General features: G+C 68.8%; 56 protein-coding genes. 19 read left to right on the top strand and 37 right to left on the bottom strand.

The genetic code is table 11. From position 1 onward, the window contains the following. Both D0D37_RS26065 and bcp read left to right on the top strand, forming a co-directional pair. Window positions 1-568: hypothetical protein (locus tag D0D37_RS26065; protein ID WP_341867995.1), on the top strand; the 568-nt coding region annotated here is incomplete at its 5' end. 15 nt (window positions 569-583) lie between these two features. Further along, window positions 584-1060 (top strand): thioredoxin-dependent thiol peroxidase, encoded by a 477-nt coding sequence (gene bcp, locus D0D37_RS26060; protein ID WP_116203226.1) that lies wholly within the window; start codon window positions 584-586, stop codon window positions 1058-1060. 154 nt (window positions 1061-1214) lie between these two features. On the opposite strand, the gene D0D37_RS26055 is transcribed toward bcp, so the two are convergent. The 10 genes from D0D37_RS26055 to D0D37_RS26010 all read right to left on the bottom strand — a co-directional run bounded on the left by D0D37_RS26055 (window position 1215) and on the right by D0D37_RS26010 (window position 10387). After that, complete coding sequence (locus tag D0D37_RS26055; protein WP_116203225.1) at window positions 1215-1793, bottom strand: dihydrofolate reductase family protein; 579 nt, start codon at window positions 1791-1793, stop codon at window positions 1215-1217. A 65-nt stretch (window positions 1794-1858) separates the two neighbouring features. Further along, the gene (locus D0D37_RS26050; RefSeq protein ID WP_116203234.1) at window positions 1859-2674 is read right to left on the bottom strand and encodes a helix-turn-helix domain-containing protein; all 816 of its coding nucleotides are present in this window, start codon (window positions 2672-2674) and stop codon (window positions 1859-1861) included. A 51-nt stretch (window positions 2675-2725) separates the two neighbouring features. Next, window positions 2726-4429, bottom strand: a complete 1704-nt coding sequence (locus D0D37_RS26045; protein ID WP_244223679.1) for a sensor histidine kinase — start codon at window positions 4427-4429, stop codon at window positions 2726-2728. A 40-nt stretch (window positions 4430-4469) separates the two neighbouring features. Then, complete coding sequence (locus D0D37_RS26040; RefSeq protein WP_116203223.1) at window positions 4470-5159, bottom strand: response regulator transcription factor; 690 nt, start codon at window positions 5157-5159, stop codon at window positions 4470-4472. A gap of 66 nt (window positions 5160-5225) precedes the next feature. Continuing rightward, on the bottom strand, window positions 5226-5834 hold the full coding sequence (gene rdgB, locus D0D37_RS26035; RefSeq protein ID WP_116203222.1) for an RdgB/HAM1 family non-canonical purine NTP pyrophosphatase: 609 nt from the start codon (window positions 5832-5834) through the stop codon (window positions 5226-5228). Continuing rightward, complete coding sequence (rph, locus tag D0D37_RS26030; protein ID WP_116203221.1) at window positions 5831-6607, bottom strand: ribonuclease PH; 777 nt, start codon at window positions 6605-6607, stop codon at window positions 5831-5833. The genes rdgB and rph overlap by 4 nt, the downstream gene beginning before the upstream one ends. 38 nt (window positions 6608-6645) lie before the next feature. Beyond that, complete coding sequence (locus tag D0D37_RS26025) at window positions 6646-7413, bottom strand: MBL fold metallo-hydrolase (RefSeq protein ID WP_116203220.1); 768 nt, start codon at window positions 7411-7413, stop codon at window positions 6646-6648. Window positions 7414-7449: 36 nt separating this feature from the next. Further along, window positions 7450-8250, bottom strand: coding sequence for a glutamate racemase (gene murI, locus D0D37_RS26020; protein WP_116203219.1), 801 nt, complete (start codon window positions 8248-8250; stop codon window positions 7450-7452). Beyond that, window positions 8247-8933, bottom strand: a complete 687-nt coding sequence (locus D0D37_RS26015) for a rhomboid family intramembrane serine protease (RefSeq protein ID WP_425266969.1) — start codon at window positions 8931-8933, stop codon at window positions 8247-8249. Before D0D37_RS26015 ends, murI begins: the two co-directional genes overlap by 4 nt. Window positions 8934-9064: 131 nt before the next feature. Continuing rightward, entirely contained in the window at window positions 9065-10387 is a 1323-nt protein-coding gene (locus D0D37_RS26010) for an MFS transporter (protein WP_116203218.1), read from the bottom strand. Between the two features lie 22 nt (window positions 10388-10409). Between D0D37_RS26010 and D0D37_RS26005 the strand changes: the two genes are divergently transcribed. Further along, on the top strand, window positions 10410-11054 hold the full coding sequence (locus D0D37_RS26005; protein ID WP_116203217.1) for a TetR/AcrR family transcriptional regulator: 645 nt from the start codon (window positions 10410-10412) through the stop codon (window positions 11052-11054). Window positions 11055-11103: 49 nt separating this feature from the next. Here D0D37_RS26005 and D0D37_RS26000 read toward each other — a convergent pair whose 3' ends face one another. The 3 genes from D0D37_RS26000 to D0D37_RS25990 form a co-directional block, all read right to left on the bottom strand. After that, window positions 11104-12054, bottom strand: coding sequence for a PLP-dependent cysteine synthase family protein (locus D0D37_RS26000; protein ID WP_116203216.1), 951 nt, complete (start codon window positions 12052-12054; stop codon window positions 11104-11106). A gap of 4 nt (window positions 12055-12058) precedes the next feature. Next, complete coding sequence (locus D0D37_RS25995; protein WP_116203215.1) at window positions 12059-12337, bottom strand: MoaD/ThiS family protein; 279 nt, start codon at window positions 12335-12337, stop codon at window positions 12059-12061. 68 nt (window positions 12338-12405) lie between these two features. Continuing rightward, complete coding sequence (locus D0D37_RS25990; RefSeq protein WP_116203214.1) at window positions 12406-12813, bottom strand: M67 family metallopeptidase; 408 nt, start codon at window positions 12811-12813, stop codon at window positions 12406-12408. 81 nt (window positions 12814-12894) lie between these two features. Between D0D37_RS25990 and D0D37_RS25985 the strand changes: the two genes are divergently transcribed. Beyond that, window positions 12895-13266: a hypothetical protein gene (locus D0D37_RS25985; RefSeq protein ID WP_116203213.1), complete on the top strand. Its 372-nt coding sequence runs from the start codon at window positions 12895-12897 to the stop codon at window positions 13264-13266. 2 nt (window positions 13267-13268) lie between these two features. On the opposite strand, the gene D0D37_RS25980 is transcribed toward D0D37_RS25985, so the two are convergent. From D0D37_RS25980 to clpS, 3 genes are read right to left on the bottom strand one after another with little or no spacing between them, the layout of a single operon-like run. Further along, complete coding sequence (locus tag D0D37_RS25980; protein ID WP_116203212.1) at window positions 13269-14306, bottom strand: P1 family peptidase; 1038 nt, start codon at window positions 14304-14306, stop codon at window positions 13269-13271. After that, on the bottom strand, window positions 14267-14824 hold the full coding sequence (locus D0D37_RS25975; RefSeq protein WP_037715369.1) for a DUF2017 domain-containing protein: 558 nt from the start codon (window positions 14822-14824) through the stop codon (window positions 14267-14269). Before D0D37_RS25975 ends, D0D37_RS25980 begins: the two co-directional genes overlap by 40 nt. Further along, on the bottom strand, window positions 14821-15120 hold the full coding sequence (clpS, locus tag D0D37_RS25970; protein ID WP_067593947.1) for an ATP-dependent Clp protease adapter ClpS: 300 nt from the start codon (window positions 15118-15120) through the stop codon (window positions 14821-14823). Before clpS ends, D0D37_RS25975 begins: the two co-directional genes overlap by 4 nt. A gap of 74 nt (window positions 15121-15194) precedes the next feature. On the opposite strand from clpS, the gene D0D37_RS25965 reads away from it, so the two are divergent. Next, window positions 15195-16514 (top strand): nicotinate phosphoribosyltransferase, encoded by a 1320-nt coding sequence (locus D0D37_RS25965; RefSeq protein ID WP_116203211.1) that lies wholly within the window; start codon window positions 15195-15197, stop codon window positions 16512-16514. After that, the gene (locus D0D37_RS25960) at window positions 16511-17086 is read left to right on the top strand and encodes an isochorismatase family protein (RefSeq protein ID WP_116203210.1); all 576 of its coding nucleotides are present in this window, start codon (window positions 16511-16513) and stop codon (window positions 17084-17086) included. The genes D0D37_RS25965 and D0D37_RS25960 overlap by 4 nt, the downstream gene beginning before the upstream one ends. Window positions 17087-17118: 32 nt before the next feature. Here D0D37_RS25960 and D0D37_RS25955 read toward each other — a convergent pair whose 3' ends face one another. Next, on the bottom strand, window positions 17119-17778 hold the full coding sequence (locus tag D0D37_RS25955) for a hypothetical protein (protein WP_162834473.1): 660 nt from the start codon (window positions 17776-17778) through the stop codon (window positions 17119-17121). Between the two features lie 187 nt (window positions 17779-17965). On the opposite strand from D0D37_RS25955, the gene D0D37_RS25950 reads away from it, so the two are divergent. The 3 genes from D0D37_RS25950 to D0D37_RS25940 all read left to right on the top strand — a co-directional run bounded on the left by D0D37_RS25950 (window position 17966) and on the right by D0D37_RS25940 (window position 21089). After that, window positions 17966-18556: a biotin transporter BioY gene (locus D0D37_RS25950; RefSeq protein WP_116203208.1), complete on the top strand. Its 591-nt coding sequence runs from the start codon at window positions 17966-17968 to the stop codon at window positions 18554-18556. A gap of 91 nt (window positions 18557-18647) precedes the next feature. After that, window positions 18648-20699 (top strand): ATP-dependent DNA helicase, encoded by a 2052-nt coding sequence (locus D0D37_RS25945; RefSeq protein ID WP_116203207.1) that lies wholly within the window; start codon window positions 18648-18650, stop codon window positions 20697-20699. 57 nt (window positions 20700-20756) lie between these two features. Next, window positions 20757-21089 carry a hypothetical protein gene (locus D0D37_RS25940; protein ID WP_067593690.1) on the top strand — a complete coding sequence of 111 codons (333 nt, stop codon included), beginning with the start codon at window positions 20757-20759 and terminating at the stop codon, window positions 21087-21089. A 466-nt stretch (window positions 21090-21555) separates the two neighbouring features. Here the strand turns inward: D0D37_RS25940 and D0D37_RS25935 are convergent, their stop codons facing one another. From D0D37_RS25935 to ctaD, 4 genes are all read right to left on the bottom strand, one after another. Further along, the gene (locus D0D37_RS25935) at window positions 21556-21960 is read right to left on the bottom strand and encodes an OsmC family protein (protein WP_116203206.1); all 405 of its coding nucleotides are present in this window, start codon (window positions 21958-21960) and stop codon (window positions 21556-21558) included. A gap of 51 nt (window positions 21961-22011) precedes the next feature. Then, entirely contained in the window at window positions 22012-22785 is a 774-nt protein-coding gene (locus D0D37_RS25930) for a peptidyl-tRNA hydrolase (protein ID WP_116203205.1), read from the bottom strand. Beyond that, window positions 22782-24011, bottom strand: a complete 1230-nt coding sequence (gene serB, locus D0D37_RS25925; protein ID WP_116203204.1) for a phosphoserine phosphatase SerB — start codon at window positions 24009-24011, stop codon at window positions 22782-22784. The genes D0D37_RS25930 and serB overlap by 4 nt, the downstream gene beginning before the upstream one ends. Before the next feature lie 521 nt (window positions 24012-24532). Continuing rightward, a complete protein-coding gene (ctaD, locus tag D0D37_RS25920) occupies window positions 24533-26305 on the bottom strand; it encodes an aa3-type cytochrome oxidase subunit I (protein WP_116203203.1) in 1773 nt (590 codons plus the stop codon). A 136-nt stretch (window positions 26306-26441) separates the two neighbouring features. On the opposite strand from ctaD, the gene D0D37_RS25915 reads away from it, so the two are divergent. After that, on the top strand, window positions 26442-27272 hold the full coding sequence (locus D0D37_RS25915) for a phosphotransferase enzyme family protein (RefSeq protein WP_116203202.1): 831 nt from the start codon (window positions 26442-26444) through the stop codon (window positions 27270-27272). On the opposite strand, the gene D0D37_RS25910 is transcribed toward D0D37_RS25915, so the two are convergent. After that, complete coding sequence (locus D0D37_RS25910; RefSeq protein ID WP_116203201.1) at window positions 27265-28002, bottom strand: alpha/beta fold hydrolase; 738 nt, start codon at window positions 28000-28002, stop codon at window positions 27265-27267. The genes D0D37_RS25915 and D0D37_RS25910 overlap by 8 nt on opposite strands. Before the next feature lie 61 nt (window positions 28003-28063). Between D0D37_RS25910 and D0D37_RS25905 the strand changes: the two genes are divergently transcribed. Continuing rightward, window positions 28064-28576 (top strand): GNAT family N-acetyltransferase, encoded by a 513-nt coding sequence (locus D0D37_RS25905; RefSeq protein WP_244223678.1) that lies wholly within the window; start codon window positions 28064-28066, stop codon window positions 28574-28576. A gap of 199 nt (window positions 28577-28775) precedes the next feature. Here D0D37_RS25905 and D0D37_RS25900 read toward each other — a convergent pair whose 3' ends face one another. Together D0D37_RS25900 and D0D37_RS25895 are read right to left on the bottom strand one after the other, a co-directional pair. Beyond that, window positions 28776-29081, bottom strand: a complete 306-nt coding sequence (locus tag D0D37_RS25900; RefSeq protein WP_116203200.1) for a hypothetical protein — start codon at window positions 29079-29081, stop codon at window positions 28776-28778. 184 nt (window positions 29082-29265) lie between these two features. After that, a complete protein-coding gene (locus D0D37_RS25895; RefSeq protein WP_116203198.1) occupies window positions 29266-30390 on the bottom strand; it encodes an alkaline phosphatase family protein in 1125 nt (374 codons plus the stop codon). Between the two features lie 45 nt (window positions 30391-30435). Here D0D37_RS25895 and D0D37_RS25890 point away from each other — a divergent pair, with 45 nt between their 5' ends. Further along, on the top strand, window positions 30436-30639 hold the full coding sequence (locus D0D37_RS25890) for an FmdB family zinc ribbon protein (protein ID WP_116203196.1): 204 nt from the start codon (window positions 30436-30438) through the stop codon (window positions 30637-30639). Window positions 30640-30710: 71 nt separating this feature from the next. Here the strand turns inward: D0D37_RS25890 and D0D37_RS25885 are convergent, their stop codons facing one another. Next, window positions 30711-31823, bottom strand: a complete 1113-nt coding sequence (locus tag D0D37_RS25885; RefSeq protein ID WP_116203195.1) for a trans-sulfuration enzyme family protein — start codon at window positions 31821-31823, stop codon at window positions 30711-30713. Window positions 31824-31882: 59 nt separating this feature from the next. On the opposite strand from D0D37_RS25885, the gene D0D37_RS25880 reads away from it, so the two are divergent. Beyond that, window positions 31883-32398, top strand: a complete 516-nt coding sequence (locus tag D0D37_RS25880; protein WP_116203194.1) for an Lrp/AsnC family transcriptional regulator — start codon at window positions 31883-31885, stop codon at window positions 32396-32398. A 54-nt stretch (window positions 32399-32452) separates the two neighbouring features. Here D0D37_RS25880 and D0D37_RS25875 read toward each other — a convergent pair whose 3' ends face one another. Then, the gene (locus D0D37_RS25875; RefSeq protein WP_116203193.1) at window positions 32453-32857 is read right to left on the bottom strand and encodes a winged helix-turn-helix transcriptional regulator; all 405 of its coding nucleotides are present in this window, start codon (window positions 32855-32857) and stop codon (window positions 32453-32455) included. Window positions 32858-33006: 149 nt separating this feature from the next. On the opposite strand from D0D37_RS25875, the gene D0D37_RS25870 reads away from it, so the two are divergent. Further along, entirely contained in the window at window positions 33007-33960 is a 954-nt protein-coding gene (locus D0D37_RS25870; protein WP_116203192.1) for an SMP-30/gluconolactonase/LRE family protein, read from the top strand. Window positions 33961-33987: 27 nt separating this feature from the next. Then, window positions 33988-34422, top strand: coding sequence for a GNAT family N-acetyltransferase (locus D0D37_RS25865; protein ID WP_116203190.1), 435 nt, complete (start codon window positions 33988-33990; stop codon window positions 34420-34422). Here D0D37_RS25865 and D0D37_RS25860 read toward each other — a convergent pair. The 7 genes from D0D37_RS25860 to D0D37_RS25830 form a co-directional block, all read right to left on the bottom strand. Beyond that, the gene (locus tag D0D37_RS25860; protein ID WP_116203188.1) at window positions 34416-36182 is read right to left on the bottom strand and encodes a 3-hydroxyacyl-CoA dehydrogenase family protein; all 1767 of its coding nucleotides are present in this window, start codon (window positions 36180-36182) and stop codon (window positions 34416-34418) included. The genes D0D37_RS25865 and D0D37_RS25860 overlap by 7 nt on opposite strands. Window positions 36183-36299: 117 nt before the next feature. Further along, window positions 36300-36986 (bottom strand): dihydroxyacetone kinase phosphoryl donor subunit DhaM, encoded by a 687-nt coding sequence (gene dhaM, locus D0D37_RS25855; RefSeq protein ID WP_116203187.1) that lies wholly within the window; start codon window positions 36984-36986, stop codon window positions 36300-36302. Further along, window positions 36983-37606 (bottom strand): dihydroxyacetone kinase subunit DhaL, encoded by a 624-nt coding sequence (gene dhaL, locus D0D37_RS25850; RefSeq protein ID WP_116203231.1) that lies wholly within the window; start codon window positions 37604-37606, stop codon window positions 36983-36985. Before dhaL ends, dhaM begins: the two co-directional genes overlap by 4 nt. Continuing rightward, window positions 37606-38607 carry a dihydroxyacetone kinase subunit DhaK gene (dhaK, locus tag D0D37_RS25845; protein ID WP_116203185.1) on the bottom strand — a complete coding sequence of 334 codons (1002 nt, stop codon included), beginning with the start codon at window positions 38605-38607 and terminating at the stop codon, window positions 37606-37608. Before dhaK ends, dhaL begins: the two co-directional genes overlap by 1 nt. A 79-nt stretch (window positions 38608-38686) precedes the next feature. After that, window positions 38687-39691 (bottom strand): DUF3558 domain-containing protein, encoded by a 1005-nt coding sequence (locus D0D37_RS25840; RefSeq protein ID WP_208720150.1) that lies wholly within the window; start codon window positions 39689-39691, stop codon window positions 38687-38689. A gap of 47 nt (window positions 39692-39738) precedes the next feature. Beyond that, complete coding sequence (locus tag D0D37_RS25835; RefSeq protein ID WP_116203183.1) at window positions 39739-40014, bottom strand: hypothetical protein; 276 nt, start codon at window positions 40012-40014, stop codon at window positions 39739-39741. A gap of 10 nt (window positions 40015-40024) precedes the next feature. Continuing rightward, a complete protein-coding gene (locus D0D37_RS25830) occupies window positions 40025-41722 on the bottom strand; it encodes a sodium:solute symporter family protein (RefSeq protein WP_116203229.1) in 1698 nt (565 codons plus the stop codon). Window positions 41723-42009: 287 nt separating this feature from the next. Here D0D37_RS25830 and D0D37_RS25825 point away from each other — a divergent pair, with 287 nt between their 5' ends. Continuing rightward, window positions 42010-42435, top strand: coding sequence for a hypothetical protein (locus tag D0D37_RS25825; RefSeq protein WP_116203181.1), 426 nt, complete (start codon window positions 42010-42012; stop codon window positions 42433-42435). A 16-nt stretch (window positions 42436-42451) separates the two neighbouring features. Here the strand turns inward: D0D37_RS25825 and D0D37_RS25820 are convergent, their stop codons facing one another. Continuing rightward, window positions 42452-43177: a TetR/AcrR family transcriptional regulator gene (locus D0D37_RS25820; RefSeq protein WP_208720149.1), complete on the bottom strand. Its 726-nt coding sequence runs from the start codon at window positions 43175-43177 to the stop codon at window positions 42452-42454. A gap of 89 nt (window positions 43178-43266) precedes the next feature. Between D0D37_RS25820 and D0D37_RS25815 the strand changes: the two genes are divergently transcribed. Continuing rightward, window positions 43267-43851, top strand: a complete 585-nt coding sequence (locus tag D0D37_RS25815) for a flavodoxin family protein (protein WP_116203178.1) — start codon at window positions 43267-43269, stop codon at window positions 43849-43851. 6 nt (window positions 43852-43857) lie between these two features. On the opposite strand, the gene nucS is transcribed toward D0D37_RS25815, so the two are convergent. Then, entirely contained in the window at window positions 43858-44517 is a 660-nt protein-coding gene (gene nucS, locus D0D37_RS25810) for an endonuclease NucS (protein WP_116203176.1), read from the bottom strand. A 102-nt stretch (window positions 44518-44619) separates the two neighbouring features. On the opposite strand from nucS, the gene D0D37_RS25805 reads away from it, so the two are divergent. Then, on the top strand, window positions 44620-45159 hold the full coding sequence (locus D0D37_RS25805) for an NUDIX domain-containing protein (RefSeq protein WP_116203174.1): 540 nt from the start codon (window positions 44620-44622) through the stop codon (window positions 45157-45159). A gap of 136 nt (window positions 45160-45295) precedes the next feature. Here D0D37_RS25805 and D0D37_RS25800 read toward each other — a convergent pair whose 3' ends face one another. Further along, the gene (locus tag D0D37_RS25800; protein ID WP_116203173.1) at window positions 45296-46069 is read right to left on the bottom strand and encodes an enoyl-CoA hydratase-related protein; all 774 of its coding nucleotides are present in this window, start codon (window positions 46067-46069) and stop codon (window positions 45296-45298) included. After that, window positions 46042-47040, bottom strand: coding sequence for a GlxA family transcriptional regulator (locus D0D37_RS25795; protein WP_116203228.1), 999 nt, complete (start codon window positions 47038-47040; stop codon window positions 46042-46044). The genes D0D37_RS25800 and D0D37_RS25795 overlap by 28 nt, the downstream gene beginning before the upstream one ends. A gap of 72 nt (window positions 47041-47112) precedes the next feature. Here D0D37_RS25795 and D0D37_RS25790 point away from each other — a divergent pair, with 72 nt between their 5' ends. Beyond that, a complete protein-coding gene (locus D0D37_RS25790; protein ID WP_116203172.1) occupies window positions 47113-47661 on the top strand; it encodes a cysteine hydrolase family protein in 549 nt (182 codons plus the stop codon). The last annotated feature ends 242 nt before the right edge of the window (window positions 47662-47903 follow it).

Genomic DNA, 47903 nt, shown 5'->3' with positions numbered 1-47903 from the left:
GCCCCACCCCGACTGGAGTACCCCCGCGATGGCGCCCGCGCGCACCCCGAAACTGCTGTTGACCGCCTGCCTGCTGTTCTCCGTGGCAGCCTGCGGCGGCGTCAACGCTCGGGAAGGCTCCGCGGCGATGGGTGTCGGCAACCCGGCGGCTCAGCCCGCTGCCGCGCAAGCCTCCGGTGACCTGCAGTTCGGTGCCAACCATCGCTTCGCCAGCGGGATCACGGTCTCGCTGTCGGCCCCGCAGTCGTTCCAGCCGAGCCCGGCGGCGTACCCGCGCAGTCCGCGGGCGGCGGCGTTCTACATCCAGGTCACGAACAACGGCACGGATCCCTATCGGGTCTCCGGGCTTTCTGTCACCGCGACGGTCGCCGGTAAGCCGGCCAAGCAGGTTGTGGACGCCACGCAGGGTCTTGGCGGCGTTTCCGACGCGGGCAAGGATTTGCTGCCGGGCCGGTCTACGCAGGTCACGCTCGCTTTCGCGGTGCCCGCGGACAGTGCGCGGATGGCGGTGCAGGTGCGGCCCAGCACGGGTGAGCCCGCCGTCGTCACGTATTGCGGAGACGCCTGAATTACCCTCGTCTCCATGACCGACCAGCGACTTGCCGAGGGCGACGAAGCGCCCGGATTCACCCTGCCGGACAGCACCGGCAAGAACGTCTCGCTCAGCGACTTCCGGGGCCAGGCCGTGGTGGTGTACTTCTACCCGGCCGCGGGCACGCCGGGGTGCACCAAGCAGGCTTGCGATTTCCGGGACAATCTCGCGGAGTTGAACGACGCGGGGTATCAGGTGCTGGGGATTTCTCCGGACAAGCCGGAAAAGCTGGCCAAGTTCGTGGAGGCGGAGGGGTTGACGTTCCCGCTTCTGTCCGATGTGGACAAGGAAGTGCTGTCCGCGTGGGGAGCGTTCGGGGAGAAGAAGAATTACGGGCGGGTTTATCAGGGGGTGATCCGCTCTACGTTCATCGTGGACGCGGAGGGGAAGATCGCCAAGGCCGCCTATAACGTGCGGGCTACCGGGCATGTGGCGAAGTTGATCCGGGACTTGGGGATTTCCGCCTGAGCGGGGTTTCTCAGTAGCGCGGTGTACGGCGGCACGGACCGGACGTACGTGAGGGGAACCCTGAGGGACTCTGATTCCCTCAGGGTTCCCCTCACGGACCGCGGCAGCGCGTAGCAAGCCCATCGGCAGCAAGAGCCCTGCGCACCAGCCTCGGTCAGCGACGCACCTGGTAGCGCAGGTGAAGCACCCGATCGCCTTGAACCGCGTCGGGGTCCTCTAACAGGTGTTGTGCTTGGACCGGGCCGAAATAGCGTTTGCCGGATCCGAAGATCACTGGGACTACGTCCATGCGCACCTCGTCTACCAGGCCCGCGGCCAGCGCTTGGCCGCCGACATCGCCCGCGGCGACCTCGACGACGCGGTCACCTGCTAGTTCCTGTGCTTTGGCCACGGCTGCTTTGACGTCGTCGACGAAGTGGAATGGGGCCTCGGGATTCCAGCCGTCTGGTGCTGGGCGATGCGTCACCACGACTACGTGGTCGATTCCGCTTGGCGGCTTTCCGTCCCAGCCGTCCGTCAAATCGAAGACGTGGCGGCCGACGATTGTCGCCCCGATTTGGTTCCAGTACAGGCGGGTGTAGTCGTAGGACTGCTGCGACACCTTTAGCGCGCCGCTTTCGTCCAGCGGGACGTCGCCGCTGGTCAACCAGTCGAACAAGGGGCCGGGCTGGTCGTTTTCGTCGGCAATGAAACCGTCTGCCGACACCGAGCTGTACATGACGACCTTGCCCACTGGGGTTCTCCTCTGCTTGGGATGCCCCAAATTAGCGGGTTGCGGGCTTTCGCTCTTGTAAGAAATCAATCGGCGGGCAGCGACCAGCTGTCCAGCACATGGCCGGGATGTTCGCGCAGGAAGCGCCGCCGGATTTCGACGTACTCGGTCGGCGTGCGGCCGGTGAAGGCGCGGAACTCGTGGCCGAAGTGGGCCTGATCGAAGTAGCCCGCGCTGCCCGCTAGCTCTCCCCAATCGATCGGTCCGGCAGGGTCTAGCGCGAACACGGCGGCGGTGAAGCGGTGGGTGCGGGCGAGGCGCTTCGGGGTGACGCCGATGAGTGCCTTGAACCGTTGTGCCAGGTGGGTGCTGCTGACCCCGGCTGACTCGCTCAGGTCGCCGATCATCACCGAACCGCGGGCCGCTGCGATGATGCTGCTCGTCTGGCGGACCAGGCCTAGACCAGCGGTCTCGGACAGGCGTCGGATCAGCTCATCTTCGAGCAGCGTCAGCATCTCGTGCGGCCCGTTTGCGGTGGCCAGCCGGTCTTGTAGTTCGGCAATGGCGGGGCGGCCCCAGACCTGTTCTATCGTCGCTGGCCGGTCGCGCAGTTCGGTCGCGGGCATCGGCAGGAACGGTGCCAGGCCCCATGGTTTGAAGTGCACGCCGACGGATCGGGTCCTGGGTGGGTAGCCGAACTCGTACGCGCGGGTGGGCATCGTGATCACGCAGCCATCGGCGTACTCGGCCGTCTCCGTGCCGGAGCGGATGCGGAACGGTGCTCCCAGGTTGACGATGAGCAGTGCGGCGGGTGCCGGTGGCAGCGTCAGTCGGGCGTACGGCGGCGCGCCGTCCAGGTAGTAGAGGTCGTCGATCAGCCCGTCCAGCGGCGGTCGCGGCATCCTGGACACGTACTCCACGCCCACAGCATTGCCGACACCTGCTGGCAAGCGCTACTCACGGCCAATTGCCGGGAAGCGCAAAGTGAAAGTCGTGCCTTCGCCGGGGGTGCTGGTGGCGGTTACTTCGCCGCCGTGGGCTTCGGTTAGTTTGCGGACGATTGCCAGGCCTAGGCCGCTGCCGCCGGAGATTCGGCTTCGTGAGGGGTCCGCGCGCCAGAAGCGGTCGAAAACGCGCGGCAGGTCTTCTGCGGAAATGCCGGTCCCGGTGTCGGTTACTTCGAAGATCGCGTCGTTCTCTAGTTGGTTCGCGGTGACGGTTACCGAGCCGCCGGGTGGGGTGTGGCGGATTGCGTTCGAGACCAAATTGTCCAGGGCTTGGCGCAGACGTACTGGATCCGCGGTAATGGCCGGGTTCTCCATGGGCGGGACAGACAGGTGGACACCTGCGGTTTCGGCGCGCGGGGCGTGCGCAGCGGCGAGGTGGGCCAGGACGGTGTTCGCGTCGATGGGTTCTGGATGAACGCGCAGCGCACCGGCGTCCGCTAGGGCCAGGTCCTGCAGGTCGTCCACGATGTGTTGCAGGTGGACTGCTTCTTCCAACAGGGAGACGACCAGGTCGTCGTCCAGCTGGCTGATGCCGTCTTGAGTTGCTTCCAGCCAGCCTCGGATGGTGGCCAGCGGGGTGCGCAGTTCGTGCGCGACGTCGCTGACCATCGCCTTGCGGGCGTTCTCCAGTTCTTCCCTCGCCCGCGCCATGTCGTTGAACGCGGTGGCCAGGCGGGCGATCTCGTCCTTGCCTTTGACGCGGACCCGGGCACCCGTCTCGCCGGCTTTCAAGCGTTGGGCAGCGCCAGTCAACGCGCGGAGGGGGCGGATCAGGCGGATCGACGCCAGGGCGGTGACGATGACCGTCAGCAGAAGGATCGCGGCGGTGACGGCGATGAGCTTCGTGCGATTTTCCGACGAGAGCGTGAAGCCCGTCGGGGGCTGGTCGGTGCCTTTTTCGGTGATGTAGAGCCAAGCCGCGGGGGCGACGTAGGGGGTCAGTTGCTCTTTGCGGGCTGAGGTCACGCAGTTGGTAATGGTCTGGTCGGTGGCTTGGACGACCGGACCCTCGAAGGTCCAGGACAGGGCCAGTTTGGCGACCGGGACGGTGCTGTCGTTGCGGCCGAGGCAGGCATCGATCAGGCCGGACAGCTTGGCCAGGGCGGCTCGTTCGGTCTCGGTCGGGCGTTCCAGCAGGCCGGTGCCGCACTGGGCGGTACCGGCCGGGGCGATCACCCTCGGGTGGCCGCTCGGCGAGATTTCCAGGCTGCCCAGGCCGGTTCTGCGCTGGGTGCAGGACAGGACCTTTTCGGCGACTTCCTGGAGATCATCGCGTTCGTCCGCGGGAAGGTTGTAGGGGCCGACCGCGTCGGGGTCGATCCGGTCCGGAGTGGATTTGATGCCGAGGCGGGTGTCGACGGCCAGCGGGTCGATGACCGCGGACGGTTGCTGCGGGAGTTTGCCGGGGTTCTGTTCCGAGCTGGCGATCAGCTTGCCCTGCGGGGTGGTCAGGACGATTTTGCGGCCGGTCTTTTCCGCGTAGTCGTCGATGGTTTTGGTCGCGCCGGACCACGTGGGATGGGTTGCCGCGTACGAGAGGAGGGCCTGGTAGATCGTGCCGTCGTCGGCGAAGAGCTGGCCCTGTTCTCGTTCGATGGCACCGGAAGTGGTCCTCGACGCCAGCCAGGCGGTGGCGGCGATCGCGCACACGGCGATGGCCGCGGTTACCGCGAAGAGGCGGAAGAGGAGGCTACGGGGCATCGGACTTGGCGGTCAGTTTGTAGCCCACGCCGTAGACCGTGAGAAGTTTCGCCGGCTTTCTCGGATTGGGTTCAATTTTCTTTCTGAGGTTCATGATGTGCACGTCAATGGCGCGTTGAGTGATGTAGCGGTCGAAACCGTGCAGGTGTTCCAGGAGTTGCGCTCTCGTGAAAACCTGGTCCGGACGGGCGGCCATGACCTCCAGGATCCGGAATTCCCCCGGAGTGGTTTCGATCGGGTTTCCGCTTACCGCGACCTCGTGTTTGTCTTTGTCGACAGTCAGCGTGCCCACTTTGATCGGGCCGTCTTTCGCCGAGTTCGTTCGCCGGAGAAGAGTCCGGACCCTCGCCATGAGTTCACGCGGGCTGTAGGGCTTGGTGACGTAGTCGTCCGCGCCCAGGTCCAGGCCCTGGAGCAGGTCGTCCTCGGTCGAACGCGCCGTGAGCATGAGGATGGGCAGGTCGGAGGACGCCCGGATGGTCCGGCAGACGGTCAGGCCGTTCATGCCCGGGAGCATGACGTCCAGGATGAGGAGATCGGGTTCTGCCGCGCGGATTTCCGCCAGTGCGGCTTCGCCGGTGGGCGCGACGGTAACGGTGTGCTGCTCGTGTTCCAGGTAGCGGCGGACCAGTTCCGCTTGCTTGGGATCGTCTTCGGCTAGGACGATATTGGCGCACATGCTTGCCGAGACTAGCCCGAGTCCTACCCCGGAGCCACCAGCGCGGCTCCGGGGTAGGCCGAGAAGTTATGCGTCGGCTAGTTTCTGCAAAGCTGGCAGAAGTGCGCGCAAGGCTTTGCCGCGGTGGGAAGCGGCGTCTTTTTCCGCCGGAGACAGTTCCGCGCTGGTTTTCGTTTCGTTTTCCGGCACGAAGATGGGGTCGTAGCCGAAACCGTTGGTTCCGTGCTTTTCCCTCGTCAGCGTGCCTCGCCATTCAGCACGGACCGTCGTGGTCTCGCCCGAAGGGAGCGCCAGTACGGCTGCGCAGACGAAAGCCGCGCCCCGGCGCTCGTCCGGGGTGTCCGTCAACTGCCCCAGAACCAGGTTCAGGTTCGCTTCGTCGTCGCCGTGCTTGCCGGACCAGCGGGCCGAGAGGACGCCGGGCATGCCGTTGAGAGCGTCGACGGTCAGGCCCGAGTCGTCCGCGATGGCGGGCAAACCGGTGGCGGCTACCGCGTCCCGTGCTTTGGCTGCGGCGTTGCCTTCGAAGTCGGGGGCGGTTTCCGGGGCTTCCGGGAACTCCTCGACGTCGTTCAAGCCGAGCACCTCGATGCCCTGAATGCCTTCCGCTTCCAGGATCCGGCGCAGTTCGCCCAGTTTTTTCGCGTTCCGGGTGGCCAGCAGCAGCTTGGTCACTTCTGGCCCTTCTTCCTGTCCGGACGCGGTTCCGGCAGCTCGCCCGGGTACGGCAGCGCCAGCGCTTCGTTCTGCATGCGCGTCAGTTCCTCGCAGCCGCCCAGCGCCAGGTCCAGCATGGTGTCCAAAGTGGACCGCGCGAAGGTGGCTCCCTCGCCGGTGCCCTGCACCTCGATGAGGGTTCCGGCGTCGGTGGCGACCACGTTCATGTCGACCTCGGCGCGCGAGTCTTCCTCGTAGGGCAGGTCGAGGCGCACCCGGCCGTCCACGACGCCGACGCTCACCGCGGCCACCGAGGACGACAGCGGCTGCGGGTCGTTGAGCCGGTTCGCCGCGCCCAGCCAGGTGATCGCGTCCGCCAAGGCCACGTAGCCGCCGGTGACCGCGGCGGTGCGGGTGCCGCCGTCCGCCTGGATCACGTCGCAGTCGATGACGATGGTGTTCTCGCCGAGCGCGGCCAGGTCGATGCAGGCGCGCAAGGAGCGGCCGATCAACCGGGAGATCTCGTGCGTCCGGCCCCCGATTCGGCCCTTCACCGCTTCGCGGTCGCTGCGGGTGTTGGTCGCGGACGGAAGCATCGCGTACTCCGCGGTGACCCAGCCGAGACCGGACCCGGCACGCCAGCGCGGCACGCCCTCGGTCACGCTCGCCGCGCACAGCACCCTGGTGTTGCCGAACTCGACGAGCACCGACCCGGCAGGCCACTTCTGGAACCCGCGGGTGAGCTTCACTTCGCGGAGCTGGTCGTCGTTCCTGCCATCTTTTCTCACCACGGGGAGCACTCTAGGACGTCACCCCGACAGTTTCGCGATCAGAGGTCGTAGACCGCGCCCTGGGTCACCAGCTCGGCATCCGGGAACACCGCCTTGGCCTCGGCTAGGACGGCGTTGCGGTCGGTCCACGGGGCGATGTGGGTCAGCAGCAGGCGGCCGACTCCGGCCTCCTTGGCCAGCTCTCCGGCTTCTTTCCCGGAGAGGTGCACGCCGTGCGGACGGTCAGCGGCATCGGTCCAGGAAGCTTCAGACAGCAGGACATCGACGCCGTCGGCCAATTCACCGAGGCCGCGGCAGAGCCCGGTGTCGCCGGTGTACGCGAGGATGGTGCCGCCATAAGCGATGCGCAGGCCGAAGGCGGGGGTCGGGTGGTACACGGCGACAGCGGTGACGTCGAAGGGACCGATCTCGACAGGTTCTTCGCGCAGCTCATGGAACTCGTACACGTCCGACAGATCCGCGCCAGCGCGCTCCGCGGCGTCGGCTGCGTACGCGTGCGCGAGGCGCGAAGGCGCTTCTGCTGGCGCGTACAGCGGCAACCGCCGCGGCCGTGCGGGGTACGGCGGTGCGGGGTGGTAGCGACGAAGCACCGTCAGGGAGTTTACGTCGGCGCAGTGGTCGGCGTGCAGGTGCGAAAGGACGAGCGCGTCCAAGTCGAACGGGTCCAGGACGGTCTGCAATTGGGCGAACGCGCCGGTGCCCAGTTCAAGACCGAGCCGATAGCCCTCCGCCTCCAGGAGGTACCCGGACGCGGCGGCATTCGGGCCGGGGATGCTGCCCGAACACCCGAGGATCGTCAGTCGCACCCCGTCACCCTAACTCTGCTCAGCGGTGCCGCAGCGTCACGCGCTGACCGGGGCGAGCGCGCCCGGCGCGAAGCCCATGAACCGCTGCGCCAAGCGGGCGAACGGCTCCGGCGAACCGGTGGCGAGGAACTCGTGCCGCGGCGGCTCGTCGCGTTCGGCGAGCAGGTCGAGTTCGGTCAAAACGCGGTAAAGGTCCTTGGCGGTTTCGTCGGCGCTGGAAACGAGCGTGACGTCCTGTCCCATCACGATCTGCAGCACGCCGGACAACAGCGGATAGTGCGTGCAGCCAAGGATGAGCGTGTCGACTTCGGCTTCGAGCAACGGCTGCAGATAACCCTGTGCCAGACCGAGGATCTGTCGGCCAGTAGTGATGCCGCGCTCGACGAAGTCCACGAAGCGCGGGCAGGCAACACTGGTGAGGCGTACGTCAGGCGCGGCGGCGAAGGCGTCGTCGTACGCCCTCGAACGCACAGTGCCTTCGGTGCCGATCAAACCGACGCGTCCGCTGTGCGTCGCGACCGCGGCCCGGCGCGCGGCAGGAAGGACCACTTCAATCACTGGTACGTCGTAGCGTTCGCGCGCGTCGCGAAGGCAGGCTGCGGACGCTGTGTTGCAGGCGATCACCAACGCCTTCACTCCGCTCTCGACCATGTCGTCGAGAGCGGCCAGCGCGTACTCGCGAGCGGTGGCGATGGGCAGCGGACCGTACGGATTGCGCGCGGTGTCGCCGACGTAGCGGAGCTGTTCGGCAGGCAGCAGTTCGAGAATCGAGCGTGCGACGGTGAGCCCGCCGACGCCGGAATCGAAAACACCGATGGGCGCGCCGGGAGAACTCACCCCCCGAGGTTACCCGGGGTCGTCGGCTCGATCTTCGGGGATTTGACGCGTTCGCCGCGTGAGGTCAGCCACGCGGCGAGGATGCCGGCCAGCGCGCCGAAGAGATGGCCCTGCCAGGAGATGCCCGGGTTGCCGGGCAGCAGGCCCCAGAGCATCCCGCTCCAGATGCCGAGCAGCACGACCGCGACCGCGATCTGCGCGAGCGACCGGTGGAACAGACCGCGCACCAGCAGGTACGCGAGCCAGCCGAAGGCGAGCCCGGACGCGCCGACGGTGTAGGCGTTCGACGGTCCGACGAGCCACACGCCGAGTCCGGAAACCAGCCAGATGATCGCGGTGACCACGGCGAACCTGCCGATGCCCGCCGCCATCGCGAGGAACGAGAAGATCAGCACCGGCACCGTGTTGGAGAACAGGTGCGACCAGTTGGCGTGCAGCAGCGGAGCCCAGAGGATGCCGTCGAGGCTGGACGCCTGCCGCGACAGGATCCCGCCGTGGGTGAACTCGCCCGGCAGGATCACGTCGAGCAGTTCCACGAGGTAGAGCACGGCCACGAACCCCAGCGCGACGAACGCCGCGGCCTTGGGATGGGGCGGCAGGATGCGCTTCGCGGCGTCGACCGGCTTGCCGCTGCCAGCGGCGGGCGGCGGCGACGTCGGCGGGAGGGGAGGCAGTGTGCTCACGCCCTCAGGCTACGTCCGCGGCGAGCGGACGGCCTCGGGAGAAATCCCTGAACTTGGCCCCGGGGTGACCTGCCGTGAAGGACTCCTTGAGGGAATCTGAGTCCCTCAAGGGGCCCTTCACGGACCGCCGATCAGACCGTTGCGGGCTTTCGCAGCAAGTTTCCGTGGGCGGCAGCGAACAAGGCGGAAAGCAGCGCGGCCACCGCCGCCACCGCGAAGCTCCATCCGGCACCGCCGGCCGACAACACCACCGCGCCGACCGCTCCGGCAAGGCTGCTGCCCACCACCCGGACCAGCGCGTTGATCCCGCCCGCAGCGGCCGTTTTCGCGGGCTCGACGTGCTCGACCGCCATCGTCCCCAACGCGGCGTAACCGAGCCCGATGCCCAGCCCCAGCACCGCCGCGACCGCGTAAAGCCCAAGCCCATCCCCCGGCAAGGTCGTCAGCCACAACGCGGCCACCAGCACCACCGCCGAGCCGCCAGCGACAAGCGCGGGCGCGCTGAACCGGCGCATCAACGCACCGGCCAGCACGGAAACCACCAGCATCAAGATCGTCGTCGGCAAGAGATAAAGCCCCACCTGCAACACCGACGCCCCGAGCACGCCCTGCGCGTACGACGAAAGCGTCATGATCGTGGCGAACAACGCGAAGCCGAGCAGGAACGACGCCACCGTCGCACCCACCGTTTTTCGGTGCAGCAGCATGGGAATCTCAATCAACGGCGTCTTCGTGCGCCGCGCCGTCACCACCCACACCGATGCCAGCACCACGGCCGCGACCAGCAGCCCGACGGTCGCCCAGCCCCATTCGGACCCCTTGCTGATCGCCAGCAGCAGGCAGATCAGCCATCCAGACACCAGCACCGCGCCCACCAGATCCGGCGAACCGCCCCGTACCGCGGCCGTCCGGTCCTCGCGAACCGCGGCGACCAGCGCGAACGCCACCACGCCGAGTGCCGCCAGCACCCAGAACACCGTCTGGTGATCGCCACCGGCGAGCCCGGCGAGGACCATCCCGCCGCCGCTTCCCGCACCGATCGTCGCGCTCAGAATGCCGATCGCCGTCGGCAGCGAGCGGGCCGGCAAAACGGTCCTGACCTGGCCGATCGCCAGCGGAAGCAACGGCGCGGCCGCCCCCTGCAGGATCCGGCCGACGACCAGCAGCGGCAGCGAGCCCGCCACTGCCCCCAGCACCGATCCCCCGATCAGCAACGCGAGCACGACCAGCGACATCGTGCACCTGCCGTACAGGTCGCCGAGCTGCGCGACCAGCGGAATCGCGACCGCGCCCGCCAGCAGTCCGGCGGTCAGCGCCCACGACACCGAACTCAGCGGCGCCCCCAGTTCGAGCTGCAGCCGCGGCAGCAACGGCACCACCACGGTCATCTGCAAAGTCCCGACCGCCACCGCGAACGCCAGCGCGGCGACCGTCCCCCAGTAGTTTTTATACATGTATAAAAAGTAGCATGACGACATGCCAGCGCGCACCGGCCGACCGCCGAAGATCTCCAAGGCCGACATCGTGGCCGCCGCTCACCGGGTCATCGAGGAAGACGGCATCGACGCGTTGACGATGCGTCGGCTGGCCCGGGAGGTCGGCAGCACTGCGATGGCGCTGTACCACCACGTGCGCGACAAAGAGGGTCTGCTTTTGCTGCTGCTGGACGACTACGCGCACCGCGAGATGCCTCGGCCGGAGAACCTCCCGGAGGAGCCGGCGGAACGGATCGTGACTGTCGCGAAGGCGATGCGGGACGGGCTGGCGAGTTGCCCGTGGATCGTGGAAGTACTGCGCTCCGACGACCTGCTGTCAGTCGGAGGACTGTGGTATCCGGAGAAAATCGTTGCAGCGGCGGCAAAAGCCGGGCTGTCAACGGAAGCGGCGGTGGAGGTGTACCGCGCGGTGTGGCACTACACGCTGGGTGAGATCAGCTCGCGCGCGGCGGCCGCTCGACGCCGGGACCAGGGAGGCGACACCTACCGCCAGCGAGTCTTCGCGGAACTGGACGCGACGGAATTCCCGACGCTCGCCGAGATCGGGCCGCGCTGGGAAACCCTTACCGCACAAGACACTTACGAACGAGGCGTACGCGCGCTCGTCGTGGGTTTACTGCCGTGAGGGGAACCCTGAGGGAATCAGAGTCCCTCAGGGTTCCCCTCACGGACGGTCAGGCCCAGAGCTGGCCGTCAAGCCGTTCTGCCGCTTCGTCCAGCGACCCGGAGTACGCGCCGGTCGACAGGTACTTCCAGCCGGCGTCCGCGACCACGAAAGCCACGTCCGCCTTCTCGCCGCGAGCAGCCGCCTTTTCCGCGACCCCGAGAGCCGCGTGCAACACCGCACCAGTGGAGATCCCGGCGAAAATGCCCTCGTGCTCCAGCAACTCCCGCGTCCGCCGGAGAGCGTCGTACGCCCCCACCGAGTAGCGTCCGTTGAGCACACTTTCGTCGTAAAGCTCCGGCACGAACCCCTCGTCGAGGTTCCGCAGGCCGTACACCAGCTCGCCGTACCGCGGCTCAGCGGCGATGACCTGGACGTCCGGCTTGGTCTCGTGCAGGTACCGGCCCACTCCCACCAGCGTCCCGGTCGTCCCGAGCCCGCCGACGAAATGCGTCAGCGTCGGCAGGTCCTTCAGCAGCTCCGGCCCGGTCCCGCGATAGTGCGCGTCCGCGTTGGCCGGGTTGCCGTACTGGTACAGCATCACCCAATCCGGGTTCTGCTTCGCCAGCTCCTTGGCCCGCCGCACCGCCTCGTTCGAGCCGCCCGCGGCGGGCGAGAACACGATCCGCGCGCCGTAGGCCTGCAGCAGCTGCTTGCGCTCGGTCGAGGTGTTCTCCGGCATCACGCACACCAGGCCGTAACCCTTGAGCTTCGCGGCCATGGCCAGCGAAATCCCGGTGTTGCCCGAGGTCGGTTCGAGGATCGTGGACCCGCGGCGCAGGATGCCGTCCCGCTCCGCCGCCTCGATCATGGCCAGCGCGGGCCGGTCCTTGATCGAGCCGGTCGGGTTGCGGTCCTCGAGCTTCGCCCACAGCCGCACCTCGTCGGTCGGCGACAGCCGCGGCAGGCCGACCAGCGGCGTGCCGCCGAGCGTGTCGAGGAGGGAATCGTAGCGGGTCATCGGTTCAGCGCGCGCCGCCCGCGACGGCGGGCAGGATGGTGAGGGTGTCGCCGTCCTTGACCTCGGCGTCGAGCCCGCCGGAGAAACGCACGTCCTCGTCGTTGACGTAGACGTTGATGAAGCGGTGCAGCTTCTCCTCCTTGACCAGGCGCGCCTTCAGCCCGGCGTGCCGCGACTCGACGTCGTCGATGATCTCGGCGACGGTCTTGCCCGCCGCCTCGACGGACTTCTCGCCGCCGGTGTGGGTGCGCAGGATGGTCGGGATGGACACGGTGACGGCCATGGTTCTTACCTCCGGTGGGTTCCTAACACGCTGACGCATCGGACGCCGCGCTTTATTCCGCAGGAGTTCTAGTCGAGGATCTCGACCGGCTCCTCGGTGATCTCGGCGTCCACGATCCGGTACGAGCGGAACTCGTGCGAATCGGGCTCTCTTGTCGAGACGAGCACGTAGTGCGCGTCGGGTTCGGCGGCGATGTTCGCGTCGGTGCGCGACGGATAGGCTTCGGTCGCGGTGTGCGAGTGGTAGATGACCACCGGCACCTCGTCGTTCGCGTCCATCTCGCGGTAGAGCTTGAGCAGATCGCCCGAGTCGAACTCGTAGAACGTCGGCGAGCGGGCCGCGTTCAGCATCGGGACGAACCGCTCGGGGCGGTCCGAGCCGGCAGGACCGGCCACCACCCCGCACGCTTCGTCGGGGTGGTCACGGCGGGCGTGGGCGACGATCTCGTCGACGAGGTCACGGCGGATCCGGAGCACACGGACATCTTAGTTCGTGGACCGAACGAGTCCACACTGTGAGAGCTACCGCTCATCCCCAGGTCAGGGCACAATAACGGGATGCCGGTGTCCTCGAAGATCCGCGAACGCTGCCGTGCGCTGCTGGCCGAAGGGGACGTCGTCCAGTACGTGTTCCCCGCCACATCGCTGATGGTGTCGATGATGGCCGCGCACCGGAACTTCGTCATCGTGGTCACCGATCGGCACGTGACAGTGCTCGCCTGCAGCACTTTCCGCCGGTGGAAGCCGGTTTCGGTGTGGGCGCAGCTGCCGCGCTCGACCGAACTGGGCCCGGTGGACGTGCACCCGTCGCTCGGGCCGACCGTGTCGTTCGGCGGCCTCGTGCTCGAGATCGACGAGGAGTACGTGGCCACTGTGCGCGCCGCCGACCTCGAGCGAAGCGAGGACGCGCTCCCGCAGGACCCGTTCTGACCTCAGCCCAGCGCCTCCGGCCACACGTCCCGGTACGCCGGGATCCCTGCCGCGGAAGTCGCCGACAGCAGGCCGTGCACCATCGCCCGCGCGAAGACCCGTGCCGACGCCGCGCACAACGCGTCCAACGCGCCTGCTCGCGCCGCCACCGCGAATGACCCGGGCTCCCCCGGAAGCTCGCGTGCGCCCGTCGCCAGCGCGAACACGGTGTCGCCGTCGAACATCGAATGCGCCGGACGCACCGCGCGCGCCAATCCGTCCTGCGCGGCCACCGTCAACCGGCGTGCCTCGGCCTTCGTCAACGCCGCATCGCAAGCCACGACACCGATCGTGGTGTTCAGGTCGGTCCGCTGCCCCGGCACCTCGCCCGGCCGATCCGGCCAGTGGACGCCGAACTCGCCGTCCACTTCATGGTCTGCCGCGAACGCCCGCCCGGTCGCGAAATCCACCGCCTGGCCCGCCGCGTTCACCGCGACGATCGCGCCGACAGTCACCTCGCCGACGACTTCGCTCGCCGTCCCGATGCCGCCCTTGAGCGAACCGACGACCGCGCCGGAACCCGCGCCGACGGTGCCCATCGCGACGGCTTCCCCGGCCGCTTCGCAAGCGGCGTAACCGAAATCGGCGTCCGGCCGATTGCCCCACTTGCTGCGCGGCAGGTCGAACAGCACCGCCGCGGGCACGATCGGCACGACCTCATACGGTTGCGCGCCAACGGGAAACCCGAAGTTCCGCTCGGACAGCCACCGCATCACGCCGTCCGCCGCCGCGAGGCCGTACGCGCTGCCGCCGGAGAGACAGACCGCGTTGACTTGCTGCACCAGGTTTTCCGGTTCCAGCAAATTGGTTTCGCGCGTGCCGGGCGCGCCGCCGCGCTGATCGACCGCACCGGTCGCGCCGTCCGGCACGAGCACGACAGTGGTTCCGGAAGCCCAGCCGTCGGCAAGCCTCTCGTGATGGCCTACGAGCACGCCAGGAACATCGGTGATTTTTCCGCCGGTCAGCCGGTCAGCGCCTGGATCAGCGTCTCCTGCACCCATGTCAGCCAATGGTAGACGCCGAGATGGGGTGCGCGGGGGTCGTCTTCCGGCAGTTCGTCGGGCATGTCCTCGGTGACGTCGAGCGCCGTGCCCAGCGCCAGCCGGACGTCGTTCAGCGCGCCGAGCCAAGCGTCGGCCTGCTCGAAGGTCAGCTTCACCGAACCGCCGTCGCGCGGCAGCGTGTCGAGCACGATCTTCGCGACGCCGACCTTCTTCTCCAGCAGCTCCGGCTCGTGCAGCGACCGCATCGCCGCCGCCGAATCGAGGTCCTCGCGGCTCGGGTTGTCCGGGTCGAGCCGGTGGAAGTCCGGCAGCAGCCGCGACAGCACCGGGTCGTCCGGCGATTCGGCGGGCCCGGTGCGAATCCCGGTCAGCTCGGCCAGTTCGTCCTGCGGGGCCTCCTCGGCCCGGGCGGTGAGCATGTCCTCGAGCTGCCCGACAAGCCCGCGCAGCACCGCGGCTTCCTGCTGTTCGAACCCGGCGAGGATGGCGTCCCCCTTGCGCCGCCAGGCCTTCACGAGGGCTGTTCCATGGTCGCCCACAGGCCCGCCGCGTGCAGCTTCGCCACGTCGGTCTCCACCTTCTCCTTCGAACCGGACGACACGATCGCCCTGCCCTTGTTGTGCACGTCGAGCATCAGCTTCGTGGCGTGGTCCCGGCTGTAGCCGAACAGCTTCTGCAGGACGTACGTCACGTACGACATCAGGTTGACCGGATCGTTCCAGACGATCGTCCGCCAGGGCTGGTCGGATTCGGCCAGTTCGGCCCCGAGTGGATCGACCTGCGTCTGTTCGGATGCGACAGGCGTGGACATGCACACCATGGTGTCACGGGGGCATCCCGGTACGCCGCGCCAGGTCCGTCCATGTGAGTGAATAGGCTGCTCCCATGGGTTCCCCCGAGCCGGTCACCAGCGCCAGCACGGCGCTGCTCACCGACCACTACGAGCTGACCATGCTGGCGAGCGCGCTCGCGGACGGGACGGCCGACCGGCCGTGCGTGTTCGAAGTCTTCGCGCGGCGGCTTCCCGACGGCCGCCGCTACGGCGTCGTCGCCGGCACCGCGCGCGTGCTCGACGCGATCGCCGACTTCCGGTTCACCGACGCCGAGCTGACCATGCTGGAGCAGACCGCGGTCGTCGACCCGGAAACGCTGGCGTGGCTGGCCGACTACGAGTTCCGCGGCGACATCGACGGCTACCGCGAAGGCGACCTGTACTTCCCCGGTTCGCCGATCCTCACCGTGACCGGCAGTTTCGCCGAAGCCGTGGTGCTGGAGACGGTGGTGCTGTCGATCCTCAACCACGACAGCGCGATCGCCTCGGCGGCCGCGCGGATGTCCGGCGCGGCGCACGGCAGGCCGATCATCGAGATGGGCGGACGGCGCACGCACGAGTACGCCGCGGTCGCCGCCGCGCGCGCCTCCTACCTGGCCGGATTCGCCACGACGTCGAACCTCGAAGCGGGCCGCCGCTACGGGATCCCGACCCGCGGCACCGTCGCGCACGCGTTCATGCTGCTGCACGACAGCGAGGAAGCCGCGTTCCGCGCACAGGTCAGCAAGATGGGTGCGGACACCACCCTTCTGGTGGACACCTACGACATCACCGCGGGCATCGAGGCGGCCGTGCGCGTCGCCGGCCCGGAGCTGGGCGCGATCCGGATCGACTCCGGCGACGTCGGCCCGCTCGCCCGCAAAGCCCGCGACCAGCTCGACGCGCTCGGTGCGAAAGACACCCGGATCGTGGTGTCCGGCGACCTCGACGAACACGCGATCGCGGCGCTGCGCGCGGAGCCGGTGGACGCGTACGGCGTCGGCACCTCGGTGGTCACCGGATCCGGCGCGCCGACCGCCGGGATGGTCTACAAGCTGGTCGAGGTCGACGGCCGCCCGGTCGCGAAACGCAGTGCGCACAAGGAATCCCGCGGCGGACGCAAGCACGCGCTGCGGCGGCACCGCAGCACCGGGACCGCGGTCGAGGAAGTGGTCTGGACCGCTGCCAGCGGCCGTCCGGAGCCCGGCGAGAACGATGTCGACCTGCAGATCCCCCTGGTGCGCGAGGGCGCGCCGGTGGATGATCTGCCCACGCTGGACGACGCGCGCGCCCGCCTGCGGCGCGCGCAGGTGAGCCTGCCGTGGGAGGGCCTCAAGCTCTCGCACGGCGAGCCCGCGATACCGACGACTTTTCTCCTAAGGAGCCGACCATGACAACCGCGCTGATCGTGGTGGATGTGCAGAACGACTTCTGCGAGGGAGGCTCGCTCGGCCTGCCGGGCGGGGCGGCCGCCGCGGCGGCCATCTCGCAGCGGATGGCCGACGGCGGCTACACGCACATCGTCGCCACCCGCGACCACCACATCGATCCGGGCGACCACTTCAGCGACACGCCCGACTTCAACACCAGCTGGCCGGTGCACTGCGTCGCGGGCACGGCGGGCGCGTCGTTCCACTCGGCGCTGGACGTGGTGCCGGTCGAGGCGGTGTTCTCGAAGGGCGAGTACACCGCCGCGTACTCCGGTTTCGAGGGCAAGTCCGGCGACGGCAAGACGCTCGAGGAATGGCTTCGTGCGCACGAGGTGACCGACGTCGAGGTCGTCGGCATCGCGACCGACTTCTGCGTGCGGGCCACCGCGCTCGACGCTGCTCAGGCTGGGTTTAACGTGCAGGTGCTGCTGGACCTGACCGTCGGCGGCTCACAACCGACAGTGGACGCGACACTGAAGGACTTCGACGACGCAGGCGTGCGCTACACCGGCACACCCGCCCTGCCGCCCTCGTGAGTGGCGGTGCCGGTTAGAACCGGCATCGCCACTCACGAGGCTGGAGCGCCGCCCTTGCCGTACGGGTTGCACGCCGCGGTGCCGAGGTAGATGTCGCCGCTCGCCGGGCCGCCTTGGGGGAACAGCTTCACGTGCACCGCGTGCGTGACCAGGCTGCCGTCGGCGGGCTGCGGCGTCACGGTTTCGTTCAGCGTGATCGTGGCCAGCGCCGTGCCCGCCGCGCCGCCGGGGATCGTGAGGCGGTAGTTCGCGGGGACCGACGACGGCACGGTGAAGCCGGAGACCTCGCCGATCGACATCGAACCGGTGCTGCCCGAATCTGTCGTGGTGGCGCAGCCGACCGAGTACGTGCGGACCTTCAATTCAGGCCCGCCGTACCGGGTCAGCAGGTCGGATTCGAACCGCTGCCCGCCGGTTTCCACCTGCGCGACCGAGCCCTTCCGCCCGCACGTGGTGCCGCCGAAGCCGAACACCGCGACCTCGCCGGCCGCGCCGCCGGGAGTGCGCGCGGAAGCCGGTCCGTCGGCGTCGCAGCGGGCCAGTTCGCCGGTGACCACGTGCTCGTGGTCCACCAGCACGTCGAGGCTGCCCGCGGAACCCCAGCCGGTGGACGTGACCGGCGGATCGGCGTGTGCCACCGCCGGAGCCGCAGCCAGCAGAACCCCGGTGACCAGCAGGATCCGTCCGCGCATTCGACCTGTCTCCCTTCGCCCGTGCTTCGACATCGGCAGCGCGGCGGGGGTCCCAAACGTCGACCGGGACAGCTCACCCGGACGTGTGGCGCAAGACAGGGGTGGTGAGGAACGCAACTTGTCTCGTTCCGTCGCCTCGCTCGACGATAATCTGCCCGGACGTCTGTTTTCCGTGGTTGGAGGTCCCGTGTCGTCACTGTCTCTCCCGGCCCGCCGTCAGGTGCTGGCCGACCTCGTGCCCGGCACCCTGGTGCGCGACCTGGCGCTGGTCGCCGGCGGAGCCGTGCTCACCGGCGCGGCCGCACAGCTGGTCATCCCGCTTCCGGGCACGCCGGTGCCGATGACCGGCCAGACCTTCGCCGCGCTGCTCGTCGGCGCGACGCTCGGCATGCGCCGCGGCGCCGCCTCCATGCTGCTGTACTTGCTCGTCGGCGCGGCCGGCGTGCCGTGGTTCCAGGGCGGGACCTCCGGGCTGTCCGGAGCCTCGGCCGGGTACATCGTCGGGTTCGTGTTCGCCGGCGCGCTCGTGGGCGCGCTCGCCCGCCGCGGCGGCGACCGCACTCCGTTGCGCACGGCGGGGACCATGGTGCTCGGCAATGTCGCGATCTACGCCTTCGGCGTGCCGTGGCTGATGGCCGTCACCGGGTTCGATCTCGCCACCGCCTTCGACAAGGGCGTCACGCCGTTTCTCGTGGGCGACGTGCTGAAGACCGTGGTCGCGGCCGGGGTGCTGCCGCTCGCGTGGACCGCGGTTTCGCGGTTCCGCAAGGAAGACTGAGCCGTAATTCCGGGATCTTCGGTCCGGCGCGAGGGGTCCGTTCGCGCCGGACCGAAGATCCTGTCGGACCTGGCGGCTATCGTGTCTCGCTGTGCCCGCCCGAACCGATTTCCCCGGCGTCCTCGAACTCCTCACCCACGCGGTGGAGTCTGTCGGCGGCGCTGAACGCCCCGGCCAGGTGAAGATGGCCGATGCCGTCGGCCACGCCATCCGCACCGGCGAACACCTCGCCGTGCAAGCGGGGACGGGCACCGGCAAATCGCTGGCGTACCTGGTGCCCGCGATCCGGCACGCGGTGGAGAAAGACACCACCGTCGTCGTCTCCACGGCCACCATCGCGTTGCAGCGCCAGCTGGTCGACCGTGATCTCCCGCGCCTGGCGAAGGCGCTCAAGAAGCCGCTCGGGCGCGAACCGACCTTCGCGATCCTCAAGGGCCGCCGCAACTACCTGTGCCTGCACCGGCTCGACACCGGCCCGGCCGACGAGCCCGACGACGCGCAGCTGTTCGACCCGTTCGCGGTGTCCCGGCTCGGCAAGGAAGTCACCCGGCTGCACGAGTGGACGTCCGACACCGAAACCGGCGACCGCGACGAGCTGGTGCCCGGCGTGTCCGACCAGGCGTGGCGGCAGGTTTCGGTCACCGCAAGGGAATGCCTCGGCGCCGCGAAGTGCCCGGTCGGCACCGATTGCTTCGCCGAACGCGCGCGAGCCGAAGCGGGCCGCGCCGACGTCGTGGTCACCAACCACGCGCTGCTGGCGATCGACGCGCTGCAGGGCTACCAGGTGCTGCCGGACCACGACCTCGTGATCATCGACGAGGCGCACGACCTGGTCGACCGGGTCACCTCCGTCGCGACCGGCGAACTCACCAGCGCCATGGTGTCGGCCGCCGCGCGTCGCTGCGGAAAGCTGATGGACGCGGGCATCGCGGACCGGCTGCTGGAGTCGTCCGACGGGCTCGCGCTGATCCTCGACGACATCCCCGCCGGAAGGCTCGACGCGCTGCCGAAGCCGTTGCAGGGCGCGATCCCGGCGGTGCGCGACGCGGCGAAGGAATGCCTCACCGCGCTGGGCTCGGATCGCAAGGAAGACGTCGGCGAGGCCACCGCGCGCAAGCTGGCCCGGTCGCTGCTGGAAGAAGTGCACGACACCGCGGTGCGGCTGCTCGACGCGTACGACGAGGACCTGGCGCACCAACGCGACGTCGTCTGGCTGACCGGGGACAAGTACTCCGCGAATCCGCGACCGCCTGCCTTGAAGGTCGCGCCGCTCGGCGTCGCAGGGTTGTTGCGGGAGCGCGTGTTCAACCAGCACACCACCGTGCTGACCTCGGCGACGCTCACCCTCGGCGGCGAATTCGACACCATGGCCCGGCAATGGGGTCTCCCGCCGGGCGGCCCGCGCGTGGTGAAGTCGCCGGGCACGGCCACCGACAAGGAAGCCCCGTCGGACGAGGACAACGGCCCGAAGTGGACCGGACTGGACGTCGGTTCGCCGTTCGACCACCGCCGCAACGGCATCCTCTACCTCGCCAAACACCTGCCGCCACCCGGCCGCGACGGGCTCGCCGAGTCCACAATGGACGAACTGGCCGCACTGGTCGAAGCCGCGGGCGGCCGCACGCTGGGCCTGTTCTCCTCGATGCGCGCGGCGAAACAGGCCGCGGAGGCCATGCGGGAACGGCTCGACCACCCGATCCTCTGCCAGGGCGACGACGCCACGCCGTTGCTGGTGCGGCAGTTCTCCGAAGACGCGCGCACCTGCCTGTTCGGCACGCTCACGCTGTGGCAGGGCGTGGATGTGCCGGGGCCGTCGCTGCAGCTCGTGGTGGTGGACCGGATTCCGTTCCCCCGTCCGGACGATCCGGTGTCCTCCGCTCGCCAACGCGCAGTAGAAGCCCGAGGCGGCAACGGATTCCTCACCGTCGCCGCGACGCACGCCGCGCTGCTGCTGGCACAAGGCACCGGACGGTTGCACCGCTCGGTCACCGACCGCGGCGTGGTGGCGGTGCTGGATTCCCGGCTGGCCACCGCGCGCTACGGCGGTTTCCTGCGCGCGTCGCTGCCGCCGTTCTGGCCGACAACAGATCCGCAGGTCGCACGGGACGCGCTGAAGCGACTCGACGCGGCCGCGCCCGCCTGACCGAGCGCACGGGACAGGCGGGTACGGTGAGTGGAACGAACACGACAGGGAGCACCGTTGACCCAGGATTCGTCCAGCGCACAATCCCGGACCGTCAGTGTTGACGACACCGGGGTGCGGCGCCGGCTCGCCGATGGCAGCGAAGAAGCTGTGACGTGGTCAGAACTGAGCTCCGTCATGGTGAGAGTCATCCCCGACGGCCCCTGGAACGAAGACGTCTTCTTCATGCTGGTCGGCAACGACGGCAAAGGCACGGCAGTCCCGAGCGGCGACCCGGCCGCGGACGCCCTCATCGAACGCCTGCAGACCTTGCCCGGTTTCGACAACGAGAAGTTCATCGAGGCGATGACCACGGACGCCGACCAGGCGTACGTGGTGTGGCAAAGCTGATTCAGGCTCGCTGCAGCCGCGCCGCGCTCCGGGGCGGGCTTCCAGGGGCTGGGCTTTCGTTGCCGCGCCTTTTCGCTGCTGCGACCTTGCCTGACCGCGGCCGGGCCGAAAACGCTTGCTGGACAAGGGCTGACGAGCTGCGGCTTCGATAGGCCCCGGCCACAGCAGCTCGGCGAGCCGGATTACGGCTACGGCGCTTCCACTCTGCGAACCGCACGCCAGCCCCGCTCGACGACCTCCTCCGACAACCACCTGCCACGGCCCTCAGCGACCGCGCCGCAGACACCTCGCGCCGCGTCAGCTCAAGCAACCCGCCAAGAACTGCTCGCCGCTACCGCGGCTCGGCGATCGCGCTGCAACAACCACCCGCCGCGGCAGCTCGGCGACCCCTTGCGAGAACCGCCCACAGCACCAACTCAGCAACCACGCCTGCGGCTCGGCCGCCTCCCACGACAACCGTCGCTGATCAGGCGGTCGGGAAGGTCTCCGTCACCGGGATGCCCTTCTTGAGCGTCCGGCTCACCGTGCACAGCCGCTCGATCGCCCGGTCCACCGCGCCCGCCAGCGCCTCCCGCTGGTCCTGGTCCAGACCGGACACGTCGACGTCGAAAGCGACGTGCACCGCGTCCAGTTCCGACGCTCCCTCGCGCCGATCGGCGGTCACCGCGACGCGGAACTTCGAGTCTTCGCCCACGCGCCGCGTGATCAGCTGCTCCGCCGTCACCGCGGAGCAGCCCGCCGCCGCGATCTGCAGCAGTTCCGCCGGGGAGAACGCGCCCTCCGCGCCAGCTCGGCCCAAGCGCACCTCAGCGCCGCGCTCGTTGCGGCCGACGAAGCTGTGCGTGCCTTCGCGCTGTACTTCCAAGGTCATCGGAGACGCCTTTCCACCCGTCGAATCACTGCATTGGCGCAACCGCGCGGGTCACGCCGATGTTCCGGGCTGCTGCGCCAGCACGGTGATCGTGCCCGGATCGACCTCGGTGAACCCCGCGTCCCGGACGGCGATCACGCGGTTGTCGCGCCAGCCCGCCTCCGGATCGTCGACCGGGCACAGTTCCTTCCACTTGCCCGGACTGGGCGTGCGGACCGCGACCCGGTAGTCCTTCGCCGCCCACGCCGCCAGTTCGTCGTCCGGCAGCAGCGACGCGAGGATCATCGTGGCGTGCCCGACCTGCGCGGACGCCTTGCCGACGGTCATCGGGACGTCCGGGTTCAGCATCAGCAGCGGAACGCCGGCCGGGACCGGGCCCGGGGTGTCGGCGGGAAGTTCGCTGCCGGAGATCTGCAGCCGCGAGACCTCTTTCGGAGCTTCCTTGACCAGCCCGGGCACGAGCGCCCGCGCCTCCGCGCCGTCGACCTCGATGGTGATTCCCGGTTGCTCGAGCACTGCCTGCCAGTGCGCGCCGCGAGCCCGGCGCGCGACCTTGCGGATCCGGTTGTCGAGCCACGCGTGCACCGGCTCGGCCCACTCGCCGCCGGGCTCGACACGTTCGTCCAGGCACACCGCGATCGCCGCCGCGGCCGCCGCTTCGAGCAGCGCGGTACGACCCGGCGGTTCGGCGCGTTCGATCCGCAGGATGATCGGCATCGCGCGGACTTCGTCCGGGTTTTCGTCGGAGGTGTCTGAAGTTTCGTCTGCGGGAAGGCCGAGCCACGAGGCGTACCGGCTGCGCAGGGGTTCGAGCAGAGGGTTCACGGGCGGGCCAATTCGAGCCCGTCGGCCGCGTCCGCCGCCTCGACCTCGGCGCGGGTGACGCCGAGGACGAACAGCACTGCGTCGAGGTACGGGTGCGAAAGCGCGGTGTCGGCGACCTCTCGCAGCGCCGGCTTGGCATTGAACGCGACGCCCATGCCAGCCGCGGCAAGCATGTCAATGTCGTTGGCCCCATCGCCGACCGCGACGCACGCGCCGAGCGGAATCCCGTACTCGCCAGCGAACCGGCGCAGCGCGGTCGCCTTGCCTTCGCGATCGACGATGTCGCCGACCACGCGGCCGGTGAGCTTGCCGTCGACGACCTCCAGTTCGTTGGCCGCCGCGAAGTCGAGGCCGAGGTCGTCCACGAGATGGTCGATGACCTGAGTAAACCCGCCGGACACGACGCCGCAGCGGAAACCCATGCGCTTCAAGGTGCGGACGGTCGTGCGGGCCCCCGGCGTCAGCTCGAGCTTCGCCGCGACCTCGTCCATCACGCTGGCAGGCAGCCCGGCCAGCAGCGAGACGCGCCGCTCCAGCGATTCGGCGAAGTTCAGCTCGCCGCGCATCGCAGCCTCGGTGATCTCGCGGACCTGCTCCTCGACCCCGGCGTACGCGCCGAGCATCTCGATGACCTCGCCCTGCACAAGCGTGGAATCGACGTCGAAGACCACCAGCCGCTTCGCCCGGCGCGTGATGCCCGCGCGCTCGACGGCGATGTCGATGTTGGCCTCGGGTGCCGCGTCGGCCAGCATGGACCGGAGTTCGGCGTCGGCTTCTTCGGTGTCTTCGCGCACCGAGACGTACAGCTCGAGCCCGGTCACCGGGTAATCGGCGACGCTGCGGATCGAGTCGATGTTCGCCCCGACGCCCGCCAGCCGCCGCGCGATCTCGGAGAACGCCCGCGCGGTCACCGGACGCCCGAGCAGGACGAGCACGTGCGACGAATCGCGCCGGCCGAGCGCGAACGGATCCGCGCCGATCGCGTCGCCGATCCGGACCTCGACCTCCATGCCGACGGTCGCCATCGCCTGCTCGACGGACTCCTGGAGCCCCTCCGGATCGCGGTAGACGCCGGCGAGCACGCCGAGGACGAGCTGCCCGCGAATGACCACCTGCTCGATGTCGAGCACGTCCACGTCGTGTCGCGTGAGCACGGCGAACAGCACGGACGAGACCCCGGGCTTGTCCGGACCGGTCGTGGTGATGAGGACGGGAGTCTGGCTCACTGGTTCGGTATCCCTCGTTCGTCTCGGCACCGACGCTTAGGCCACGGCGAGTCGGCACGCCCAGTCTGGCCTCCCGCGGCGGCGGGCAGAACGCCCCCGTGCCGCGCTTCACACCGCCGGTGCCACTAACGGGCGATGCGAGGGCGGTGGGGCCGGGGTCAAGGCGTGCGCTGCCGTGCGAGGTCGGGGCCGAGGGACGAGGACCGATGGACCACGGCTGCGGCTGGCGGTCTTGGCGAAGGCGGCGCGGGCAGCCGGGCCGTCCCAGGGCGAGGCCCAGCGGCACGGGGCGAGGCGGGGCGAGGCAGCGAGGCTGGGCGGTGGGTTGAGTTCTCGTGAGCGTTCATCCCGGTTCTAACCGGCACAAACACTCACGAGGCCCCGCCAGCGCCGCCGCCCGCACGCCTCGGCCACCCAGCTCGGGCAGGCTCCGGCACGACAGCTCCCGGCAGGAAAACGGCGCGTGCCCGGCCGAGAGAATCCTCGACCGGGCACGCGCCGTGCAGTTGTTCCGAGCGCCGTTACTGCTCGCTCGCGTTGTCCTTGCTGTGGTCGCCCGGCATGGTGGCGTCCACGAGCTTCTGCGACGGGGCCCCGACGTGCTTGGCCTTGCCGAAGAAGCCGATCTCGCCTTCCGCGTGAAGGCGTTCGACCATGTGCGGGTAGTGCAGCTCGAACGCGGGCCGCTCGGAGCGGATCCGGGGCAGTTCGGTGAAGTTGTGCCGCGGCGGCGGGCAGGACGTGGCCCACTCGAGCGAGTTGCCGTAGCCCCACGGGTCGTCGACCGTGACGATCTCGCCGTACCGGTAGCTCTTGAACACGTTCCAGATGAACGGCAGCGTGGACGCCCCGAGGATGTACGCGCCGATCGTGGAGATCGTGTTCAGCGTGGTGAACCCGTCGCTGGCCAGGTAGTCCGCGTAACGCCGCGGCATGCCTTCCGCGCCCAGCCAGTGCTGCACCAGGAACGTGGTGTGGAAGCCGATGAAGGTGGTCCAGAAGTGCCACTTCCCGAGCTTCTCGTCCATCATCCGGCCGGTGATCTTCGGGAACCAGAAGTAGATCCCGGCGAAGGTCGCGAACACGATCGTGCCGTAGAGGACGTAGTGGAAGTGCGCCACCACGAAGTAGCTGTCCGACACGTGGAAGTCGATCGCCGGGGCGGCCAGCATGATGCCGGTCAGACCGCCGAAGAGGAACGTGACGATGAAGCCCATCGAGAAGATCATCGGCGTCTCGAAGGACAGCTGGCCCTTCCACATCGTGCCGATCCAGTTGAAGAACTTCACGCCGGTCGGGACCGCGATGAGGAACGTCATGAACGAGAAGAACGGCAGCAGGACCGCGCCGGTCGCGTACATGTGGTGCGCCCACACCGCCACCGACAGCGCCGCGATCGACAGCGTCGCGAAGACCAGCCCCTTGTAGCCGAACACCGGCTTGCGGCTGAAGACCGGGAAGATCTCCGACACGATCCCGAAGAACGGCAGCGCGACGATATAGACCTCTGGATGGCCGAAGAACCAGAACAGGTGCTGCCACAGGATCACCCCGCCGTTGGCCGGGTCGAACACGTGGGCGCCGAGGTGCCGGTCCGCCAGCAGGCCGAACAGGGCCGCGGTCAGGATCGGGAACGCGAGCAGGATCAAGATGCTCGTGATCAGGATGTTCCAGGTGAAGATCGGCATCCGGTACATCGTCATGCCGGGCGCGCGGAGACAGACCACCGTGGTGATCATGTTGACGCCGCCGAGGATCGTGCCTAGACCGGAGACCGCCAGACCGGCGATCCACAGGTCGGCTCCCACGCCTGGCGAGTGGATCGCGTCCGACAGCGGCGTGTAGGCGAACCAGCCGAAGTCGGCGGCGCCGCCCGGGGTGAGGAAGCCGGACAGCACGATCAGGCTGCCGAACAGGAACAGCCAGAACGAAAACGCGTTCAGCCGCGGGAACGCCACGTCGGGCGAACCGATCTGCAGCGGCAGAATGAAGTTCGCGAACCCGAACAGGCTCGGCGTCGCGTACAGCAGCAGCATCACCGTGCCGTGCATGGTGAACAGCTGGTTGTACTGCTCCTGCGACAGGAACTGCTGTCCCGGCTGGGCCAGCTCCGTGCGCATGAGCATGGCCATCGCGCCGCCGACCATGAAGAAGGCGAACGACGCGACGAGATACATGATCCCGATCTGCTTGTGGTCCGTCGTGCGGAACAACCGCAGCAGGTACGAACCCTTTGCCGTCTCGCGCGCGGGATACGGGCGCGTCGCGATCGGCTTGGGGGCTACGGCCGTCACTCCTGCCTCCAACACTGCAACCTTGTGGTGGTCAACTTCGGGGCGCTCGGGCTCAGGCGGACCTGATTCCGGGCGGTCAAGGGGATCGTAGCCCTCGGTACCGACAGTCGCTCGCACCGGCTGGTTAGATCACCGCGTGACCGACCCGTACCGCGCCGCGGCGGTCTCCGCCGCGTTCGCCGTCGGCCGCCGTTTCGGCCTCCCGGCCGATGCCGCCGAGGTGCTGCACGAGCGCTCGAACGTGCTGGTGAGGATGGGTCCGGTCGTAGCGCGGGTCCCGGCCACCACCCGGCTGCTGCGGCCGGACGCGACCGCGTGGCTCGAGCGGGACGTCGCCCTTTCGGCCTACCTCACCGAACGTGGTGTGCGCGTCGTCTCACCGGCCTCGGATCCCCCGGCCGGACCGCATTTCGCCGAGGGCCTGCCGGTCACGCTCTGGCACTGGACCCCGCACGATCCGGACCATCGGCACGGGCCGGACGAGACCGCCGGATCGCTCGCCCGGGTCCACGCCGCGCTGCGTGACTACCCGGGCGAACTGCCCTCCCGCGGTCCCGTCAGCGAACTCCTGGACACCGTCGCCCGCAACGGTTCGCTGCTGGACGGCTACGCCGACCGGATCCGCGCGGAAACCGAACGGCTGGCCGCGCTGCTGCCGTCCGGCCCGCTTCAGGCCCTGCACGGCGACGCACACCCCGGCAACCTCATCGAGACCGCCGAAGGCCCGTGCTGGCTCGACTTCGAGGACACCTGGCGCGGACCGCTCGAATGGGACCTGGCGATCCTCGCGCGACAGGGCGGTCCGGAGTTCCTCGCTGCGTACCCGGGCGAAGCAGACGAAGCCGTCCTAGAGACGTGTACGCAGCTTCGCTCGCTCTTCGCGGTGGCTTGGCGCTTCCTGATCGCACAACGCTTCCCAAACCGCTTGGCCGAAGCGCGCACCGCGGCGGCCGAGTACTTCAGCTGACCCAGCCGAGGATCGCTTCGACCACACCGGCCGGGTCCTCCAGCGGCGTCAGGTGCCCGACGTCCGGGAGGACGGCGAGAGTCGCGTCGGGCAGCGCTTCGACCATGGTGTTGGCGGCGTCGAGCGGCGTGATCGCGTCGCGCTCCCCCATGATGACGAGCGCCGGGACGTCGGTTTCGCGCAGCAGGTCAACGGAATCGGGCCGGTTGCGCATCGCCCGCGCGGCCCAGGCGACTCCGGACGGCGGCTGCGCGTCGATCGATTCGCGCACGCGCTTTTGAACAGCCGCGGACGCGGTGTCGGCCAGCAGGTTCGGCAGGTTCGCGTCGGCCAGCCAGCCCTTGACGCCTTCGGCCTCGGCGCGGTTCGCGACGTCGAGCCGGGTCTGCGCGGCTTCGGGGGTGTCCGCGGTGGCCTTGGTGTCGACGAGGACCAGCCCGCCGACGCGCTCGGGAGCCTGCCGGAGGACGGCCAGCGCGAGGTAGCCGCCCATCGAACAGCCGCCGAGAATCACCTGATCAAGTTCGAGCTTGTCGAGAAGCGCGACGACGTCCCGGGCCGCGTCGGCGAGATCCGGGTCGGCTTCGGTCTCCGGCAACGGGCTCCGGCCGAGACCGCGCTGGTCCGGCGTGATGACCCGGAACCGCTCCGCGAGCGGCGCGCGGACCGGGTCCCACATGCGGGCGTCGAGCGGGAAGGCGTGCAGGAGCACCAACGGCAGTTCGGTCATGCCGGAGATTGTCGCTGTTATCGGCGCGATTTTTGTCGGACCCCGTCGTTATGGTCGGGGCGTGACAGAGATCGTGACGGAAAGGCTGGTGCTGCGGCACTTCGTGGAGACCGATCGGCAAGCAGTGGGGGAGATCCAGAGCGACCCGGAGACGAACCGGCACAACCCGCGTCCGCCGGACACCGCGACCACCCAGGTGATGTTCGACAGTTGGCTCGAGCACTGGGCGAAGTTCGGCTACGGGTACCTGGCGGTCCGGGAACGGGGCAGGCCGGAATCCGCGGACGGGTCGGACGTGCTCGGCATGACCGGAGTGCGCACGCGGGAATTCCGCGGCGAGAAGGTGCTGAACCTGGCATACCGCTTCCGCCCGTCGGCGTGGGGAAAGGGCTATGCGGAGGAGGCGGCGCGGGCGTCGGTGGAGTGGGCGGAACGGGAGATCCCGGCGATCCCGGTGCTGATCAGCGTGGCGGTGGCGAACGTGCCGTCGCTGCGGGTGGTGGAGAAGCTGGGATTCACGGAGTATGTGGAGGAGGAGTACGAGGGGGCGGTTTCGCGGCATTTCCGGCGGTGACGGGGTTTTTGCAGTGGCGGCGGACTGGTCTACTGGCCGGTCCAGGAGGAGGCCGACGGCCGAACTCGCTTCTCCGGTATTGCCGGTATTCGAGTGCGTGGCCGGTACTCGAGTGCGTGGTCGTATTCGCCTGCGCTGCGGGCGGACGACCGCGTTGGCGGCATTCGTCCATTGTGGACAGGCGAGTAGGGATTTCTCCTTACCAACGCCGGTTCGGCCGCCGCCGGGCCCGGGCCTCCCAGCAAGGCCGGTGCCAATGCCTGCGATCCGCGACGCCGCCGGTCTCGTCCGCGGGCCACACGACCAGGTGCGGGACGCCGGGCCGGATCTCGTGGTCGCAACCGGGACAACGGTAGGTCTTGGCGGCCTGCGAGCCGGGAACGGTGCGCACCAGCCAGTCCCCGTCGGGACCGGATTCGCTGCGGGCCCAGCCGCTGACCGCACCGGCGTCCGGCCGGTCGCCGGGCGCGGGACGGCCTCGGCCGGGTCGATTGCGTCTGGGCACGCAGCCACGGTAACTGGGCGTCGACGGGGCGGCTCAACAGGTGGGACCTGCGCGTCCTGAATGAATAGTGCCTGCTGAGCGGCGCGTCTGGACCGCCAGGCAACTGCACTGGCCACCGGGCGAATCGACTCCGCGCTCACCCGCTTGACCCGCGCAGCCGCACACCAAGCCAAGCCGAGCGAAATCAACCCCGCGCGATCGCCAGCGGGACCAACTGCTCCGCCGACGTCAACGAGCCGTGCTGGCCCACCAAGTTCGACTCCACCGCTTCGGCCAGTTCGCGCACCATCCCGAACGTCCCGGTCGCCGCCGCGACGACGTCGCCGATTCGCGGGCGGATTCGGTCGCTCACCGCGGCACCGAACCAACCTGCCTCGATTGCCTCCTCGCGCGGCAAAACCCAGGCCCGCGCACCCAGCACCTCGCGCCACGCGGCCACGACATCCGCCGTCGCGCCGGGTTCCGTATAGACATGCCGCGCGCGGACTTCGCCGCCGAAAGCGCGGACGCCTGCCAGCAGTTCCGGAGTGTCCTCCAGGTTCAGTTTCTCCTCGACGGTCACCATCCCGTGATCCGCCACCACCGCAAGGACGGCACCGGCGGGCAATCCATCCACAATGGACTCCACCAGCCGGTCGACCTGGCGCAATTGCATCCGCCACGCGGTCGAGCCGGGGCCGTAGAGGTGGCCCAGCAGGTCCAATTCACTGTGGTAGGCATAGCAAAACGCGCGCGAGGACAGTACTTCCAGGGTCCGCGCGGCCAGGTCGCCGAGTGCGTGCACCCCGGCGTATCGGGCACCGCTTTGCGTCGCTTGGGTGAGGGCAGTGTTGGCGAAATGCGCCGAGGACACCACGGCGGCCTCGATACCCGCGGCAGCGGCGCGTTCGAAGGTGGTCGGGAGAGGTTGGACTTCACGGGGCGGCAGAGCACCGCGGAGGTCGCTGCCGTCGTCGTGGGAGCGCCAGCGCAGGGCGTTCAGTACGCCGGTTCCGGGGATCTCGAAGGTGTAGCCGACCATGCCGTGCTCGCCGGACGCCAGACCGGTGCCGATCGCGGCGACGCCGGCCGCGGTGGTCGACGGGAAGCCGACTCGCAGGGGGCTGCTGGCCAGTTCGGTGAGGACGGGCGCGTCCGCGGCGTGCTGGGCGAGCAGTTCCCAGCCGAGGCCGTCGATGAGGAGCACGCAGGCGCTGCGGGCTTCGGGCAGCGCCAGGCCGCCGTCCTCGCCGGGCACGCCCAGCGCGCCGAGCAGGGCGGGAACGACCTGGCCTAGGTGCGGAACATCCGCGTACTGGGGAACATCCACCCGGACAGCTTCCCACCGACGCGACCCGCCAGCGATAATCAAGCCATGCCCACCTACGCCTACCGCTGCCGCGACTGCACCGAGACCTTCGAACTCCAGCGTCCGATGGCCGAATCCAACGCACCCGCCCCCTGCCCGGAGGGCCATGCGGACACGGTCAAGTTGCTCACGACCGTCGCGCTCACCGGCTCGGCGGCCGCACCCGCACCGGCTGGCGGAGGTTGCTGCGGAGGCGGTTGCTGCAGCTGATCAGCGGGAGGTCAGTTCGCCGCGCAGCATCCACCGCGCAGACCGGCGGCGGACGCTGCGACGGCGACTGATCAACAACCCTTCAACGCCTGATCCAGATCAAGCCACAAGTCCTCGACATCCTCCAGCCCGGCCGAAAGCCGCAGCAGGCCGTGCGTGATGCCGGAGCCCGTGCGGTCGTCCTCGGCGACGATCCGGTGCGTCAGCGAAGCCGGGTGCTGGATCAAGGTGTCGACGCTGCCCAGGCTCACCGCGGGCGTGATCAGCCGGACCGCGCCGATGACCGCGTGCGGGTCGCCGGTTACCTCGAAAGCCACCAAAGGCCCGCCCAGCTTCGGGTAGTGCACGGCGCTGACCGACGGGTGCGAAGCTAGCCGCGAGGCCAGGACAGCGGCGGTCTCCGAGGCGGCCTTGACCCGCAGCGGGAGCGTCGACAGGCCACGCAGCAACAGGTATCCGGCGAGCGGGTGCAGCACGCCGCCGGTAGCGAAGCGCAGGGAACGCAAGCGCGCGGCTTCCTCGGCGTCGCAGGCCACGATGCCGCCCATGACATCGCCGTGGCCGCCCAGGAACTTTGTCGCGCTGTGCAGCACCATTCGGGCGCCGAGGCGGCCGGGGCGCTGGAGAACCGGCGTCGCGAAGGTGTTGTCGACCAGCACCGGAACGTCTCCGCACGCGGCGGTCAGGGCGGCGATGTCCAGTTCGCTCAAGGTCGGATTCGCCGGCGTCTCCACGAAAACCAGGCCGGTGTCGGGGCGCAGCGCGGCGGCGACATCCTCGGGGGCGGTCCAGGTGACCTCGGTGCCCAGGAGGCCGGTGGTCAGCAGGTGGTCGGTGCAGCCGTACAACGGCCGGACGCCGACGATGTGCCGTTTTCCTTGCGTCACCGCGGAAAGCAGGCACGCGGAAACCGCCGCCATGCCGCTGGCGAACGCCACCGCGTGGTCGAAGCCTTCGAGTTCCGCCAGCGCCTGCTCGAACCGTTCGACGGTCGGGTTGCCGATCCGGCCGTAGATGCCGGTGACGTTCCCGCCCGCGGCGAACTCGTCGATCCGGCGGGCCTCCTCGGCGCTGTCGCGCGCGGGGTAGGTCGTGGAGAAGTCGAGCGGGACGGCGTGCAGGCCCAGGTCGGCGAGATCGTCGCGACCGGCGTGGACGGCTCGGGTGCGCAAGGCGGAAGTCATGGCAGTCACGTTCGGACAAGCAACGGCCGCAAAGCAACATTCTCGGATAAGATTCAGCGATGAACGGCAGCATCGAACTCAGTCCGGTTGATCTTGAGATCCTGCGGGTGCTGCAGAACGATGCCCGGACGTCGAACAAGGAGCTGGCGGCCGCGGTCGGGCTCGCGCCGTCCACCTGCCTGGACCGGGTGGCCCGGCTCCGCGAGACCGGCGTGATCACCGGCCAGCACGCCAAGGTCGACGCGGCGAAGGTCGGCCGTCCGCTGGAGGCGTTCCTGTTCGTGCAGGTCCGGCCGCATCGCCGGCCGCTGGTCGAGCAGTTCGTGGAGCATCTGCTGGCACTGCCGGAAATCCGCGCGGTCTACCACTTGACCGGACCGGACGACTTCCTCGCGCACGTCGCCACCACGTCGGCCGCCGAGTTGCAACGGCTGGTGCTGGACGAACTCACCTCCCGCGACGAGGTCGCCCGCGTGCATACGAACCTCGTGTTCCAGCAGTGGCAAGGCGGGCCGCTGCTGCCGCCGGACGGCGAACCCGCCCAGGGCGCGCGCATCCGCCAGCGCAACCGATGAGCTGCGCAGACTCGGATATGCGAATTACGCGCGTCGGAATAGCCTTCGAACTGCTCAGCTGACCTGCTCAGCGCGGTGATCGTACTCCTCGCGGGCATCGAGAACCTCGCTCAAATGCAGCACCGACCACTCCGTGAGCGCCTTCAGGGGCGCCCGCAGCGACACGCCCAACGGAGTCAGTGCGTACTCCACGCGCACCGGCACGGTCGGGTACACCGTTCGCCGGACTATGCCGTCGCGTTCGAGGGCGCGCAGCGTCTGGGTGAGCATCTTCTCGCTCACTCCGGACAACCGGTTGCGCAGCTGGGTGAACCGGCACGGCCCCTGTTTGCCGAGTTCGCCGAGCACGAGGATCGACCACTTGTCGCCGATCCGGTCGAGCAGGTCGCGGGACGGGCATCCGCGCTCGTACGGATCCCACGAGGGTGTCGCCCCGGTCACGGCCTTGGCGGTTGCCACAGCGCTCACCTCACTGCTTTCCGATGGGTGGCTACCTTACCAAAAAGTGGCTACTTCCCGATGGGAAGTGGCCGGGCCATCGTGGACCGCAACGCCGCGGGAAGCCCGCGGCAGGAAGTCCTCGTCACCACCGGAAAGGTGCTCCCACGATGTCCCCCCGCACCGCGCTTTTTGCCCTCACCGCGATGTCCACCGCCCTGACCGCCCTCGCGTTTCCCGCCACTGCCGCGACCCGCGAGGACGGCCTCTCCACGATCACCATCAACGGCGCCAACGCCTATCCCGAAAGCATCGCGACCGACAACCGCTACATCTACACCGGCAGCATCGCCGACGGCACCGTGTACCGCGGACGCCTCGGGTCGAAGGCGCTCGATCCCTTCCTGCCCGGCGGTCGCGACGATCGCACCGAGGTCTCCGGGATCAAGATCAGCGGCAATCGTCTGGTGGTCGCCGGCGCTTTCACCGGGCGCTTGTTCACCTACACCAGCACCGGCAAACTCGTTGCCAGCTACAGCGTCCCCGACTCGGGCGAGAAGACCCTCGTGAACGACGAAGCCGTCGCCCCCAACGGCGACGTCTACGTCACCGACTCGTTCCGCCCCGTGCTCTACCGGATCCCGGCCGCCGAGGTGCACGGCCCGGCAACCGGCGCCCACCGAACCTTGCAGGCGGCCTCCCGCCTGCCGGACTACGTCGCCGGCCAGTCCAACGGCAACGGCATCGTCGCCACCCCCGACGGAAAGTCGCTGATCATCGGCTACTGGTACAGCGGCGCGCTCTACCGGCTTACCCTCGCGACCGGCGAAATCCGCAAGATCGCCGCGCCACCCCTGACCAGCGCCGACGGCATGATGCTGCGAGGGAACACGCTGTACATCGCACGCTCCGTAAACAATGAGATCACCACTGTGCGGCTGTCCTGCGATTACACCCAGGCCACCGTCGTCGGCGAACGCACCTACCCGGGGGCCGACACCACCACCGGCGTCGCCGTGAGCGGGGACCGACTGCTGGTGAGCAACTCCCAGATGAACGGGTACCTGCGCGGCGACCCGCCGACGAGCCCGGTGTTCACCCTCGAAAGCCTGCCACTGCGCTGATTACGCGCAGCAGCGCAAGATAGGCGCGTGCAGATCAACTTCCTGACCGAAACCGACCGCGCCGACTGGGAAGTCCTCGCCCGCGGCAAAGACGCCTACTTCGACGTCGAACGCACCGACGGCAGCTACGACCGGACCTGGCGCCGCTTGCTTGACGACGACCGGATCCGCGGGGTCGCCGCCAAGCTCGACGGCACGATGGTCGGCATCGCGCACTACCTGTTCCACGCCAGCATCTGGTACTCCGGGAAGTGCTACCTCGCCGACGTGTTCGTGAACGAGAACGTCCGGCGAAAAGGTGTCGCGACGGCGTTGATCGAGTGGGTTGCCCGCGATGCCGACGAGCAAGGCTTTCCGTCGCTCTACTGGAACACCCTCGAAGACGCCCCGGCCCGCGCGCTTTACGATCGGGTCGGCAAATACCACGACGGCTTCATTCTCTACACGTACAAGCGTCAGTAGTCCTTAAAGCCCTTACCAGTCTTGCGACCCAACCGTCCTGCCGTCACCAGGTGTTCCAGCAACGGCGCCGGGGCGAAACCTTCCTCGCGGAACTCGTTGAACAACGTCCGCTCGATCGCCAGCGAAACGTCCAGCCCCACCACGTCCAGCAATTCGAACGGGCCCATCGGCAACCCGCAACCGACCTTCATCGCGGTGTCAATGTCGTCCGCCGACGCGTAATGCGCCTCCAGCATTTTCACCGCGTCGTTGAGATACGGGAAAAGCAGCGCGTTCACGATGAATCCGGCTCGGTCGCCACAATGCACCGGGTGTTTGCCGACCGCCGCACACACCGCGGTCGCGGTCGCGGTGACGTCCGGGGCGGTCGCGATCGTCGAAACCACTTCCACCAGTTTCATCACCGGCGCCGGATTGAAGAAGTGCAGGCCGACCACGTCGCCGGGACGCGAGGTCGCCGCCGCGCATTCGATGACCGGCAGCGAGGACGTCGTGGTCGCGAGCACCGCGCCCGGCCGGACGACCTCGTCCAAGGCTGAAAACACCGCCTGCTTAACGGAAAGCTCCTCGGCCACCGCTTCGACCACCAGGTCGACGTCGGCCAGTTCCTCGAATTCCGTCACCGGCCGGATCCGGGCGAGCGCGGCCGCGGCGTCCTCTTCGGACAGTTTGCCCTTCACCACGGCCTTGTCGAGCGACTTCTTCACCTTCGCCACCGACGCGTCGGCCTTCTCCTTGCTCCGCGCCCGCAGCACCACGTCGAAACCGCGCTTGGCAAACACTTCCGCGATGCCGGTGGCCATCGTTCCGGTGCCTATCACGCCGACGGTGCGCACTTCGCGAGCCACCGAAGAGTCCACTTCGGACGATGCGACGGAATCCACCACCACCGGCGAATCCGGCGCGTCGTAGGCGTAGAAACCGTGCCCGCTCTTGCGTCCGAGCTGCCCCGCGGTGATCATCTGCTTCAGCAGCGGCGCGGGCGCGTGCAGCCGGTTGCGGGATTGGTGGTACATCGTGTCGAGGATTTCGTACGCGGTGTCCAGCCCGATCAGGTCGAGCAGCGCGAGCGGGCCCATCGGGTAGCCGCAGCCGAAACGCATCGCGGCATCAAGATCTTCGCGGGTGGCATACCGCTGCTCGTACATCCGCACCGCGTGGTTGAGGTAGCCGAAGAGCAGCGCGTTCGCGATGAACCCGGCCCGGTCGCCCATCACCACCGGCGATTTGCCCAGCCGCTGCGCGAATTCCACGACGTCGGACACCACGTCCGGCTCGGTCACCACCGTGCGCACGACCTCGACCAGCTTCAACACCGGGGCCGGGTTGAAGAAGTGCATCCCGACGACCTTGCCCGGCCGCGCGGTGTGCACGCCGATCTCGGTGATGGACAGCGAGGACGTATTGGACGCGAACACCACGTCCGGCCGCGTCACCTGGTCCAACTGGGTGAACACCTCGGCCTTCGCCGCGAGGTTCTCCGGGATCGCCTCGATCACCAAGTCCACTTCGGACAGATCGGCGAGCGAGGTGGTGGTGCGGATCCGGCCCAGCAGCGCCTCCCGGCCCGCCTCGTCGAGCTTTCCGCCCGCGAGCGCCCGCTCGGTCGAATGCCGCACGTGGCCGAGGCCGCGTTCGACTCCGGCCTCGTCGAGTTCCACCGCGACCACGTCAAGCCCGCTGCGGGCGAGCACCTCGGCGATGCCCGCGCCCATCGTGCCAAGACCGACCACACCGACCGTCGAGATTTCCCGTGCCACCAGGCCTCCAGAGGTTACCCGCTGGTAATTGCCGCTCACTGTGCCACGCGAGCCCCTCGAAAGCACATCGGAATCGAGTCAGTCCCGGCGAAGTCACCCGGTCGGAAACGGCCCGGGTCACTCCCCGAAGTTCGCCTCCACCAGCTCAGCCACCTTGGCGACCGCCTCGGACGCCTGCAGTCCGCGAGCCCGCACCACGATCCGGTCGCCTTGGCGCGCGCCGAGCGACATCAGCGCCAGCACGCTGTGCGCGTCCGCCTCCTGCTCGCCCAGCCGGATCGACACCTCGGCCTCGAATTCGGCAAGGCTGCGCACCACGACCGCGGCCGGTCGCGCGTGCAGCCCGACGTCGTTGGTCAGCGTGAATTCCTTCTCCACCACGCCTTCCTCGCCAGCCGCCGACAGCTCCACCGCGGCCAGGTCGGGTGCGACACCGGCACTCGCCGCGGCCTCGCCCACCGCCTTGGCGTTCGCGCCGCCCTGCGCCGCGACGGCCGCCGCCACCGCGCCTTCCACCAGCGGCGCGTCGACCACCACCGCGGCGGACGGGTCGGCCAGCGATTCCACGGCCAGTTCGGCGGTCATCTGCGCACTGCCGAGGTCGTAGAGCAGCACCACGCCGTCACCGGAGTCCGCGCGCTGAGTGGCCGCGACGACCTCGTCGTAGTCGGTGCCGATGCCGCCGCCGTCGGGCAGCCCGCCCGCCGGGACGATCCGGACGTCCGGGGCCATCTGGGCGGCCAGTTCGGCCAGCCCTTCGGCCAGTTTCGCGCTGTGCGACACAAGAACGATTCCGACGGTCACCGGGCCGCCTCCGCGAACGCGCGCAGCAGCAGCGCCGTCGAACGGGCGCCCGGATCCATGTGTCCCACCGCGCGTTCCCCGAGGTACGAGGCACGGCCCTTGCGCGGGATCAAGTCCACAGTGGACTCCGCGCCGCGGTCTGCCCCGTCGGCAGCCGCGGTGAGCACGTCGGCGATCGTGCCGTCGGCAGCGCCTTCAGCCGCGGAGATGGCCGGGATCAAGGCATCGACCATCGTCGCGTCGCCGCCCACTGCCTTGCCGCGCGCCTGCACACCCTCCAACGCAGCGCGCAGTGCGTCCAGCAGCAACGGCACGTCGATCTCCGCCGCGTCGCCGAGCTTCGCCGACGCACGCAGGAATGCCGTGCCGTAGAGCGGTCCGGCCGCGCCGCCGACCTTCGAAATCAGTGTGGTGGCAGCGAGTTTGGCCACCCCGCCCGGCGTTTCCGGCACTGCGGTCTCCAGTGCGGAGACGATCGCGGTGAAGCCCCGGCTCAGGTTTTCGCCGTGGTCGGCGTCGCCGATCGCGCGGTCCAGATCCACCAGTTCGGTGCGGTGTTCGGCGATCACCTCGGCTGCGGCGCGCAACGCGGCCGCGACCCCTTCGGCTGTGCAGGCCATCAGATCCCCCACCGCAGCGCGGGCGTGCGCACCGGCGCGTCCCACAGCCGCGTAAGCTCGTCGTCCAATTTCAGCAGGGTCAGGCTGATGCCCTGCATTTCCAGGCTCGTGATGTACGGGCCGACCAGCCTGCGCTCGACCAGGATCCCGCGTTCGGCCAGCAGCCGCTCGGCGATGCCGTGCGCGAGATACAGCTCCAGCTGCGGCGTGCCGCCCATCGAGTTGGTGAACAGCAGCACCTTGTCGCCGGACTCGAACGGCAGGTCGGACACCACCGCCTCGACCATCCGGGCGACCAGCGCGTCGGCCGGTTCGGCCGGGATCCGCTCGCGGCCGGGTTCGCCGTGGATGCCGATGCCGAACTCGATCTCGTCCGGTCCCAGGTCGAAACTCGGCTCGCCGGCGTGCGGGACGGTCGGCGCGGACAGCGCCACCCCGATCGACCGGACTTGTCCGATCACCTTGCGCGCCAACGCTTCCACCGCGTCCAGCGAATCGCCGCGCTCGGCCGCCGCGCCGGTGATCTTCTCCAGCAGCACCGTGCCGCCGACACCGCGCCGCCCGGCGGTGAACGTGGAGTCCTTGACCGCCACGTCGTCGTCGATGACCACGCTGCGCACGTCCAGGTCCTCGGCCGCGGCCAGTTCGGCGGCGGTCTCGAAGTTCAGCACGTCGCCGGTGTAGTTCTTCACGATCAGCAGCGCCCCGGCTGGACCGGTGGTGGCCGCGATCGCGTCCTGCACCGCGTCCGGGGTCGGCGAGGTGAACACCGGCCCGGGCACCGCGGCGTCGAGCATCCCCAGGCCGACGAACCCGCCGTGCAGCGGTTCGTGCCCGGACCCGCCGCCGGACACCACGGCGACCTTGCCCGGCACCGGCGCGTCCGCGCGCACGACCAGCGCCGGGTCGTCGCGCACGCGCAGCAGGTCCGCGTGCGCGATCGCGAGCCCTCTGAGCGATTCGGCGACAACGGCCGCCGGATCGTTGATGATCTTCTTCATGGCGGACCTCCGGCACCTCGGCGGCGTGGACGACCCCAACCTATGAGGTCGCCGGGCGCGCCGCAAAGCGCCCCACGGGTCACGCCGCGGGCAGTTTCCCGGCCAGCTGCTTGGCCAGCCCGACGGTCTTGCCGCACGGGTCGTCCTTGTCCGGCTGGGCGTCGGAGTTCGAGTACTCCAGCTGGACAACCTCGACGTGGTCTTCCTTCCACTGCCGGTGCTGCCATTTGACCTGGCAGCTCGACCCGGAGGTGCCCTGCTTCGCGTAGGCCTGGCTCGGCGTGCCGACATCGGCCTTCAGCCAGCCGTCGCCCTCGCTCGGCACGACGCCGGGGAACATCGTCACCCGGACGCTCGGGATCAGGCCCCACTCGCACGAGTGCAGCCCGGACGCCCGCGGGGTCCCGCCCTTCACGACGCCGTCCACCGCGGCCTGGTCGAGTACCGTGCACGGGTCGACGGCCAGCAGCGAGCCTGGGCCCGGCGTGTACTTCTGCGGGTTGTTGTGCAGTTTCTCGACCGCCGTCGCGACGAGCTTGCGACCGGCCGCGCAGGCGTCGCCGCCGGTGTAGTCGATCCGGAAGGACACCCCGAAGGCCGGGTTCCGCGCGGTGAGCGCGCTGACCACGCAGCCGGATCCGCCGCCGAGGTCCGGCACCTCGACCTGCGGCAGCCCGCCGACCGCACCGGTGGTCTTGTCCGAAGCGAACGTCACGATGCCGCCGACCTCGACGCTCGCCCGGATTTCCTTGCCGCCCGGGTCGTTCGCCTTGGCGACACAGGAGTCGAACTGCGTGCTCGACGCGGTCGCCTCGCCCTGGATCGTGCCGAGCGGGCTCATCGCCGTCTTGTCCACGAACTGGCACGGCAGCAGGTCGCGCAGGACGGCGGGGGCGACCGCGGGATCGGTGATGGGGCCGGACGTCGCGGCGCTGTCCCCGGCGGCGGGGACGGTCGTGCGCGCGAAGTTCTCCTTGCCCAGATTCGGGCCGCCGCACGCGGACATCGCGGCCGTCGCGACCAAGCCCGCGGCGACCAGGGCGGACAACTTCGGGAACCGGCCGAACCGGCGATCGTGCACCACGTCCGGCAACCTAGCGGGCCAGGTTGCCGGACGTGGTCGCAACCCGGTTATTCGGCGGGTGACTCTTCCGTCGTTTCGGCGGAAGGCGGCACGACCAGCGGCCGCAGCACCGCCCACAGCACGAACAACGCGGTCACCACCAGCAGGCCGATGCCCGACCAGAGGTTGATGTTCACGTCGGCGGCCTTCTTCAGGTCGGCGTCGCTGGTGAACCCGGCGCCCATGATCGTGAGGATCACGCCGTAGACGCCGAGCAGCAGCGCGATGATCAGCCGGATGTCGAAGGCGCCCGCCTTGTGCGGCCGCGAGGTTTTCTCGGTCATGCGGGCCTCCTCAGAAGATGATGTTGAGGGCGATGGTGAGCACGAGGACGATGCCGGCCAGCAGGCCCGGCTTGCGGTACCAGCCCGCGTTCTCGCCGGTGTTGTCGTGCTTGAGCGAATCGCGCGGCGTGAGCGAGTAGACCAGGCCGACCAGCTGCGCGTCCGGCTTCGGCTGAGTGGCCAGCGAAACCCCGACGCTCACCACGATGTCGACGACGAACGCGGTGCCCGCCGCGACGAAGCTGGTGCCCTGCCCGGCGAGCGAAAGCACGTCCAGCTGCGAGAGCGCCCAGATCGTGATCGCCGACGCGGTACCGGCCACCAGGCCGATCCAGCCCGCGGCCGCGGTCATCCGCTTCCAGAACATGCCGAGGATGAACGTGGCGAACAGCGGCGCGTTGAAGAAGGAGAACAGGTCCTGCAGGTAGGTCAGGATGTTCGCGGACTGCGACGCGACGAACGCGGTGCCGATGGCCAGCACGGTCGCCCAGACAGTCGTCTTGCGGCCGAGGCTCAGGTAGTAGCCGTCCGGCTTGTCCTTCTTCACGTACGTCTGCCAGATGTCGTACGTGAAGACGGTGTTGAACGAGCTGAGGTTCGCCGCCATGCCCGCCATGAACGACGCGAGCAGACCGGCGATCGCGATGCCGAGGATGCCGTTGGGCAGCAGGTCGCGCATCAGCAGCAGGAGCGCGTTGTTCGCGGTGACCCCGCTCGGCGCGGCCTTGTCCTGCAGCAGAAGTCCCTTGTCCTGCAAGTACTCCGGCACCACGACCCCGGCGATCATGCCGGGAATGATGACGATGAAGGGCACCAGCATCTTCGGGAACGCGCCGATGATCGGCGTCCGCCGCGCGGCCGACATGCTCTTCGACGCCATCGCGCGCTGGACCTCGACGAAGTTCGTCGTCCAGTAGCCGAAGGACAGCACGAAGCCGAGACCGAACACGATGCCGAGGACGGACAGGAAGTTGTTGCCGAACCCGGTCAGGTTGTCGCCGGGCCAGGAGTGCAGCTGCGCGGTGCCGCCCGGGCTGTGCGTGATCTTGTCGACCAGGCCCTGCCAGCCGCCGACCTTGACCAGGCCGACGATGGTGAGCGGCAGCAGCGCCACGACGATCACGAAGAACTGCAGCACCTCGTTGTAGATCGCGGCGGACAACCCGCCCAGCGCCGTGTAGCCGAGCACGATGGCGGCGGCGACGACGATCGACACCCACAGCGGCCAGCCCAACAGCAGGTTCACGACGCTGGCCAGCAGGAACAGGTTCGCGCCGGCGATGAGGATCTGCGCCGCGGCGAAGCTGATGCCGTTGACGAGGTGCGCGGTCGGCCCGAACCGGCGGCGCATGAACTCGGGCACGCTGCGGACCTTGGAGCCGTAGTAGAACGGCATCATCACCAGGCCGAGGAACAGCATCGCCGGGATGGCGCCGATCCAGAAGTAATGGACCGTCGGCAGGCCGTAGAGGACGCCGTTGGCGGACATGCCCATGACCTCGACCGCGCCGAGGTTCGCGGAAATGAACGCCAGGCCGGTGACCCACGCGGGCAGCGACCGGCCCGACAGCAGGAAGTCGAGACTGCTCGACACCTGCCTTCGCGCGAGAGCGCCGATGCCGAGCACCAGGACGAAATAGAACGCCAACTCGATGTAGTCGATCGGACTCGCGTCGAGCCGCAAGTTCGCGTCGGCGAGGAACGGCACCCCTGCCACCTCCGAATCAAACATTCTCACACAGAAAACACCATCGTTCCTGTCAGACCGGGACAGTACTGCATGGATTCCGAACAGGCACCCCGACACCGCGGTTTTTCACCAACCTGCCGCTGACCTGTGCATTCCGCGTGCCCGGAAGCACCAGTGTTGAGTCCTGTCGCTTCGCCGGGCAAGGACTCACCAACGGCGCGAATTCACCCGTTCCGGGAGAGTTCCCGCCGGGCCGCCCCTAAGCTCCCGGCACCGCCGGCGCCTTCGGAAAGGACCTCGCCGCGATGACCGGCCCCACGATCCGCATGCCCGGACGGCTCCGCACCGCGCTCGCGCTCGCGTTCCTGCAAGTGCTCATGAACGGCGTGTTCGGCGCGTCCGCCCAGCTGCAGATCGCCAAGCAGCGGAGCGGCGGCGAGGAGCCGTTTTCGATCCTGTACGCGATCACGTGCTTGTACTACGTCTTCGCCGCGGGCCTGCTGGTGTCCTGGATCGCGATCCTGTTCAGCTACGGCTGGGGACGATGGTCGCTGCTGGCGTTCGAAATGCTGTCCGCGATCGGCGGCCTGGCCAACCTGGCGGGCGGAAGCCTGGCGGCGGCGGTGGGTTTGATACTGGCCGGTTTGGTGGTGCCGACGCTGTTCCACGCGGAAACGAAGGCGTGGCTTGACGCGAAGGCTGCTCAGCGCCGAGCCGGATCGACGATCTGACGGATTCCGTCCGTCGTCATCGGCTGGCCTCGTTGAGCCGGACGAGCCATTCGCGCAGCAGACCGGCTTCGGAGACGCTGAAGCCCGCGTCGGTCACCGGGTCGGCGTCTTTGGTGGGGGCGACGATCCCGAGCAGTGCCTGCGCACGGTCGGCGATCGGGGAACTCTCGCCGGGTGCGGCTTGCTCGGTCAGCGCGTTGAGCACGATGTCGCGCAACGGCCGGATCAGCTCGACGTCCCGCGCTTCTTCCGGCTGGGCCAGCAGCAGCAGAACCGCGCCGGTCGTGGACGCCTCGATGGCCACCACAGCCGCCTCGACCGAGGTCCGAAGCAGGCCTTGCGCGTTGGCGCGTTCGAGCATGCCGCGCAAGATGGCCCGGTTTTCCACGGCCGCCGCGGGTTGACTGCCCGGCCGGACGCTTCCGTACATCAGCGTGTAGATCGCGGGATTGGCCAGCCCGAACGCGACGTGCACGTCCCAGCCGCGGCGCAGGTCGTCGATCGGGTCGGCACCGGGTTCGAACGCGCGTTTTTCCGCGAGGTAGCTCTCGAAACCGAAGGTGGCCACGGCGTCGAGGAGCCCGTCCTTGTCCGCGAAAAGCCGGTACAGCGTGGGTGTTTGCACTCCGGCCGCCGTCGCGACGGCCCGGGTGGACAGCCCGGACGGCCCGGCCGCGGCCAGCAATTTCACCGCTTCGCTCAGGATGCGCTCGCGCTGGTCGTCCGACCCATGGGATGCCATGTGCCGACGATAACAGATTTCTGTTGACGTTGACACTGACGTTGTCACGGTATTAGCGTTACCAACGTCAACACCGAAAGGATCCGCTCATGTCTTCTGTTCACGTCGCGATCGCTTACTACTCCGGATACGGGCACACGCTCGAGATCGCGAAGGCCGTCAGCGACGGGGTCGAATCAGTACCCAACACCCGCGTCGACCTGGTCGACGTAGCCGAAATGACCGACGCCACATGGGAAACCCTCGATGCCAGCGACGCGATCATCTTCGGGACCCCGACCTACATGGGATCGGCGTCCGGGGCGTTCCACGCGTTCGCCGAGGCGACCTCGAAGCGCTGGATGGCCCAGCGCTGGCTGGACAAACTCGCGTCCGGGTTCACCAACTCCGGCTCGATGAGCGGCGACAAACTGCACACGTTGCAGTACCTCTCGCTGCTCGCCGCGCAGCACGGCATGCACTGGGTCAGCCTCGGCCTGATGCCCGGCTGGAACACCACCACCAGCAGCGAACACGACGACAACCGGCTCGGCTTCTATCTCGGCGCGGGTGCGCAAACCTGGAACGACCAAGGCCCGGACGCTGTCCACGCCGCGGACCTCACCACGGCGCGCCACCTCGGAGCGCGGGTCGCGACCCAGGCCCTGCGGTATCAGCAGCCGCTCGCTTCGTAGCCTCTCTCAGAACAGCCGGAACTCGTCCGAATCCGTGCCGCGCAACGCGTCGTAGTCCAGAACGACGCAGCGGATCCCGCGGTCCTCCGCGAGGACGCGCGCCTGCGGCTTGATCACCTGCGCCGCGAACACGCCCTGCACCGGGGCGAGCAGCGGGTCCCGGTTGAGGAGTTCGAGGTACCGGGTCAACTGTTCAACGCCGTCAATTTCGCCGCGGCGTTTGATTTCCACCGCGACCGAACCGCCCTTGGCGTCGCGGGCCATGATGTCCACCGGCCCGATCGCGGTCGGGAATTCGCGGCGGACCAGGGTGTAGCCGTCGCCGAGGGTTTTGATGTGCTCGGCGAGCAGTTCCTGCAGGTGCGCTTCCACGCCGTCCTTCTGCAGGCCCGGGTCCACGCCGAGTTCGTGCTTCGAATCGTGCATGACCTCGGCGAGCGTGATGACGAGTTTCTCGCCGGCCTTGTTCTGGACCGTCCAGATGTCCGGGTCTTCGATCAGCCAGCACGGCGGCGACATCCAGTTGAGCGGCTTGTACGAGCCGCCGTCGGAGTGCACGAGCACCGAACCGTCGGCCTTCACCATCAGGACGCGGTTGGCCATCGGGAGATGCGCGGTCAGCCTGCCGACGTAGTCGACCTGGCACCGGGCTACGACGAGCCTCATCGGATCCGCCCCGCACGGAGCGGGCTGGCGAAACCGGCCGGAAGGGTTGGGAGCACGAGACGCACCCGCCGAGGGTAGGACAGTCTCGGTGATACTGGCGAGGTGGACCCCATTCAGCGTGTCGCGACCCGCGAGGTGTATCGGAACAACTGGATGACGGTGCGAGAGGACGCCATCCGCCGCGCCGACGGCAGCGACGGCATCTACGGCGTCGTCGACAAACCGACCTACGCACTGGTCATCCCGCTCGACGGCGACCGGCTGCACCTGGTCGAGCAGTTCCGGTACCCGCTCGGGATGCGGCGGTGGGAATTCCCGCAGGGCACCGCACCCGATCTCGCCGAGACCCCGCCCGCCGAGCTGGCTCAGCGGGAATTGCGGGAGGAGACCGGGTTGCGGGCGTCGTCGTTCACGGAACTGGGGATGCTCGACGTCGCGCCTGGTCTGGCCAGCCAGCGCGGGCACGTGTATCTCGCGACCGGACTCACCGAGGGCGCGCCCGAGCGGGAGCCGGAGGAGCAGGACATGCGGACGGCGTGGTTCAGCCGGACGGAGGTGGAGAAGATGATCTCCGCCGGGGAGATCTCGGACGCGCAGACGGTGGCGGCGTACACGTTGTTGCTGCTGCACGAACGCCGCTGACCACTCTCGCGATGCCGCTGGAACTGCGGTTTCTGCCCGAACGCCGCTTTGGTGCATAGCATCCACCAAAGCGGCGTTCGGTGCGTCAAATGCACCTCACTTTGGCGCGGCGCGAAACCGAGGCCAGGGTGCGGGGTCAATCCGTCCAGTCGGGTTTGCGCTTCTCCAGGAACGCCGCCATCCCCTCACGCGCGCCCGGCAGTTGGGAAGCCGACGCCATCACCTCGACAGCGATCCCGTATGCGTCCGCCTCCGGGCGGTCCAGCTGGGCGTACAGCGTCTGCTTCCCCATCGCCTTGCTCGCCCGGCTGCCGCGAGTCGCACGGCCGAGCAGCTCCGCGACGGCCTCGTCCAGGGAGTCGTCCGGGACCACGCGGTTGACCAAGCCCCAGTCCAACGCCGTGGCCGCGTCGATCACGTCGCCGGTCAAAGCCAGCTCCATCAGGCGTTTCCGGCCGATCGCGCGCGCCACCGGCACCGCGGGCGTATGGCAGAACCAGCCGCCCTTTCCGCCCGGCAGAGCGAAGCCCGACGACTCCGCCGCGACCGCCAGATCGCACGACGCCACCAGCTGACATCCCGCGGCCGTCGCCAGGCCGTGCACCCGTGCGATCACCACCTGCGGCACCGATTCCATCGTCCGCATGAGCGTCGTGCACAGGTTAAGCAGCTCGCGCACGCCCATGAGGTCGCGAGCTGCGACGTCGCCGAAGTCGTGCCCGGCCGAGAACACCGGCCCCGCGCCGGCCAGCACGATGCCGGTCGCGTCGGACTCGCCCGCCTCGCGGAACGCGGCGAGCAGCTCGCCGAGATGCTCGGCGGACAGCGAATTGCGCCGCGCCGCGCGGTTCATCGTGATGGTGACCGTGTCCCCGTCCCGCTTCACGAGGAGGTGCTCGTACTCGCCCATGCCCCGACCGTAACCCCGACCGACGGGATGCGGAAAGTGCGCCGATACGAATCCGGCCCGACCCCGACCTCCGCCCGCAGCCGTCGGCGCAGGTTCGCGGCACTGCCGAGCCCCGCCCGCTCCGCCACCCGAGCGACCGGCAGCTCCGTGGTCTCCAGCAGCCGCCGCGCATGCTGCACCCGCTGGACGAGCAGCCACCGCCCCGGCGTACTGCCCGTCGCGGCGGCGAACTCGCGATGAAAAGTCCGAGGACTCATCCCCGCATGCTTAACCAGGTCCGGCACGCCAATTTCCTCGGCGAGCCGAGCCATCGCCCAGTCCATTGTGGACGCTATCCCCGGCCGCGAAGCGTTGGCAGGCAACGGATCCTCCGCGTACTGCCGCTGCCCACCCTCCCGAACCGGCGGCATCACCAAACGGCGAGCAAGCCGCGCGGCAACATCCGCCCCATGATCACGACGTACCAAATGCAGGCAAAGATCAAGCCCCCCGACGACGCCCGCTGACGTAAGCACGCCGTCCTGCTCGGTGTACAACACGTCGCGACGAAGATCCGCAGCCGGTGCCACCGTCGCAAGCGCATCCAAGTCGTGCCAATGCGTGGTCGCAGGCCGCCCGTCGAGCAGCCCCGCCGCAGCAAGCGTGAAGGCCCCAGAACAAAGCCCAGCAACCGTCGCACCACCACGATGAGCCCGCCGAAGCGCGCCCCGCGCCGCAGCCGGAACCTCGGCGAGGGGGTCGTCCCGCCCCGGAGCGAGAACCAAGTCGCACTCGTCCAGCCCAGAAAGACCATGCGTCGCAACAACTTCACCGAACGGCGACACCCGCGTCCGCCCTCGCCCAGGAGCACACACGCGCACCGTGAACGGACCGATGCCGCTGTCAGTGCGGTCCTGAGCCCACACCTCCGCGATCACCGCCAGGTCGAACATCCGGCTGCCCGGCAGGAGCAGCACCCCGATCGTGCGCATGGCAGAAAAGTACCGCATCGCGCCTCTTATGCCACTCCCCTTTGCCGCGAGCCCCCGGCCAAAATCGTCCCCATGACCACCGCACTGCTGCTGATCGACGTCCAACAAGGGTTCGACGACGCCGAGTTCTGGGGCCCGCGCAACAACCCCGACGCCGAAGCGAACATCAAGGCCCTGCTGCAAGCCTGGCAGGACCGCCGAGACCCGGTCGTGCTAGTCCACCACGACTCCGTGAAGCCTGATTCGCCACTACGCCCAGGCCAGCAAGGCAACGACTTCAAACCCGAACTGGCAGACGCCCGCCCGGACCTGGTCTTCGGAAAGAAGGTGAACTCCGCCTTCCTGGGCGACGTAGACCTGGACGCCTGGTTCACCACCCGAGGCATCACCAGCTTCGTCCTGGCCGGAATCCAAACCAACTTCTGCTGCGAAACCACCGCCCGCATGGGCGGAAACCTAGGCTACGACGTAACTTTCGCCCTGGACGCCACCTTCACCTTCGCTTTGGAAGGCCCGGACGGCACCACCCTGACCGCAGAAGAACTAGCCAAAGCAACCGCGACAAACCTCCACGGCGGCGGCTTCGCAACAGTCAAATCCACCAAGGAAATCCTGGCCTAGCCGTCCGGGAGGGGAACCCTGAGGGACTCAGAGTCCCTCAGGGTTCCCCTCACGACCCACCCGAGGCCACACGAGGCCGCGCGAGGCCGTGAGGGGCCCCTTCACGGACCTAGATTCCCTCAAGGAGCCCTTCACGGACCAACGCCCCGCCCCCGCCTCAATGCACCAAACGCCACGCTGGAGCGATAGCCCCACCACCACCCAAAGGCAACCGACGCACCCAACAATCGAGGCACCCACAC

The sequence above is a fragment of the Amycolatopsis circi genome, assembly GCF_003385235.1.
GTDB classification, from domain to species: Bacteria; Actinomycetota; Actinomycetes; order Mycobacteriales; family Pseudonocardiaceae; genus Amycolatopsis; species Amycolatopsis circi.
Note: the sequence above shows the minus strand (reverse complement) of the source record. Positions and strands in the feature narration are given on the sequence as shown.

Coding starts and splice junctions, on each gene's coding strand:
- D0D37_RS26000 (WP_116203216.1), bottom strand. CDS start 12,054: ATGACCCGCTACGATTCCCTCCTCGACACGCTCGGCGGCACGCCGCTG.
- D0D37_RS25870 (WP_116203192.1), top strand. CDS start 33,007: ATGTCCCCCCGCACCGCGCTTTTTGCCCTCACCGCGATGTCCACCGCC.
- D0D37_RS25890 (WP_116203196.1), top strand. CDS start 30,436: ATGCCCACCTACGCCTACCGCTGCCGCGACTGCACCGAGACCTTCGAA.
- D0D37_RS25935 (WP_116203206.1), bottom strand. CDS start 21,960: ATGACCTTGGAAGTACAGCGCGAAGGCACGCACAGCTTCGTCGGCCGC.
- D0D37_RS26005 (WP_116203217.1), top strand. CDS start 10,410: ATGCCAGCGCGCACCGGCCGACCGCCGAAGATCTCCAAGGCCGACATC.
- D0D37_RS25835 (WP_116203183.1), bottom strand. CDS start 40,014: ATGACCGAGAAAACCTCGCGGCCGCACAAGGCGGGCGCCTTCGACATC.
- D0D37_RS25825 (WP_116203181.1), top strand. CDS start 42,010: ATGACCGGCCCCACGATCCGCATGCCCGGACGGCTCCGCACCGCGCTC.
- D0D37_RS25790 (WP_116203172.1), top strand. CDS start 47,113: ATGACCACCGCACTGCTGCTGATCGACGTCCAACAAGGGTTCGACGAC.
- D0D37_RS25960 (WP_116203210.1), top strand. CDS start 16,511: ATGACAACCGCGCTGATCGTGGTGGATGTGCAGAACGACTTCTGCGAG.
- D0D37_RS25820 (WP_208720149.1), bottom strand. CDS start 43,177: ATGGCATCCCATGGGTCGGACGACCAGCGCGAGCGCATCCTGAGCGAA.
- dhaK (WP_116203185.1), bottom strand. CDS start 38,607: ATGAAGAAGATCATCAACGATCCGGCGGCCGTTGTCGCCGAATCGCTC.
- clpS (WP_067593947.1), bottom strand. CDS start 15,120: ATGTCCACGCCTGTCGCATCCGAACAGACGCAGGTCGATCCACTCGGG.
- D0D37_RS25985 (WP_116203213.1), top strand. CDS start 12,895: ATGCCGGTGTCCTCGAAGATCCGCGAACGCTGCCGTGCGCTGCTGGCC.
- bcp (WP_116203226.1), top strand. CDS start 584: ATGACCGACCAGCGACTTGCCGAGGGCGACGAAGCGCCCGGATTCACC.
- D0D37_RS25995 (WP_116203215.1), bottom strand. CDS start 12,337: ATGGCCGTCACCGTGTCCATCCCGACCATCCTGCGCACCCACACCGGC.
- D0D37_RS26040 (WP_116203223.1), bottom strand. CDS start 5,159: ATGTGCGCCAATATCGTCCTAGCCGAAGACGATCCCAAGCAAGCGGAA.
- D0D37_RS25980 (WP_116203212.1), bottom strand. CDS start 14,306: ATGGGTGCAGGAGACGCTGATCCAGGCGCTGACCGGCTGACCGGCGGA.
- D0D37_RS25910 (WP_116203201.1), bottom strand. CDS start 28,002: ATGACCGAACTGCCGTTGGTGCTCCTGCACGCCTTCCCGCTCGACGCC.
- D0D37_RS26010 (WP_116203218.1), bottom strand. CDS start 10,387: ATGTATAAAAACTACTGGGGGACGGTCGCCGCGCTGGCGTTCGCGGTG.
- D0D37_RS25955 (WP_162834473.1), bottom strand. CDS start 17,778: ATGCGCGGACGGATCCTGCTGGTCACCGGGGTTCTGCTGGCTGCGGCT.
- D0D37_RS25885 (WP_116203195.1), bottom strand. CDS start 31,823: ATGACTTCCGCCTTGCGCACCCGAGCCGTCCACGCCGGTCGCGACGAT.
- dhaL (WP_116203231.1), bottom strand. CDS start 37,606: ATGGCCTGCACAGCCGAAGGGGTCGCGGCCGCGTTGCGCGCCGCAGCC.
- D0D37_RS25815 (WP_116203178.1), top strand. CDS start 43,267: ATGTCTTCTGTTCACGTCGCGATCGCTTACTACTCCGGATACGGGCAC.
- nucS (WP_116203176.1), bottom strand. CDS start 44,517: ATGAGGCTCGTCGTAGCCCGGTGCCAGGTCGACTACGTCGGCAGGCTG.
- D0D37_RS25880 (WP_116203194.1), top strand. CDS start 31,883: ATGAACGGCAGCATCGAACTCAGTCCGGTTGATCTTGAGATCCTGCGG.
- D0D37_RS25965 (WP_116203211.1), top strand. CDS start 15,195: ATGGGTTCCCCCGAGCCGGTCACCAGCGCCAGCACGGCGCTGCTCACC.
- D0D37_RS26050 (WP_116203234.1), bottom strand. CDS start 2,674: ATGCCGCGACCGCCGCTGGACGGGCTGATCGACGACCTCTACTACCTG.
- D0D37_RS25800 (WP_116203173.1), bottom strand. CDS start 46,069: ATGGGCGAGTACGAGCACCTCCTCGTGAAGCGGGACGGGGACACGGTC.
- D0D37_RS25795 (WP_116203228.1), bottom strand. CDS start 47,040: ATGCGCACGATCGGGGTGCTGCTCCTGCCGGGCAGCCGGATGTTCGAC.